Here is a 55,526-nt window from a genome sequence, read left to right as displayed (position 1 = left end):
TGTAGTCGCGGAAGTAGGGGAAGGGCTCGACCCGGGTGGGGGCGGTGGTGGTGGCGGTGACCAGGAACTGGTTCCACAGGTCCACCTCGACGAGGAGCTGCCGGGTGTCGGCGGGGGCGGTGAAGCGGTAGACGAAGTAGTTGGCGCCGTCGGCGAAGCGGTTGGAGTCGCCGCCGATGGCGGAGTTGAGGCCGTCGAAGAGGTACGGGGTCTCGGCGTCCGTACCGGGGGTGAAGGAGGCGATCTGCGTGCCGTCGGCCCTGACCACGACCGAGCCGACCGAGGCGCCCCAGCCGTCGTCACCCAGGGAGTCCTGGAAGCGCAGGTAGACGCCGTCCTGCCCGGACAGCTCCGGGCTGAGGTCGAACGTGCGCACCTCCCGGTTGGAGGAGTCCCGCACCCGCTCGGTCTCCCTGGCGACCTCGCGCCACTGGACGCCCTCCACCCGCACCGTCCTGGTGGGCGGCAGGCCGCCGAGCAGGGCGTGGGTGCAGCGGGGGAACAGGGTGTCGAGCTGCCAGCGGTACGTGGCGAGCACGTCGTCCGGGTCGAAGCGGCCGCGGAGGTCGGTGATGACCCTGAGGCCGTGCTCGGCGGCCTGCTCGGCGGTGGCGGCGACGGCGTTCTCCAGCCCGGCCAGGGTGGTGGCGACGTTCACCGAGTCTGGGACGGCCGGGTCGTGCAGGATCGCGCCCCGGACCTCGCCGCGGTGGCGGGCGATCAGGTCGAGGGGGCGGTCGTGGCGGGTGACGGCGGCGCCGGTGCTCGATAACCAGCGGACGTCGTGGTCCTCAGCGCTGTAGTTGAAGTAGAGGCGCGGGCGGCGGCGGTTGACGACTCCCTGGAGGGTGGTCAGGAGTAGCTGGTCGTTTCCGTGCAGGGTGCTGATGTCGGCGAAGTCCAGGCGGGTGGGGCGGCCGAAGCCGGGCAGGAGGGGGACGGCGGCGCGGGTCGCGGCTGCGGCGGAGGGGGAGGCGGGCAGGGTGAGCCCGAGCCCGCCGGCCGCGAGGACCACGCCGTTCGCCCGGAGGAAACTACGTCGAGACACCATCGGCGTTCACTGCTCCTCATGGGGAGACCAGGACTGACAGCGTTGTCATCAGCGAACGTAACAACGTGACGGAATGTTGTCCATGGTGTGAAAGCGCCGGTGACTCAGTCGAACTCGCCGGCGTCGCCGACCCTGGCCGCCACGCTCGCCCGGTCGGGCCGCAGGCCCGGGACCGCCCTGGCGACCTGGTCGTCGAGGCTCATGAACGCGACCAGGTTGCTCACCGCGTGGGCCGGGTCCGCCTTGATCCGGTCGATCTCCTCCTGCTTCTGCGCGGGCGTCGCGTCGGGGCCGACGTGCCAGACGCCCTCCCTCTCGATCAGCTCGACGGCCGCGTTCGTCAGCGCCTCGACGTCGGCGATCGACATGATCATCTGGACCTCGACGCGGACTTCCCGTTGCTCATGTGCCATGGTGCCCAGCCTAGGGAACCCGCCTCGGCCGCGAACGGGAGGCGGAACCGTACTTTCGGCCGGTACGCCGGCTGAGCCCCGGCTCCTAACCTGTGCATTGTGCGGGAGCTGGAGCGGTGGGCGGACGCCGGGCTCGGCGTCGCGTTCGCGGTCGTGCTCGCCTTCTGGGCCTACCAGATCGGGGACAGCTGGGGCGGCGGCTACTGGCTGTTCGACTGCGCGGCGGGCGCGGTGGTGTGCCTGCTCGCCCTCGTACGCCGCCGCCACCGGCTGTGGACGGCGATCGCCGGCCTGGCGGTCGCGGGGGTCGCCATCCTGGTCGCCCGGTTCGCCGGACTGCCCGCCGAGCCCGGGCCCGGCATGACCTTCGGGCTCTCCGTGCTGATCGGCTCGGCCGCCAGGGTGCTGCCGGTGCCGCAGGCCGCCGGCGTCGCGGCCGGCGGGCTCGCGGTCGTCCTGGGCAGCCCGCTCGCCATGAGCACCCACGCCTCCGCGACCGTGCTGGCCGGCGTGGCCTGGCTCGCCGCTCTCGTGACGGGGGTGTGGCAGCGGGTGCTCGAGGATCGCCGCAGGGACGCCGCCGAGCGCGTACGCCGCAACGAACGCCTGGAGCTGGCCCGGGAGCTGCACGACGTCGTCGCGCACCACGTCACCTGCGTCGTGCTCCAGGCCCAGGCCGCCCGGCTGGTCGCCCGCAAGGCCCCCGAGAGGGTGGCGGGCTCGCTCGCGGACATCGAGCTGGCCGGCTCGGACGCGCTGGCCGCGACCCGGCGCGTCGTCGGCCTGCTGCGCGAACCCGGCGGCGGCGCATCCGCCGCCTTCGGGCCGGCCGAGCGGCTCGGGGAGCTGGTCGGCCGCTTCCACGGGCCCCCGGTGTCCCTGCGGCTGCCCGACGGGGAGCCGGTGTGGCCGTCCCAGGTGGCCGGGACCGTCTACCGGGTCGTCCAGGAGTCCCTGACCAACGTCTCGCGGCACGCCCCGCACGCCGGCTCGGTGACCGTCAGCGTCGCGCAGCGCGGCGGCGCGCTGGCGGTCGAGGTGGCGGACGACGCCCCGCCGCCGCCGGCCCGCCCGCACCGAGGCGGCGGGTACGGCCTGGTGGGCATGCGCGAGCGGGTCGAGGCCCTCGGCGGCACGCTGGCGGCGGGCCCGCGTCCCGGGGGCGGCTGGTCCGTCCTCGCCACGCTACCCCTTCCGCCCGGACCCGGGGGACGGTCGTGAGCATCACGGTCCTGCTGGCCGACGACCAGCCGATGATCCGCGACTGCCTGCGCCTCATCCTCGAGGACCAGCCCGACATCCGCGTGGTCGCCGAGGCCGCGGACGGTGCCGAGGCGGTCGCCCTGGCCCGCCGGCTGCGCCCCGACGTGTGCCTGGTGGACGTCCAGATGCCCGGACTCGACGGCATCGAGGTCACCGCGGCCCTGGCCGGCCCGGGCGTCCGCGACCCCCTCCGGGTGATCGTGGTCACCACCTTCGACCTCGACGAGTACGTCCACGGCGCGATCCGCGGCGGCGCGGCCGGCTTCGTGCTGAAGGACGCCGGCCCCGACCTGCTCGTCGAGGCGGTACGGGCCGCGCACGCCGGCGACGCGCTGATCTCGCCGCAGATCACCCTGCGCCTGCTGAGCCACCTCACGAGGGACGAGCCCGCCCACGGGCCCGCCCGCGGGGCCGTCCAGCCGCTGTCGGAACGCGAGAAGGAGGTCGTCCGAGCCGTCGCCCGGGGGTCCACCAACCAGGAGATCGCGGCCGAGCTGTGCATCTCGCTGAGCACCGTCAAGGGGCACGTGTCCGCCGTCCAGGCCAAGCTCGGCATGCGGAACCGGGTCGAGGTCACCGCCTGGGCCTGGGAGCGGCGCCTGGTGGGTTGACGCCCCGGGGGCTAGCCTCCCGGGTACGTCCGCAGTTCCTTGCGGGACGGCAGGCCGAGCTTGCGCAGCACGTTCGCGACGTGGCTCTCCACCGTGCGCCTGGACAGGAACAGCGCGTCCGCGATCTCCTGGTTCGTCTTCCCCGCCGCCGCCAGCAGCGCCACCTCGCGCTCCCGCGACGACAGCGTCTGCCCGTGGGACGGGCGGCCGCCCCGCCAGGGGTACGGGATGGGCACGCCGTTCTGCCGCATGACCCGGGAGACCCGAGCGATGTCCCGATCCGCCCCCATCGCCCCGTATGCCCGCAATGCCGCCTCCAGCAGCACCCCGCCCCCGTCCACCCCGTCATCGGGTGTGTCGCGCTCGCAGCGCCACCGGCCCAGGCGCTCGCAGGTCAGGGCCTCCTCGTAACGCAGTCCGGCCGCTCGGAGCACCGCACGGGCCTGGTCGAGCAGCCGGTCGGCGCGTTCGGGCTCCGCCGCGCGCGCCAGGACGGCCTGGGCGGTCAGCAGGGCGGCCCGCGCGATCGGTGCGTCGGCCCCCTCGATCCCGGCCCGCAACTCCTCCACCAGCCCCGCCGCCGCCCCCGCGCCCAGCCCTCGCACCGCCCCGCCGCCACCCGCCGCGTCCAGGGAACCCGGAGCGCCCAGGGAACCCAGAGCGGCCAGGGCGTCCACCAGGCACAGGACGGTCTCGGCGCCCCATACCCAGTTCCCCTTGGCGCGGGCCAGGGCGAGGGCGGCGGTGGCCTGTTCGGCGGCGCCCGCGGCGTCGTCCAGGGTCAGCAGCACCCGCGAGAGCGTCATCCGCGCCGGGATGAGCGGCCACACCGCCCCCACCCGCTCCGCGATCGCGATCACCTCGCGCAGGCACTCCGTGGCCTGGTCGGCCGGGCCGGTGGCGGCCAGCAGGGCCCCGAGCAGCAGGCGCGAGTCCAGGGACGCGGCGGCGAACGTGGCCGCCGCCCCGCCCAGGCTCCGCAGGCGGGCCTCGATCCCGTCCCACCGCCCGGCCGCGTGGTCCACGGCGGCCGTCACCAGGGCGACGACCTCCGTCACCCGCAGGTACTCGGCCTGGCCGGCCACGCGGCGGCCCTCCGCCAGCAGGGCCGCGGCGCGGTCGAGCCGGCCGATGTGCAGGGCGCCCTGGGCCCAGTTGAGGCAGGCGCGGGCGTGCTCCCTGGGCGTGGCGCGCAGCCGGTCGTCGGCCAGCAGGTCGTCGATGAGCCGCCAGCTCGCCGGGTCGCCCTGCTCCAGCAGGAGGGAGGCGCGCGCGATGCGTACGGAGATGGCGACGTCGGGGTCGCCGCTGCGGCGGGCGGCCGCGTCCGCCTGGTCGCAGCGCGCGGCGTGCTCGCCGACGTGCCGGTCCACGACGGTCTCGGGTGCGGCCAGCACGGCCAGCGCGCGGCCCAGGAGGTCGGGCCGGTCGCCGAGGTCGTCGACGGCGCTCTCGATCTGGAGGTAGCCGGCGCGCGCCTGGCCGTGCTGGCGCAGCAGGCGGCCGAGCGCGAAGCGCAGCTCGCCGCGCAGGTGGGCGGGCAGCGGCTCGGTGGCCAGCAGGCGCTCGAGTATCGGTACGGCCTCCGCGTGCGCCAGCCCGTCCACCGCCACCCGGCCGAGCTTGATGGCCAGCCGCACGCGTACCTCGCTGGACAGCTCACCGGCCTGCCCGGGCACCGAGCCGGTCGGCCCGGACCCGGCGGCGGCCGCGCCGGGCGGCTCGCCGATCTCCAGCGCCTGGAGCAGGAACCGGGCCGCGGTGGCGTCGTTGCCGTGGGAGAGGGCCGTGTCGGCGGCGGCCTCGGCGTTGCCCACGAAGTCCGCGGTCCGCCCCGCATGCCGGAAGTGGTGAGCCAGCCGGGCGACCGGCCGGGGCCCGGCGCCGGACTCCAGGGCCCGGGCGGTCCTGAGGTGCAGCCAGCGCCGCCCGGACACGGCCACGGACTCGTACACGATCTGCCGCGCCAGCGCGTGCCGGAACCGGCAGCGGCCGTCCTCCTCGTGCAGCAGCCCCACCGCCTGCGCCTGGGCCAGCGCCCTGGCCACCTCGGGCAGGCTGCGGTCGCTGACCTCGGCCAGGACCCGGTCGTCGGGGGTCATGCCGATGACGGCCGCGGCCCCGAGGATCTCCTGCGCCGCCTCGTCGAGCGTGGACAGGCGCTGCAGCACCACGTCCCGCAGCACGGTCGGCACGGCCAGACCGGCCAGCACGTCGGGGCGGGCGGGGATCTCGTTCGCGGGCAGCCGCTCCAGCAGCGTGCGGAGCACCTCCTCCACGACGAAGGGGATGCCGCCGGTCTTCTCGTACAGGGGCTCGGTGAACGTGCGGGGGAGCCCGGCCTTGAGGATGCTCCCCGCGAGCGCCTCCACCTCCGGCAGGTTCAGCGGGGTCAGGCTGACCGTGCGCGCGGGGCCCGAGGGGGACCGGGCGAACGCCTCGCGGATGGGGAGCAGGCCGGCCTCGGTGCGTACGGTGAGGATCACCGTCACGTCGCGCGGCAGGTGGGCGGCGAGGAAGGCGAGGAAGTCGTGGGTGCCGCCGTCGGCCCAGTGCACGTCCTCCAGCACGAGCACCAGCGGGCTCAGGTGCTCCAGCAGGGCGACCGCCGCCCGGAACACCCGGTGCCGCTCCGCCCGCTGGTCGGGCAGCGGGGGCAGCGGCGGGGGAAGGTGCTCGGCGATCTCCGGCAGCAGCGGCGCCAGCGCCCCCACCACGGGGTTGGGCGGCCGGGAGCGGGCCAGCTCGTCCCCGGCCAGGCGGAAGGCGTCGAGCAGGGGTGACAGCGGCAGGGGCTCCTGGAGCTGCTCGCACTGCCCCACGAGCCGGCGCGTCCCGGCCAGGTCGGGCGCCGCGAACAGCTCGGCGACCAGGCGGCTCTTGCCGATGCCCGCCTCGCCCTCGACCAGGGCGAGCGAGGGCGGGGAGGCGATGACCGAGCGCAGGAGCGCCAGCTCGGACCGGCGGCCGATGAGCACGTCGGACAGCGAGCCCGAGGGGGCCGGTCCCAGGGGCATGCGGCCAACCCCCCTACCTGCGCTAATGGCGATATACCAGCGCAAACAGGCTACCGGATCTTCAACTCCCGTTAAGTGCCGCCCAAAAATCCGTATACGGTACGGATGCCTCGGCCACCCGCCCCTCAATAGCGTCGGCGATCGTCCGCGTGACGCGCGGTGACGCATGAAGGGGCGACGATGCATCTGTCCACATCCCCTGGATTTCCCAGACGATTGGCGACGACCGCGGCAGTGACCGCGCTGACGATGGCCGGGCTCGCCTGGCCCGGTTCGGCCCCCGCGATGGCCGGCTCGGAGGAGCAGAAGACCTATATCGTGCGGATGGCCGCCGACCCCGTCGCGACGTACGAGGGCGACGTGGCCGGCCTGTCCAAGACCAAGCCCGCCGAGGGCGAGAAGATCGAGCCTCGCTCCGCCGAGGTGACCGAGTACGTCGACCACCTGAAGGGCCGGCACGACGCCGCGCTGAAGAAGGTCGGCGGCAGGAAGCTCTACGAGTACGTCTACTCCTACGGCGGTTTCGCCGCCCGCATGACCGCCTCCCAGGCGGCGCAGCTGCGGGCGTTACCCGACGTCCTGACCGTGACCGAGGACCGGAAGGTCTCGGTGGCGACCTCCTCGACGCCGTCGTTCCTGGGCCTCGACGCCCGCGGCGGCCTGTGGGACCAGCTCGGCGGCCCCACCGGCGGCAGGAAGGGCAAGGGCGCCGGCGACGGCCTGGTCATCGGCGTGATCGACAGCGGCATCTGGGCGAACAGCCAGAGCTTCGCCAACCCGGACGCGAGCGGCAAGGCGTATGAGCCGGTGCGCGGGTTCAACGGCACCTGCACGACCGGCAGCCCGGACGAGTCCTGGGACGCGGCGCTGTGCAACGGCAAGATCGTCGCGGCCAGGCACTTCGACGCCGGCTGGGGCGGCGACGCGGCGCTCAAGGAGCAGCTCCCGTGGGAGTTCGCCTCGCCGCGCGACTACAACGGGCACGGCACGCACACCGCCTCCACGGCGGCCGGCAACCATGACGTGGCCGTGACCGGCCCGGCCGCGGCGTTCGGCAAGATCAGCGGCATCGCGCCGCGGGCCAGGGTCGCCGCGTACAAGGCGCTGTGGTCCACCCAGGACGCCGCCACGGCCAACGGCTACTACTCCGACCTGGTCGCCGCCATCGACCAGGCGGTGGCCGACGGCGTGGACGTGATCAACTACTCGGTCTCGGGCACCAGCACCGACTTCCTCGACCCGGCCGAGGCGGCCTTCCTGGCCGCCGCTGAGGCGGGCGTCTTCGTCGCCGCCGCGGGCGGCAACAGCGGCCCGGCCGCGAGCACCGTGGCGCACCCGTCCCCCTGGGTGACCACGGTCGCGGCCGGCACGCACAACCGCGGCACGCAGGGCTCGGTGACGCTCGGCAACGGGGCCGCGTACACCGGCGCCTCGCTGGCCGCCACGAAGGCGGGCCCGGCGCCCCTCATCGACGCCGCGGCGGCGGGGCTGCCCGGCGCCGACGCCACGCGCGTGGCGCAGTGCTGGGCCGCCAGGGACAACGGCGGGGCAGCGGTGCTCGACCCGGCCAAGGTCAAGGGCAAGATCGTGATCTGCGACCGTGGCGTGACGCCCCGGGTCAACAAGAGCGTCGCGGTCGCCGAGGCGGGCGGTGCGGGCGTGATCCTCACCAACACCGACGACAACTCGCTCAACTCCGACCTGCACACCATCCCCACCGTGCACCTGTCCGACAAGGACCGGCAGGCGGTCAAGGACTACGCCGCCACGGACGGCGCGACGGCGACGGTCGAGCAGGCGAAGATCACCAGCGACGCCCCCGCTCCGTACGTCGCCGCCTTCTCCTCCCGGGGCCCGCTCAGCGCCGGCGGCGGCGACCTGCTCAAGCCCGACCTGACCGCCCCCGGCCAGGACATCCTGGCCGCCTACGCGCCCCCGGGCGCGAACGGGCTGGAGTTCAACGTCTCCAGCGGCACCTCCATGGCCGCCCCGCACGTCGCCGGGCTCGCCGCGCTGCTGAAGGACCTGAACCCGCGCTGGTCGCCGATGGCGATCAAGTCCGCGCTGATGACCACCGGCTCCGACGTCAAGGACGGCCCGTCCACCGACCCGACGGTGATCTTCGGCCAGGGCGCCGGCCACGTCACCCCGAACGGCGCCGCCGACCCCGGCCTCGTCTACGACAGCGGCATCAAGGACTGGCTGGCCTTCCTCTGCGGCACGACCAAGGCCGTCGAGCCCAAGGCCTGCGACGACCTGTCCGGAAGGGGCTACTCGTTCGACGCGAGTGACCTGAACGTGCCGTCGATCGCGATCGGCAGGCTGCCGGGCACGCAGACCGTGACCCGCAAGGTGACCAACGTCGGCCGCTCGACCGCGACGTACACCGCCTCCGTCACCGGCCTGGACGGGGTCACCGCCAAGGTCTCCCCGAGCCGGCTCACCCTGAAGGCGGGGCAGACCAAGTCGTTCACGGTGACGTTCACCCGGACCACGGCCCCGATGAACGCGTACGTGGGCGGGCAGCTCACCTGGAAGGAGCGCCGGCACGCCGTACGCGTCCCCGTCCTCGTGCGGCCGGTGCCCGAGAAGTGGGCGGCCACGTACGGCGTCGCGGGCGGGAACGACTCCGCCGAGTTCATCGTCACCGACCCCGGCGGCAAGCGCGTCTACGTGACCGGCGCGAGCTACGGGTCCAGCCCCGGCCTGCTCACCCCGAGCATCGCCACCGTCGCCTACGACGCGGCCACCGGCGCCGAGCTGTGGAGCAAGACCTACGCCGGCCCGGCGGGCGACTTCGACGAGCCGCACGCCCTGGAGGTGAGCCCCGACGGGAGCAAGGTCTTCGTGGTCGGCATCAGCGCCGGCAAGGAGACCGGCAACGACGCTGTCACGCTCGTCTACGACACCGCCACGGGCGAGCAGCTCTGGGCGGCCCGCCACACCGGCCCCGGCGCGGGCACGGAGTTCGGCAACGCGCTGGCTCTCTCGCCGGACGGCAAGACGGCGTACGTCACCGGCATGACCACGCGGGCCGAGGCGGGCGACGAGTCCTACTTCACGGTCGCCTACGACACCGCCGACGGGAAGCAGAAGTGGCTGGCCCACTACGACGGTCCCGGTTCGGGCACCGACGACGCCCGGGTGATCGAGGTGACCCCGGACGGGACCAGGCTCTTCGTCAGCGGCCAGAGCCAGGGCGAGCCCGGCACCGGCCTGTCCGACTGGGGCACGGTCGCCTACGACGCCGCCACCGGCACCCAGCTGTGGACGGCCCGGCACAACGGGCCGGAGAACGGGATCGACATCCCCTCGGCGATGGCGGTCGCCGGCGACGGGAAGACGGTCTTCCTCAGCGGCAACAGCAACACGCCGGACACGCAGAGCGACCTGATGACCATCGCGTACGACACCACCACGGGGAAGGAGACGTGGGCCGACCGCTACGACGGCCCGGCGCACAAGAGCGACGTCCCGCACGACATGACGCTCGCGCCCGGCGGCGGCAAGCTCTACGTCACCGGCAACACCGAGGGCGAGGGCACGGGGTCGGACTTCACCACGATCGCCTACGACCCGGCCACCGGGCAGCGGTCCTGGGTGCAGCGCCATGACGGGCAGGCCAAGGGCGAGGACTACGCCTGGAGCGTCAGGGTGACGCCGGACGGCGGCAAGGTGGTCATCGCCGGGCAGAGCGCGGACGACGCGGCGAAGGGCACGGACTACGTGACCATCGCGTACGACGCCGCGACCGGCGAGCCGATCTGGACCGGCCGCTACGACGGCGCGGTCGGAGCCGGCGACAACGCCCACGCGCTCGCCCTCGACACGAGCGGCGAGGCCGGGGTCCGGATCTTCGTGACCGGATCCAGCGCGACCGGCGGCGCCCCGCCCGACGCGCTGGAGGTCGACTTCGCCACGGTGGCCTACTTCGAGCCGTGGAAGCAGCCCTGACCGTCCGTTGACGAAGGTGGCGCCCCCGGTCTCGGTGGACCGGGGGCGTCGCGTTTTGGAAGTGAAACCTTTGGGTAAGGCCGGGGTTAATTTCTGAGCTACCTGGGTTTCAGGAGCCACAGATGTCCCGTATCACGCTCACGCCTGCCGCTCGTGAAGCACTGCGCGACGAAGAAGTGATCTTCTTCGACTGGCATGTGACCGGCCTGTGCTGCGCGGACGCGGGGGAGTTCTCGGTAAGGCCGCTGCGCCGGTCCCGCCTGCCCCGTCGCGCCCGCCGCCTCGGAGCGACCGATCTGGTGTACGCCCATCCGACCGCCTGGGTGCATCTCGCCGAGCTTCCCGTCACGATCGACTGCCGCCCGCTGTGGCGCTGGCGGCGCTTCACCACCGATCTGCCACCGGACGCCGGACTGCGCTGCTGCCTGGGGCGCCCTATATATGGCCCGATATATGGGAGGTAACCGGTGAAGCTGCGTTCCATCATCATCTGGACGGCGGTGGCCATCGTCGGCGCCGTGGGGTGGGCGGTGCTCGCCCTGTCCAGGGGCGAGAACGTCAACGCGGTGTGGCTCCTGTGCGCCGCGCTCGGCTCGTACGCCATCGCCTACCGGTTCTATGCCCGCTTCATCGTGCGCAAGGTGCTGCGCGCCGACGACCGCAGGGCCACCCCGGCCGAGCGGCTCGACAACGGCATCGACTACCAGCCGACCGACCGGCGGATCCTGTTCGGTCACCACTTCGCCGCCATCGCCGGGGCCGGCCCGCTGGTCGGGCCGGTGCTGGCGGCACAGATGGGCTACCTGCCCGGCACCATCTGGATCATCGCGGGAGTGATCTTCGCGGGGGCCGTGCAGGACATGGTGATCCTGTTCTTCTCCATGCGCCGCAACGGCCGCAGCCTCGGGCAGATGGCCCGCGACGAGATCGGGCCGATCGGCGGGGCGGCGGCGCTCATCGCGGTCTTCGCCATCATGATCATCCTGCTGGCCGTGCTGGCGCTGGTCGTGGTCAACGCCCTGGCGCAGTCGCCGTGGGGTGTCTTCTCCATCGCCATGACCATCCCGATCGCCCTGTTCATGGGGTTCTACCTGCGGGTGATCCGGCCGGGCCAGGTCGTCGAGACCACGGTGATCGGGGTCGCGCTGCTGATCCTGGCGATCGTGGCCGGCGGGTGGGTGCAGGACTCGAGCTGGGCGCCGTTCTTCACGCTGAGCCCGTCGGCGCTGGCGCTGTGGCTGATCGCGTACGGGTTCGTCGCCGCCGTGCTGCCCGTCTGGATGTTGCTCGCGCCGCGCGACTACCTCTCGACCTTCATGAAGATCGGCACCATCGTGCTGATCGCCATCGGCATCGCCGTCACCGCGCCTCCGCTGCAGACCACCGCGTTCACCGACTTCGCGTTCAACGGCAAGGGGCCGGTGTTCGCCGGGTCGCTGTTCCCGTTCGTGTTCATCATCATCGCCTGCGGGGCGCTGTCGGGGTTCCACTCGCTGATCTCGTCGGGCACCACGCCGAAGATGATCCAGAAGGAGACCCAGGTCCGGATGATCGGCTACGGCTCCATGCTCATGGAGTCGTTCGTGGCCATCATGGCCATCACGGCGGCCTGCGTGCTGACCCCCGGGCTCTACTTCGCGATGAACTCCCCGGCGGGTGTCGTCGGGGCCACCGTGCAGACCGCCGCCGAGGCGGTCACCAACATGGGCTTCGTCATCACGCCCGAGGAGTTGCAGGCGGCCGCGGCGGCCGTGCAGGAGGAGACGCTGATCGCCCGGACGGGCGGCGCGCCCACGCTGGCGGTGGGCATCTCGCAGATCTTCTCCGGGTTCCTCGGGGGAGCGGGGCTGCAGGCGTTCTGGTACCACTTCGCGATCATGTTCGAGGCGCTGTTCATCCTCACCACCGTCGACGCCGGGACGCGGGTGGGGCGGTTCATGCTCCAGGACACGCTGGGCAACCTGTGGAAGCCGATCGCGCGGGTGAGCTGGTGGCCGGGGCTGGTCGCCTCCAGCGCCGTGGTCGTGGCGGCCTGGGGATATTTCCTCTACCAGGGCGTCAACGACCCGCTCGGCGGCATCAACCAGCTCTTCCCGCTGTTCGGCATCGCCAACCAGCTCCTGGCGGCCGTCGCGCTCACCGTGGCCACGACCCTGCTGATCAAGAGCGGCCGGCTCAAGTGGGCCTGGGTGACGGGGGTGCCGCTGGCCTGGGACGTGGCGGTCACGCTGACCGCCAGCTACCAGAAGGTGTTCTCGACCGACCCCACGCTCGGCTTCTTCGCCCAGCGTGACCGCTATCAGACGGCGCTCGACCAGGGACAGCTCCTCGCGCCCGCCAAGACGACCGGCGCGATGCAGCAGATCGTGATCAACTCCACCGTCGACGGCGTCCTGGCGGCGCTGTTCGCGATCCTGATCATCGTGGTGATCCTCGACGCGGCGCGCGTGTGGATCAAGGCGATCAGGACGCGGGAGCCGCTGCCGGACACGGAGGCGCCGTTCGAGGAGTCCAAGATCCTCGCCCCGGCCGGGCTCATCGCCACCCGCGAGGAGAAGGAGATGATGGCCAAGGCGCCGTGACCGTCAGGGCGCGAGCCACCGCTCCGTCGGCCAGGTCTCGCGCCGCCAGGCGCTGTCCCAGAACATCCACTCGTACGCCGCCGCCCGGCCGTAGGCCTCCCCCATGGCCTCGCGGGTGGCCGGGTCGGCGGCGGCGGCGAGCCGGTCGGCGATGCCCTTGGCCAGCTCGACGGAGGCCGCGAAGGCCGGGTCCGCGTAGGTGGAGATCCACTTGACGTACGGGTGCTCCGGGGTGGCGTACTTCAGCAGCGCCGTACCGACGTCCTGGTAGATCCAGAAGCACGGCAGCACCGCCGCCGCGATCACCGGGTAGGGCGCGGTGAGCGCCGTGGCCTGCAGGAACGACGCGTACGCCAGGCACGTCGGCGACGTCGCCAGGCCCTTGGCGTCGGCGCCGAGCTCCTCGGCGTAGCCGGCGTGCAGCATGCGCTCGGCGGCCAGCGCGGTGTGCGCGCTCTGCGCCCAGAACGCCGCGTCGGCAGGGTCGGTCGCCCGCACGGACGCCGTGGCCAGCGCCTTGGAGAACGCCTCCAGGTAGCGGGCGTCCTGCACGATGTAGAAGCCGAACCGGTCGGGGTCGAGGGTGCCGTCGCCGAGCGCGACGAGGAAGGGGTGCTCGTGGATGGCGCGCATCAGCTCGGCCGTGCGCTGCCAGATGTCATCGCAGAACATCGCGTCTCCTTGGGAACGGCAATCCGGGGGCGGCAGTCTTGGGGGCGTGCTCACCAGATGGCGTGGAAGTGGTGGACGGGGCCGTGGCCGTGCCCGACGCCGAGCGTGTCGGCCGCGCGCAGCGCGCCTCCGTCAGGTAGGTCTTCGCCGCCCGCACCGCGCCCGGCCAGTCGTCGTGGCGGGGGCGCCCGTGGTGGTCTGCGCGACCAGCGCCGTGACGACCGTCATGCCGTAGGCGCCGAGCGCGGAGAAGGTCTTCAGATCGCCCTGGATGCCGGCGCCGCCGCTGGGGTCGGTGCCCGCGATGGACAGGACTCTGGGTGCGTCGCTCACCGAGATGACGTCCCTTCGCTAGTGCGAACTAGATCAGGTTCGACGGGTGTGATCTCAGCCCGGGTCTCCGGGCACCCCGCGTCAGTCGCCCACTGTAACAGGCGCTCAGCCGCGCAGCTCCGGGGGGAAGCCGGTCCAGCGCAGCTCCACGGGAAGGTGACCCATGTCGTTGAAGAAGAGCAGCGAGGGCGGCCGGCCGGGGGCGTAGCGGATGGCGGTCAGGGCGGCGTTGGCGTGGTTGAGCCCGAGCCAGCGCCACTCCGGGGCGTCCTGGGCGGCGCGGACCAGCCAGCCGATCAGGAAGTTGTGCGTGACCACGAGCTCGTGGCGGGTCCCGTTCACCGTTTGGCCCACTGGGCCGGTGAACAGGTCGAGGGCCTCGCGGGCCAGCTTCGGCTCCGCCCCGGGGAACCGGGCGAGGAAGCCGAGGAAGTGGTCGGCGTACTCGGGGGGCAGCTCCTCCCTGGCCGGCAGGTACGGCACGTAGTCGCCGGCGGCCTCCGACACGCGCAGCGGGACGCCGGGGAGGTGCTCGCCGATCAGGCGGGCGGTCTCGGCGGCCCGGGGGAGCGGCCCGTGGTGGACGGCGGCCAGCGGGACGCCACGGAGCCGCTCGCCGAGCAGCGCGGCCTGGCGGCGGCCGGCGTCGGTGAGGCCGCTCTCGTCCGGGGTGGCCTCGCCGTGCCGGGTGAGGTAGAGGTAACGCGTCATGGGGATCATTGTGGCCCGCGAATGTTGACCACACGTTCGAGTGTCGGCATCGTAGGGCGGGTGGCCGCTGATGAGACGCGCGACGGGGTCGCCCTGACCAACCTCGACCAGCCGTTGTTCGACGGTGCCGGCGCCACCAAGCGCGACCTGGTCGACTACCTCGACGCGGTCCGCGGCCGCATCCTGCCTGTCCTGCGCGACCGCGCGCTCTCGGTCATCCGCGTGCGCCCGGGCCAGGAGCCGTTCGTGCAGAAGAACCTGCCCAAATACGCCCCCGACTGGGTGCGCTCGGTGTCCGTGTGGGCGGACGCGTCGCGCAGGCAGGTGACGTACGCGCTGTGCGACGACCGGAGGACGCTGCTGTGGTTCGCGAACCAGCGGGCGGTGGAATACCACCCGGCGCTGTTCGTCGGCGACCACCCCACCCACATGATCCTCGACCTCGACCCGCCGGAGCACGACGACTCCTTCTCGCTGGCCGTGCGCGGCGCCTTCCTCGTCCGCCAGGCCCTCGACGACGCCGGGCTGAGCGGGGCGGTGAAGACCAGCGGGGCGAAGGGCGTGCACGTGTTCGTGCCCGTGGCCGAGGGCACGGCGCCGGACGACCTGGCGGCGGCCACCCGGGCCCTGGCCGCCCGCGCCGAGCGGGTGGACCCGGCGCTGGCCACCACGGCGTTCATCCGCGAGGACCGCGCGGGCAAGGTCTTCCTCGACTCCACGCGCGCGGGCGGCGCCACGGTGGCGGCCGCCTACAGCCCCCGCATCCGGCCGGGCGTGCCCGTCTCCTTCCCCGTGGCCTGGGCCGACCTCGACCGCGTGGCGCCGGCCGACTTCACCATGCGCACCGCGCCCGGGCTGCTGGCCGAGGGTGATCCGTGGGCCGACCACATGCCCGCGCCGCAGCGGCTGCCGGACGACCTCATCGCCGAGGGGCACACGATCCCGGTCGCCCGCGTACAGGCGATGCACGAGGGCAAGCGGCGTGCCCGCGCCCGCCGCGCGGAGTAAATGTCCGGAATTTGCCGCATTAGTGGGTCTTCTCAGGGGTTCCTGGCCGGGTTACGTTCCGGTGGCGGCGGCTCGGGGGAAATCGCCGCGATCTCCGGTCTGTTCCTGGGGGAACCCCTATGCGAAGAATGCTCATCGTTCTGATCGCCGCACTCTCCTTACCGCTGACGATGGCCGCGCCGGTCAACGCGGGCGGGCTCGACGACGTGTTCGCCAAGCTCCTTGTCAAGCAGGTCAAGGGGGCCAACGCCAAGAAGCACCTCGACGCCCTGCAGGCCATCGGCACCGCTAACGGCGGCAACCGCGCCGCCGGCACACCCGGCTACGACGCCTCGGTCGACTACGTGGCGGGCAAGCTGCGCAAGGCCGGGTACAAGGTCACGCTCCAGCCGATCAACTTCGTCGAGAGCTGGTCCGAGAACTCCCCGCCGGTGCTCGACCTCACCGCGCCGACCTCGAAGTCGTTCGTGCCCAACCAGGACTTCTTCACCTTCCAGCCCTCCCCGGCGGGCGACGTGACCGCGCAGGTCCAGGCCGTGGACGTGACCCTGCCGCCGACCCCGGCGCCCAGCTCGACCAGCGGCTGCGAGGCGTCGGACTTCGCCGGCTTCGTGGCCGGCCGGATCGCTCTCATCCAGCGCGGCACCTGCGCGTTCGCCCAGAAGATCCGCAACGCGGGCTTCGCCGGGGCCTCCGGGATCATCGTGTTCAACGAGGGCCAGCCGGGGCGGACCGACGCGTTCCCGCTGGACATCGGCGAGTGGCGGGCCGGCGTGCCGATGGTGTTCGCCAGCTTCGCCGTGGGCAACGAGCTGGCCGCCACCGCCGGGGCGACCGTCCGGCTCAAGGTCGACTCCAACCTCGTGCTCGGCACCAACGACAACGTGATCGCCGAGTCCCGCTTCGGTGACCCGCGCAACGTCGTCATGGTGGGCGCCCACCTCGACAGCGTGCCCGCCGGGCCCGGCATCAACGACAACGGCTCCGGCACGGCGGCGATCCTGGAGGTCGCCGAGGAGATGGCGCTCTACCCGGTCAAGAACAAGGTTCGCTTCGCCTTCTGGGCCGCCGAGGAGATCGGCCTGCTCGGCTCGGACCAGTACGTGGAATCCCTGTCGGAGGCGCAGCGCGACCGGATCAGGGTGTACCTGAACTTCGACATGGTCGCCTCGCCGAACTACGCCTACAAGCTGTACGACGGGGACGACTCGGACAACGTCGGCTCGCCGGCCGGCCCGCCCGGATCGGCCCAGATCGAGCAGCAACTCGCGGCCTACTACGACTCGCGTGACCTGCCCACCGTCGGCACCGACTTCGACGGGCGCTCCGACTACGGGCCGTTCATCGCGGTCGGCATCCCGGCCGGTGGCATCTTCACCGGCGCGGAAGGCATCAAGACCGCCGAGGAGGCGGCGCTGTTCGGCGGCACGGCCGGGGTGGCGTACGACGTCTGCTACCACCAGGAGTGCGACACGATCGCCAACGTCAACGCCACGGCGCTCGACGTGGACGCGGACGCGATCGCCGATTCGGTGGCCCGGTTCGCCTTCAACTTGCGGGCCATCCCGCCCCGGCAGGCGCCGCAGGCGGCGGCCGCCCTGTCGGCGGAGGCGGCTGAATGATCTCGTGACGCCCGGCCGGGTGGGAGGTCGTTCCACCCGGCCGCGGCGTCATCCCCGGAACTCCGGCGGCTCCAGCGGGGAGGGCGTGGAGCCGAGCGGGTCGGACCAGGTCGTGGCGTTGACCACGTACGCGTGCGGGTCCCACCCGCCCCTCAGCCCGATGGGGTCGGCGGTCGCGTAGCAGCCGGCCTCCGGGTCGTAGTGGCGCAGGAAGTTGTAGTGCAGGCCCGATTCGGCGTCCTCGTACTGGCCGGGGAAGCGCAGCGGGCAGTCGGTCCCCGACGTGATCGCGCCCGGGGAGGCGCCCCAGAGCGTGTGCCGGAGCCGCCAGGCGACGTTCCCCTCGGCGTCCACGAGCTCGGCCGGGGTGCCGATCAGGTCCGTGGCGATGGCGTAGAACCGCTCGTCGGTGCCCTCCTGGGGGATGGCCGTGCGCTCGGTCTGGCCCAGCGGGCGGAAGGAGCCGGGCGCCCAGTCCCAGGCCGTCACGCGGTCCTCGCACGCCTGCTCGGCGAGGGTGAGGCCGTCCCACGCGAAGTCCGTGCGCTGCGAGCCGTCGGCGCGTTCCTTGGCGATGCGGCGGCCCAGCGGGTCGTAGAGGTAGCGCCAGCGGGTCCCGTCCGGGGCGGTGACGGCGGTCAGCCGGTCGTCGGCGTCCCAGGTGTAGTGCCAGGTGCGGGGTTCGGACGACAGAACCCCGCGCTGGCGCAGGATCGTACGGCCCTGGCGGTCGTACTCGTAGCGGGTGCGGCCCGCCTGGCGGACCATGGTGCCGGTGTACGCGCGCGGGCCCCGGGCGTCCGCCGGCTCGGGCCAGTGGGCGTCGGTGATCTGGCCCGAGATGTTGTAGGTGTAGCGCTCCGACCAGCCCGTCCCGTGGACGGCGGTGACGCGGCCGACCGGGTCCAGGTCGAAGCGGCGGCGGCCGCCGGGCAGGTCGTCGATCTCGGTGAGCCGGCCGTCCCTGCGGTAGCCGTACGTGCGGCGCTGGACCACCCGGTGGGCCGGGCCCCTGGCCAGGGTCTGGGCCTGGAGGTGGGAGTCGTCGTCCCAGACGTGGGTCAGGGAGACGTCGGTGCCGAAATCACGGGATATTTCGCGTCTTGCCGGGTCGTGGGTGAAGCGGAGGGTGTGGCCGGCCGTCCGGAGGGTCAGGGGGAGGTCGCGGGCGTCGTACGTCCAGGTGGTCTCGGCCCCTGACGGGGTGCGGCGCAGCACCCTGCGGCCCAGGGCGTCGTACTCGGAGGTGACGGTGCGGCCGTTGCAGGTCTCGGCGACGACGCGGCCGTGGGCGTCGCGGGCGACGGTGAGATCGGCGTCCGGGTTCGCCGCGTGGGTCAGGCGGCCCAGCGCGTCGTGGCGGAACGTGGTGAGCCGGTCGCCCGCCCGCCGGCCGATGAGCCGGTCCAGGACGTCGTACACGTAGCTGGTGCACTGCCCGGCGCCGTTGACGCGCGCCGTGAGCTTGCCCGCGGGGTTGTAGACGTAGGTCAGCAGGCGGCGGTTGAAGTCGACCTCCTCGGTGAGGTTGCCCGCGGGGTCGTAGGCGTAGTGCCAGGTCAGGCCCTGGGGGTTGGTGACCGTGGCGAGGCGGAGCTCGCTGTCGTGGCGGAACTCGAGGCGGGCGCCGTCCGGCGTCGTGCGGGCGGCGGGCGCGCCGAAGGGGCCGATCTCGACGCGCGTGGACTCGCCCATGGCGTCGACGTGCTCGACCAGGTTGTTCTCCGCGTCGTAGTGCCGGCTTTCGGTGGCGCCGCCGGGCGTGCTGCGGGTGGCGGGCAGCCCCTCGACCGTCCAAGTGAAGCGGGTGGTGTGGCCCAGCGGGTCGGTGACGGCCGTGACGCGGCCGAAGGCGTCGCGCTCGAAGCGCGTGGTGGCCCCCAGCGGGTCGGTGACCGCGACGGGCAGCCCGGCGGGATCCGGCTCGATCGTGCGGGTGTGGCCGAGGGCGTTGGTGATCGCGATCAGGTGACCCCGGTCGTCGTAGGCGCGGGTGCCGCCCGGGCCGGCGACGAGGTTGCCGCGCTCGTCGCGGCTCAGGGTCGTGATGGTGCCGTCGTAGTCGGTGACGGCGACCGGCAGGTGCCGGGCGTCGCGGGTGTAGCGGCGGGTGGCGCCGTCGGGCCTGGTGATCGACAGCAGGGCGCCGGCGTCGTCGTAGGCGTAGCGGGTCGTGCGGCCCAGCGGGTCGGTACGCGCGAGCAGCCGGTCGTGGCGGTCCCAGCGGTAGCGGGTGGTGTGGCCGAGCGGGTCGGTCTCACTGGTCACCTGGAGCAGCTCGTTGTAGTGGTAGGTCGTGAGGTGCCCGAGGGAGTCGCGGGCCCGGGTGACGCCGTCGCCGTAGGAGAGCTCGGTGTTGAACACGCCCGCCGCGCCCGTGCCGTAGACGCAGCGGCCCTCCAGGTCGTACGTGTAGGCGTACCAGGTGCCGATCCGGTCGTGCCAGCGGGTCAGCCGGCCGTCCTCGTCGTAGGTGAAGCGCAGCGGCAGGCCGGAGGAGTTGGTCACCCCGCTCAGGTCGCCGTCCTCGTCGTAGGCGTAGGAGACGAGCCGCTGGCCCGCGCCGCGCAGCCGGACCTCCACCACGCGGCCGTGGTGGGTCTCGATGTCGAGCCGGTAGCCGCCGGAGTGGGTCACCTCGGCGGGCAGGCCGTCGGTGTAGCGGACGTCTACGCGGTTGCCGTTGCGGTCGGTGATCGCCGCGATCGGCAGCACGCCCGGTTCGATGGTCGCGGCGAAGTGGGTGGTGCGGCCGGTGAGCGGGTCCGTGACCGCGTACCCGGGCCCGGCGGCGCGCAGGGCCAGCCGGGGGCCGGCCTCCGGGTACGCCGCGTGGCCCGGCTCCGGGTGGGGGAAGGCGAGCAGGGCGCCGGTCTCGGTGGCCAGCCACAGCGCGTCGGCGTCCACCTCCAGGCGCTGGTCCAGGGTGGAGGCCCAGGACCGGCCGAACCAGCGCCCGGTGCGATGGCTGGACAGGTGGACGCGCCCCAGCCGGAGGGGCAGCACGCCGGGCAGCTCGACGTCGGTCTGGGCCAGCAGGACGACGCCGGTCGGGAAGTGCACCGGCTCGCGGCCGAAGAACCGGCGGCCGCGCTGCCAGGCCGTGCTCGCCGCAGTGCTCGCTGCTGTGCCCGCCGCCGTGCTCGCTGCCGTGCCCGCCGTCGTGCCCGCCGCTGTGCTCACCGCCGTACCGGCACGTGCCGCCTCGGCCTTCGACGGTCCGAGGGCTTCCCATCCGCCCGGCACGATCTCACGCCCCCGCGCCACCGCTGAGCGAGGCGTCCAGCTCACGGTGCTTGGCGATCGCGGTCTTGAGGAACTGGCTCATGCCCTCCAGGCCCTGCATGACCTGCCTGGCGCCGTTGTTCCACTGGTCGTAGTCCTGCTGGAACTTGCCCGAGGCCCGCTCCGTGACGAAGTCGCTGCTCACGAGCTGGTCGATCATCGACTTGAGCTGGGTCAGGCGGCTCTCGATGTCCTCCTTCTCCTTGTTCAGCCGGGTCGCGCTGTTCTCCACCTGGGGGAAACTCAGGTGATGGGTCCCACCTGCCATGACGGGTTCACTCTCCTTGGGGGTCGGACCAGGCCAGGGTGGCGCTGATCGCGTCGAACAGGTCGAGCATCGGCTCGGCCAGGATCAGGTGCGGGCTGGCGAGCACCAGGTCCAGCACGCCGTGCCCGCCGGGCACCGGGATGAGGGTCTGCATCACCACCGATTCGAGCTCACCGGACTCGACGCCGGTCACGCGTACGGCGCGGCCCGCGTCCAGCTCGACGATCTCGACGTCGCGCCAGGCCGGAGTGCCGGGCTGGGGCGGGATGGTGCCGACGCCCGCGGCGATCGCCTCGACGGTGTTGTCCTCCGGGTCCGCCCGGCCCCGGGTGTGCAGGGCCATGAGCGTGGCCAGGACGGTGCCCACGTCGTCCACGTGGTCGGTCATCGCCGCGCCGAACACCGCCCCGTGCCGCGCCGCCAGGTCGGCGACCTCGCGCAGCACCTTCAGCAGCAGCGAGCGGTGCGGGGCGAGCGCGGGCTCGGCCGCCACGCGGGCGTCCACCAGGCGGGCCAGGTCGCCGGTGCGGCCCGCGCGCCAGACGTCGAACTCGTACCAGGATTCGGGCACCCGTACGGTGAACCCGAAGGGCAGCTCAGCCATCGGAGACCTCCTCCATGTAGGCGGTGCGCGTGGTGGTCGCCGGCGACGTCCGGTCCGTCAGCGCGAACACGAGGGACGCCACGATCGTCGCGACCAGGATCCCGGTGAGCACGCCGAGCCCGAGTGCCTTCATCAGGTGCCTCCCGAGGTGGTCGAGAGCGAGCCGGCCAGCTCGCCGTCGAGCGTGCCGGTGCCCTCGACGAGGGCGTCGAGCAGGCCGGCCGCGCGTTCCAGGAGCTGGTCCATCCGCTCGCGGTTGTCGGAGGACTCCTCGAAGAACCTCCGTACGGCGTCGTCGACCTTCTCCGAGCCGGTGTTCGCGTCGAGCGCGCCCGCCATGCCGCCGCCAAGCGCGGCGCGGATGGCCTTGAGGTCGCCCGACACCTTCGCGGCCTCCTGGCGGTCGGCGGTGAATTCCTCAGCCATTCGGCGCCCCTCCCTCGATGGCCTCGAACGCGCGCCAGTCCCGGTAGACGGTCTCGACGGTTCGCGGGCCGCCGATCCGGCTGTCCATGCTCAGCTCGAGCCGGGCCGGCAGCCCCTGTACGTCCACCTGCAGGGTGAACTCGATCGGCCCTTCCGCGGCGGCGTAGGCGCTCTCGTCACCCCTGATCCGGTGGGCCAGGGCCGACCCGGTGATCGTGCGGCCGGTCCTGGTCACGTTCGGCTCGGCCGCGTCGAGCAGGGCCTTGATCCCGTGCGGGGAGCTGAAGTGGCGCACGGTCCCCGCCCGCTGCGGGGCGCACGGCTCCACGGGCGGCCGCTCGGCGTCGAACGGCACGCCGTCGGCCACGCCGCTGTTCCCGACGAGGGACACGACGGCCGGGCGTGGAGCGTTCCCGCAGGTCAGCTTCATGTCGTAGGACGTGGCGGCGTTCCGGTCGAAGCTGAAGCGGCCCTCGGAACGCTCCGGCTCGCCCCGCGCCGGGCGGATCTCCTGCTGGAACGTGGCCGTCCGGCGGCCGATGACGCTCAGCACGTCGCTCGTGTCCACCGGAGCCCGCCGGGCCTGGCCGGAGATCACGGTCACCATCCCGGCCGCCACCGCGACGACCAGCACCCCGACGGCGAGGCCGGCCAGGTACGCCGGCTTGCGCCAGAAGGGCGTGGCCGCGGGGACGTCCTCGTACGGCGGCGGCTCGTACGGCCTGGTCCGCCTCTCGGCCTCCAGCAGCAGCTCGTGCACCGTGGCGCCGCGGGCGGCGCCGGAGTGGCCGAGCAGGATGCGGACCAGGTCGACGGCCGACGGGCGCACGGCCGGGTCCGGCCGGCGGCACTCGTCGATCACCGCGCGCAGCGCGGGCAGCAGCCGGTCGAGGTCGGGCTCTCCGCCCGCGCCCGCCTCGTGCCCGGTCGCCGCGAAGACGACCACGTCGGCCCAGTCCTTGACGTCGTGAGCGGGGAACTCGCTGTCGCGCGGCCCCGGCGCGAAGAACGCCTGGCCGAGCGGCCCGATCATGACGTTGCCCGGGCTGAGCCGCAGCCCCGCGATCCCGCCCAGGTGCAGCCTGGCCATGGTCGCGGCCGTGCCGAGCGCGAGCAGGTAGAGCGCCTCTCCTGTGTACGGGCCCGCCGCCCTGACGACAGCGGCGAGCGATTCGCCCTTTCCCAGGTAATCGCGCGGCCGCAGGGCCAGACCGTCGCTCCATCCCTGAAATTCCATCGCCATCCCCGTGGCAGCCGGTCAGCGCAGAAGGCAGGCCGATGATTCGCTTTCGCACAGGTGAGGCCGGCATTTCTCCGGCCATCGGCTCCTGCCGTTTTCCGTCAGGTTGTACGCCACCGCCCCGCGAGGGGTTCAATCCCATTCACGAAAATCCTGAAAGAGGGTCTGAGGGAGTCCAGGGACGACTGCCGCGGGGCGGCGAACCCCGCGGCAGTCGTGACCTCCCCCCCGGCTCAGGCCGGCACGCGGTAGGTCAAGTGCGTGACCGAGGTCGCGGCTCGCGCCTTCACCTGCTCGAGCTTCAGCGGCGGGACGCCCTCGAACAGCCGCGCGCCGGCGCCGAGCGTGAGCGGCACGACGTGCAGCCGCAACTCGTCGACCAGGCCGGCGGCGAGGTACTGGTTGATGGTGATCGCGCCGCCGAGGATCACGACATCGCCGTCGCCGGCCGCCGCGCGTGCCTGTGCCAGCGCCGACTCGATCCCGTCGGTGACGAAGTGGTACGTGGTGCCACCGTCCATCGGCTGCGGGTCGCGCGCGTGGTGGGTGAGCACGAAGACCGGGGCGTGGAACGGCGGATTGTCGCCCCACCAGCCGTTCCACTGCCGATCCCACCCGCCGCGCACCGGGCCGAACATGTTGCGCCCCATGATGACCGCGTCGGCGGCGGAGACCTGCTCGACCTCGGCCCGGTTCTCGTCGGGATCGTCGAACATCCAGGCGTGCAGCTTGTCGCCCCAGCCGTCGCCGCCGTCCTCGCCGAACGGGTGCTCCTCGGTCTGGTTGAGCCCGGCCACGTACCCGTCGGCCGAGATCGTGATGTCGCAGATCACCCTGCCCATTTGTTCCGTCATTGCTTCGACCTTCTGTAATCTCGGTCCGAACTGGTCACCTGCTGTAGACCGGGCACAGCGGAATTACTCATCGGCCGCGGCGCCCAGGGGCTACAGATTCTCGGCCACCGAAACACACCCGGAACAGGGCGGCGACCGGACATTTCCCGGGCATGGCAGGCGATCAAGAAGCAGCCCGCGAGCTTGACCTTGACGCGACGTCAACGTTTCTAATCGGTGGTGAGCAGCCGAGAGAGAGGAACGTGATGGTCGCAGCCGCGCTACGGATCGTGGGGTTCGAGTTCAAGGGCCTGGCCGCGATCGGGATGTGGATCGTCCGCCGCAGGCACGGGGTGCCCCCGGGCGCGACCGTCGTGACGTACGCCAAGGAGCAGACGTTCATGCTGTCGCTGATGTTGTTCGCGATGGCGGTCGAGACGGTGGTGGTGGATCTGCTGCTGGTCGCCTTCGACGTCCCCGCGTGGATCCGCTGGACGGTGCTCGTCGCCGACGTGTACGGCCTGCTGTTCGGGGTCATGCTCGCCGCCGCCTGCGTCACCCGTCCCCACGTGATCACCCCCGGCGAGCTGCGCCTCCGTTACGCCGCCTACTTCGACCTGCGGGTGCCCCGCGAGCTCATCACCGCCGTACGCGCCGGCCGCACCTACAACGAGTCGAGCATGGTCGCGGTCAAGGACGGCCGGCTCACCGTGGCGGTCTCCTCGCAGACCAACGTGACGATCGAGCTGGCCGAACCGATCACCGCGATCCGCCCGCTCGGCCGCCGTGCCGAGATCACCTCGATCCGTTTCTTCGCCGACCAGCCCGACGCGGTCCTGGCCGCCCTGCGCTCGGAACTCAGCCCTTCAGTTTGAGGTGCCCTGGCTGGGCTGGAGCACGCCGCCGGTCTCGATCCTGTCCAGGCGCCGGACGGTGATCTTCTTCGGGGACTTCCGTTCCTGCTGAGGTTCCGGGGCAGGGGTGTTGCTCATGGCACTCCTTACCGAGCGAAGTTGGAAACGGTAAACCGGATATTACGGTTCCTTTCCGGACCTCATCAATAACAGAATTCACATTCGTCCCTGGAGGGATGGCGGGCATATACATGCGCGTCCGGGTCGAGTAACGCGAGCCCGTGGAAATAGCCGGGCGGCGTGGCTGACAGCCCGGTCAGCAGGGCCAGGACATCGTGCGCGACCAGCTGCCCGGACAGTCCGGCCGACGCGCCGGTCACGCCGGGCCAGCCGTAGCCGGCGCCGGGCTGCGGCGGGATGCCGGCGCGTACGCACTCGAAGCACGGGCCACCGGGGCCGAAGACGCCGACGCTGACGAGCGGCCCGTCGTACCCGCCGCTCACCCACGGGATCCCGGCCCTCGCGCAGACGCGGCTGGCCCAGGTCCGGATGCCGGCCGGCTCACGCGGCCGGTCGGCGCACAGCGCCAGCGCGTCGAAGCCGTGCAGCAGGCGGGCGAGCCGCTCGGGGCCGTCGATCGTGGCCTCCTCGGCGGTGATCTCGATGTCGGAGTTCACCGGGCGCAGCCGGTCGAGCGCCGCCTCCGCCTTGGGCCGGCCGAGGTCGGCCTCGGTGTAGAGGATCTGCCGGTTGAGGTTCGACAGCTCCACGACGTCCGGATCCACCAGGTGCAGCCGGCCCACCCCGGCCGCCGCCAGTGACCAGGCCGCGTGGCTGCCGGTCCCGCCCAGGCCGGCCACCAGCACCCGGGCGGCCTTGAGCCGGAGCTGCGGCTCCCAGCCGTGGTCCCGCGGGGTGAGGTCGACCCAGCGGAAATACTCCCTGCTGCGGCTGTAGCGCTCCTTCTCCCGCTCGCTCAGCTCCTCGCAGGGGCCGGGCGCGGCCTCCTCCACGTGGCCGGAGGAGAGCAGCGTCGCGACGATGCCGTCGGCGTCCTCCAGGGTCAGGGTGGTGTGCGCGGCGCGGAGGCGGGCGGCGATCTCGGCGGGCGCGCGGGTCCCGTCCATGAGCGCCAGCGCGGACCAGGCCCAGCCGTCGGCATCGCTGATCTCCGAGGCCAGTCCGTACATGACTCCGCCGAGACGGACGGTGCCGTCGCTGAGCCGCTGCGGGGCGTGCTCGGGCTTGACCCGGGGGAGACGCATGCACCCGATGGTCATCATCCGCAGGTCGGAGGTCAAGATCTCACAGAGCCGCGAGCTGGACCAGCTCCAGGCGGCGGGCGGTGGCCAGGTACGCCCGCCCGGCCGGGCCGGCGAAGAACTGGTCGGGCTCCAGGCCCATCCCGTGCTCCCGCGCGGTCACCCGGTTCGCCGGCGTCAGCAGGAGCCGGGTCCCCGTCCGCAGCACCTCCGTGACCTCCCCGGCCAGCGACCGCCGGTGCCCCTCCAGCAGCGGAGTCGCGTCCCCGGCCAGCACCAGGGCGCGCCGCCCCAGCTCCGAGGGCGCGATGATGTCCTGCAGCAGCGTGGGCAGCGTGTCGAAGCCCTGCTCCCTGGGCGTGATCGTCACCTGGTCGAAGTCGTCCACCACCACCGCGTACCGGCCGTCCCCGAAGGCCGCGACCGCCTCCCGCAGGTCGGCGTCGGCGAACGAGGTGCCCACCAGCGTCCGCGCCCCGGGCAGCGAGCGCACCAGCGGCGAGCGGGGCGGCCCGACGGCCAGCACGCTCACCCCCGCGCGCAGCAGCACGGTCGCCATGACCAGCGCGGCGTTGCTGCGCCCCGACCCGCCGGGCCCCGACACCAGCACCAGGTGCGGGCCCAGCTCGAACAGGTCCAGCTCGACGGGCGCGACCTCCGGCCCGCCGACCCCGATGGCCGGGCCTTCCAGCCGGCTCAGCGGGACGCTCACCGGCAGCGGCGGGAAGGCGCGCGCCCGCCCCGCCGGCTCGCGGCTGTGCCGCGCCGGGACGGGAGACGCCGGTATCCGCTCGGGCGGCAGGCAGATCTGCACGTGCAGCCCACCGGCCGCCTCGATCGCCCGGCCGGGCAGGACGGGCGGCGACACCATCCCCGACGACAGGTAGGACCGCCGCGTCTCCTCCCGGGGGAACGGCAGGAACAACCGCCGCGAGAACAGGTCCGGCGTCTTCCCCCGCAACATGTCGTGCCCGCCGACGGCCACCGTGTGGATGCCGACGGGAGGCCCGCCGGCCACGATCCCGCGCAGGGTGACCAGCAGCGGCGTCTCGAAGAAGTCGGGATTGCCGCGGTCCTCGAAGTACTCCCACCCGTCGATCACGAACACGACGACCGGCGCGCCGGGCCCGCCGGGCGACAGCCGCGCCAGCCGCCGCCGCTCCACCTCGTCCGCCAGCCACGTCACGATCCGCCTGATCCGGTCGGGCTCCGCGCCGGAGGCGACGGCCCCGCAGTGCGGCAGATCCGCGTACGCGGACAGCCCGCCCGGCTGGTTCTCCACCACGTACAGCCACACCTGGGACGGCGAGCAGCGCGCCGCCAGGCTGGAGATCAGCGTCCGGCAGAACGTGGTCCGCCCCGACTGCGGCCCCCCGGCCACCATGAGCCGCTCGGTCCCGCCCAGGTCCAGCGCCATCGCGGGCTGGGCCTGGCCGGCCGGATCGTCCGCCAGCCCGTATGGCACCCCGCCCGCCCCCGCCACCTCGCCCAGCGGCAGCTCCGCGGGCAGCGGCGGCAGCAGAGGACGGAACGGCGGCTCGACGGGCAGCCCGCGCGCCGCCGCCAGCACCGCCGCGATGGCCAGGTCCTGGTCGGTACGGCTGGCCCGCCGCGCGCCCCTGACCTCGGGCCGGGGCAGGCCGAGCGCCGGCCAGGGCGCCGGCCGGGCCGAGGCCGGGGCCGTGCCCGTGGGCGGCGGGTCGCCCAGGTAACCGGTCTGGAAGAGCTGGGGGGTGCGCTGCTCGCCGCCCACCCGCATGATCATGCCCCGGCCGCGCAGCCGCGACGGGATCGTGGCCGCGTCGGGCACGCCGAGCACCTCGGTGCTGTCGGAGGGCTCGTTCTGCCGCAGCGTGATGCGCAGGGAGATGTTGTTCTTCAGCTCGGGCGACAGCTTGCCCTGCAGCGACTGCGTGGCCAGCACCAGGTGCATGCCCAGCGAGCGCCCCTTGGCCGCCACGTTCACCAGCTCGCGCAGGAAGTCGGGGGAGACCTCCAGGACGCGGGCGAACTCGTCGAACACCATGACCAGCCGGGGCAGCCGGCCGCCGGCGTTCCAGTAGACGTCGATCTCGCCGCCGTACCGGGCCAGGATCGCCTCCCGGCGCCGCACCTCCGCCCGTACGGAGGCCAGCACGCGCCGCGCCGCGCTCTCGTCGAACACGTCCGCCGCCGTGTCGCCGGTCGAGCGGATCAGCCCCACGACGTGCGGGCAGTGCTCGAACGGCAGGAACGCGCTGCCGCCCTTGAAGTCGACCAGCACCAGGTTCAGCTCGTCGGGCCGGTTGGCCAGCAGGAGCGAGGTGACCAGGGTCTGCAGCAGGATGCTCTTGCCCGCCCCCGTGGCCCCGCCCAGCATCGTGTGCGGCCCGTCCGCCGCGAGGTCCACCGTGACCGGGCCGGAGCCGTCGGCCCCGACGCACACCCGCGTGGTCGGCCCCGGGTCGGCGGCCCACAGCGCCAGCACGGCCTCCGCGCTCGGAGCTTCCAGACCCAGCGCGTCCAGCAGGCGTACGGAGGCCGGGATCACGCTCTCCGCCCTGGCCAGCGTGAGCCGGTCGCGCATCGGCGCCACGGCGCGGGCGATGCGCTCGGCGGCCTGCTCCCCGAGGCTCTCCGGCTGCACCGGCACCGGCAGCCCCTGGCGGCCGCGGGTGAGCAGCATGCCGGCGCCGTCCAGCTCGCAGACGCCCCGGCACTCGTTCAGGCTGCGCTGGTCGGCGCAGATCACGTACACGCCGACCGAGGGACCCTCCCTGAGCACTTCCTTCATGCCCGGGATGTCGCGTAACGCGCGGGCCCCGTCGAGGACCACGACCACGTCCTCGCCGAAGCGGCGGTCGCGGTGCTTGAGCCGCTCGGTGACCAGGTCCTTGAGCTCCTCGATCCGCTCCGTCCTGGTCTGCGGCGTGTTGCCGACCAGGCAGGGGACGGGGGCGTCCACGTTCAGGTGCGGCAGCCAGCGCGTCCAGGCCAGGTGCTCGCCGCCGGACGCGGTGATCACGACCAGGCGCAGCTCGTCCGGCGCGCGCAGCGTTCCGAGCTGGACCAGCAGCCAGCGCAGCAGCGCGTCCACCGGGTCCGGCGGGCCGATCACCCCCAGCACGCCGATCTCGCGCAGGTCCACGGTGACCGGCACGCCGCGCAGCACCGGCTGGACGAACTCCGGCCACGGCTCGCCGTCGAACGTGATCGTGGCCGGCTCGTCGGCCACCCCCACGCGCAGTGTCAGCCCGTCGGGGGAGTCGGCGTTGCGCGGCCACAGCCCCGGCCCCTCGTGCGTGGCCGCGAACGTCAGGTCCACCTCGTCGGGGGCGACGACGTGCCGCAACCACTGCTCGTGCACGACGTGCCGCCGTATCCGCTCGACCGTCTCCCGCTTGCGCTGGTCGAACTCGCGCTCTTTCTTCCTGCGCTGCCGCCCTTCCACCCACTGCGTGGCGAAGAACGTGATCGGCGTCAGAATTCCGAACAGGAGAAAATACGCACTTTTCAACAGGATCGCCATCGCGATGGAAATGGGCAGCGGCAGCAGTGACGAAAGCAGGGCAACCGCGATATTGCGCTGCGGCACCTCGTTGCGCGGCATGGTGATCCGGGCGGCCGGAACGGCGGGGGCCGGGGAGAAGGCCCGGTCGAAGTCGATGCGCCCGTCCCTGCTGCGCCTGGTCCTGAGCCTGGCGGGGGGCAGCGGTGCCCAGCGCATCCGGTCGTCGCCCACCTGGAGCACGCCCTCCGGCCGCAGCGCCACCGGCACCCGCGCGACCATCTCGTCCACCAGCGTGCCGTTGCGCGAGCCGAGATCGACGACCGTGGCCTCGCCGGTCCACGACACGTCCAGCCGGGCGTGCTGCCTGGAGACCCGCTGGTCCCGCAGCAGGCTGATGTCGGTCCATTCGCGGCCGATCACGTGGCTGCCGGGGCTCAGCCAGACCACCCGGCCCGCGTCGGGGCCCGCGAACACCCGGATCGCGCCGGCCGCGGCCAGGGGCCGCCAGGGCTGCGTACGCTCGGGCTCGCCCACGCTGATCGTGGCCCCCGGCACCAGCGGGCTTTCCGCCACGGTCGCCTCGGGATCGAGCTTGCCGCTTCCGACGTAACACGGCCGCCCCTTGACGGGGAAGGGCAGCGACCGCAGCAGCGACCCGATCGGCGTCTCCGGCTCCGCCGTCACCTCGACGTCGACGGCGGTGGACGCCGCCGGGTCGCGGATCGTCAACCGAATGATCATAATCCCCTCTCCAGGGGAGAGAAGCATGATTTAGCCAATAAATCTAGCTATATGGCGAGACGGGCAAACTTCCTGACTCCGGCGCGCAGGCGTGGCTAGAGTGACTATTCTCATTATCAGCGTACCGAGCGTGATATTTCGTGATATCCGCAGCTCGAGGAGCCCGCCCCCTTGTGAATCACCGCGTAACCGACGAGGCCATGGTCCGTGCCCTCTACCGCGAATACGGCGCCCCCCTGATGGCCTTCGCCATCCGGTTGACGGGCGGCGATCGCCGCTGGGCCGAGGACGTCGTCCAGGAGACCCTCGTACGCGCCTGGCGCAACCTCCACGACCTCCGGACGGAGTCCGGCTCGCTGATGCCCTGGCTGGCCACCGTCGCGCGCCGCGTCGTGATCGACAACCGCCGCCGCTCCGGCTCGCGCCCCCTCGACACGGTCGAGGAGATCCCCGATCGCCTCCAGGCCGTGGCGGCCGAGGACGAGCAGTTGCTCAGGGAGATCGTCGTCACCGACGCGATGTTGTCGCTCTCACCCGCGCACCGCCAGGTGCTCACGGAGACGTTCCTGCTGGATCGCACGATCCAGCAGGCGGCGGAGACGATCGGCGTGCCGGTGGGCACGGTGAAGTCCCGCGTGTACTACGCCATGCGCGCGTTACGGGTCGCGCTGGAGGAAAGGGGGGTGACGTTGCCGTGATCGAGGTGCGTCACGATGACAGGGGGGTGACGCCATGACTGAGGTACACCACGAGGACGTGGCCGCTTACGCGCTCGGCCTGCTCGGGGAGGACGAGCGGGCCGCTTTCGAGCGCCATCTCGACGGCTGCGGGAGCTGCGCCGCCGAGGTGGGCTCGTTCGCCGCGATGGGCGAGCTGATCAAGAGCGTGCACCCCGACGACCTCCTGCCCCAACCGCCGGACCCGCAGGTCGAGTCCCTCCTGGTCCGCCGCGCCGCCACCGAGCGCCGGCGGCGGCGCTTCCACCGCGCCTTCATGACCGCCGCCGCGTGCCTCGTGGTGGCGGCCGGCGTCTATCTCGGCGTCAGCTCCATGACCGGCGGCCCCGATCCCGACAGCATCCACGGCCCGGCCCGCGACCTGCTCATGACCGGCCGCACCTACTCCGCCACCGACCCCGCCACCGGCGTGTCCGGGGTCGTCGGCCTGGAGGACAAGGGCTGGGGCACCCACGTGGCGCTGGAGCTCAAGGGCGTGAAGGGGCCGCTGCAGTGCCGCCTCATGGCCGTGGGCGACGACGGCCGCTCGGAGGTCGTGGCGAGCTGGGGCGTCCCGGACAAGGGGTACGGCGTGCCCGGCGCCCCAGACCCCCTCGTCCTGCACGGCGGCACCAGCCTCTCCGAGTCCGAGCTGAACCACTTCACGATCCAGACCTTCGACGGCAGGACCCTGGCCACCGTGGCGGTGTAGGACGAACACGATGCGCATAGACCTGCACAGCCACAGCAGCGCCTCCGACGGCACGCAGCCCCCGGCCGACGTGGTGCGCCGGGCCCGCGAGCGGGGGCTCGACGTGCTCGCGCTGACCGACCACGACACCGTCGCCGGGCACGCCGCGGCCGTCGAGGCGCTGCCGGCCGGGCTGACCTTCGTGCCGGGCATGGAGCTGTCCTGCCGGCGCGGCGGCCAGAGCATCCACCTGCTGGCCTACCTGTTCGACCCGGCTGAGCCGGAGCTGCTGGCCGAGTGCGCCCGCATCAGGGAGGCCCGGGTGGTCCGCGCCCGGCTGACCGTCGAGCGCCTCACCGAGCTGGGCGTGCCGGTCTCCTGGGAGCAGGTGTCCGAGCTGGCCGCGGGCGGTCCCGTCGGGCGGCCGCACATCGCCCGGGCCATGGTCTCCGCCGGCGCGATCGCCGAGCCCGCGCTGGCGTTCACGCCGGAGTGGATCGGGACGGGCGGGCGCGCGTACGTCTCCCGCTACGCCCTGGCCCCCGACCGGGCCGTACGCCTGGTCCGAGCGGCCGGCGGGGTGCCGGTGCTGGCCCACCCGAAGGCGGCCGAGCGCGGCCAGGTCGTCCCCGACGAGTGGATCGCGGAGCTGGCGGCCGCCGGGCTCTTCGGCCTGGAGGCCGACCACCTCGACCACGACGCGGCCGCCCGGGAGCACGTCCGCGCCCTGGCCCGCGACCTCGGGCTGGCCGTGACGGGATCCAGCGACGACCACGGCGAGCTGACCGGCCACCGGCTGGGCTGCGAGACGACGGCGGCCGAGGTCTACGAACGCCTGACGGCCGAGGCCACCGGCGCCGAACCCATCACCGCACGGAGCCGCTGACCGCTTCAGAGCGCGGTGTTCACCCAGAGGCAGAACGGGTGCCCGGCGGGGTCGAGATGCACGCGGACGTCATCCTGCGGCTGGTAGTCCGCCACGGTTGCGCCCAGCTCCACGGCCCGGGCGCTGCACCCGTCGAGGTCGTCCACCTCGATGTCGAGGTGCATCATCTGCTGCTGCCTGCCGGGCCGGGCCGGCCAGGTGGGCCGGACGTAGCCGGGTTCGCTCTGGAACGACAGTCCGGGCCCGCCGTCCGGCGGCGCGAGCAGCACCCAGCCGGGCTCCTCCGCCTTGACCGTCCAGCCGAGCAGCTCGCGGTAGAAGGCGGCCAGCGCGGGCCCGTCCGCCGCTTCCAGGCAGACGGTGGACCATCTCACAGGTGCCCCCTGGGGCCGGCGAAGTGCGTCGCGAACCAGTCTCTGGCATGGCCGGCCACCGCCTCAAGAGCGCCCGGCTCCTCGAACAGGTGGGTGGCGCCGGGCACCACGGTCAGCCTGCCGTCGGCGCGCAGGTGCCGCTGCGCCTCCTCGTTCAGCTCCACCACCACCGGGTCCCGCCCGCCCACGATGAGCAGGGTCGGCGCGCGCACCGCCGCCAGCCGGGGCCCGGCCAGGTCGGGCCGGCCGCCGCGCGAGACGATCGCGGCGATCTCGTTGTCCGGCTCGGCCGCCGCCCACAGGGCCGCCGCCGCGCCGGTGCTGGCGCCGAAGTAGCCGATCGGCAGGCCCGCCGCCTCCGGCTGCTCCCGCACCCAGGAGGTACGCTCCAGCAGCCGCTCGGCCAGCAGCCCGATGTCGAAGACGTTCGCTCTGTCGGCCTCCTCCTCGGGCGTGAGCAGGTCGAACAGCAGCGTCCCCAGCCCCGCCTCGTTGAGCGCGCCGGCCACGTAACGGTTACGCGGGCTGTGCCGGCTGCTGCCGCTGCCGTGCACGAACACCACCACGCCAAGAGCGGCGTCAGGAACGATCAGATCGCCGGACATCAGACATACTCCCCTCGCTGCAGCCTGCCGCTACCCGGTTACGGACAGCTCTATCAGCCGGGTGAAAGGGCAGTTCATCCGGCATGGAGACCGAAACGGGACGCAGGCACGCGGCGGCCGGCTCCCCGCTCGAACGCATCGTGGCGGGCGGGGCGTCGGCGCTCGCCATGGTGCGGAGCATGGGGGTCGGGCGCTGGCTGCGCATGGAGCGGGAGGCGCTGGCCCAGACGGTCAAGGTGACGGGGGCGTGCGCGCTGGGGTGGTGGCTGGCGGCGTACGTGCTCAAGGTGGACCTTCCGGTGCTCGTGCCGGTCGGCGTGCTGCTGACGGTGTCGGCGACCGCGTACAGCACGCTGGTGCGGGGGGCCCAGCAGGTTCTGGCCGTGGTCGTGGGCGTGGGGGCGGCCACGGTGCTGATCTGGCTGATCGGCGCCAACGCGGTGACGCTGGCCGTGCTCGTGGTGGCCGGGCTGGTCCTGACCCGGCTGCTGAACCTGCCCGCCCAGAACGTGCAGATCCCGATCACGGCGCTGCTGGTGTTCGCGCTGGGCAGCACGTACGGCTTCGAGCGCCTCTCGGACGTGCTGCTGGGCGCCGGCATCGGGATCGCGGCGAACCTCCTGGTCCTGCCGCCCCGCTTCGTGGACAAGGCCGGCAAGGAGCTGTGCGGCCTGTCCGCCGAGCTGGCCGACCTCGCCGAGGAGATGTCCCGCGGGCTGAAGGGCCGCTGGACCCAGGACATGGCCCGCGACTGGCTGGAGCGCGCCAGGAGCCTGTCGCAGCGTCTTGAGGACACGGAGTCGGCGGCCGACCAGGCGGCGGAGTCGGTACGGCTGTCGCCGCGCCGCCGCCGCTACGACCGCCGCCTGCGCCAGGTGGCCGAGGCCGCCACCTGCCTCGACCACGCCTGCCACCAGCTCAGGAGCCTGGCCAGGGGGTTGCTCGACCTCGTCGCCGGTGTACGCGGCCTGCCCGGCGAGCGCGGCGCCGACCTGCCGCGACCCCTCGCGGACGAGCTGGCGGCGCTGGGGCGCGCGTTCCGCGACTTCGGGATGCTCCAGATCGGCGAGGGCCGGCGGGAGGACCTGGAGGACCTGTGCGCGGCGCTGGACGACGGGGAGAACCAGCAGCGCCGGCTGGTCATGGAGTTCCGGCAGACCCGGCAGGCCGAGCTGAGCTTGTTGCAGGGGTCGCTGCTCGACGACTGCGCGCGGATCCGCCACGAGTTCGACCCGGACACCGGCCCGCACCGAGCGGCCTTCCCCCGGCGCGACTGACCGGGAGATGCTGGCCCCATGCTGGAGGAACCCGAGCCGGACTGCCGGCTGCACCCGCACCTGGAGGTACGCCCCTCGCCCATCGAGGGTGCGGGCCTGTTCGCGACCGCGCCCATCCCCGCCGGCACCGTCGTCGCCCGGCTGGGCGGCCGCCTGGTGACCGGGGAGCGCCTGGCGGAGCTGTTCGCCGCCCCCGGCCGGCCCTACGTCGACACCATCACCGTGGCCGCCGGCCTCCACCTGGTCCTTCCCCCGGGCCGGCCGATCGGCAAGAGCAACCACAGCTGCGACCCGAACCTGTGGTGGACCGGCCCCTACACCCTGGCCGCCCGCCGCGACCTGCACCCGGATGAGGAGGTGACGAACGACTACGCCACGAGCACCGCCCAGCCCGGCTTCACCCTGGACTGCCGCTGCGGCACCGCGCTCTGCCGGGGCCGGGTCACGGGCGAGGACTGGCGCCGCCCCGAGCTGCGCGACCGCTACGGCGAGCACTGGATCCCGGCCCTGCTAGACCTGATTCACGCACCCTGACCGAGGTCGGGAGGCTGGGCGGTTCACGCACCCTGACCGAGGTCGGGAGGCGGGGACATCCGGTCGCCCGCGACCCGCGCCGCGATGGGGCCGAGCGCGGCCAGCTCCTCCTCCGAGAGCTCGATCTCCAGCGAGCCGGCGTTCTCCAGCAGCCGCGCCTGGCTGCGCGTGCCCGGGATCGGCACGACCGGGATGCCGTGCACCCGCTGCCGGTGGATCAGCCAGGCCAGCGCGACCTGCGCCATCGTCACCCCGCGGGCCCCGGCGATCTCCCGTACCGGGGCCAGCAGGGCGGCGTTGTGCGGCGCGTTGGCGGCGTCGAACCTGGGCAGACCGCGCCGCATGTCGTCCTCGGCCAGCCCCTCCGTGGAGGTGTGGCGGCCGGTCAGGAAGCCGCGGCTGAGCGGCGCGTACGCCACGAAGCCGATGCCCAGCTCCGCGCAGACCGGCACGACCGACTCCTCCTCGTCCCGGCTGAACAGCGACCACTCGTTCTGCACGGCGGCGATCGGATGCACCCGGTGCCCGGCGCGCAGCTGCTCCGCGGTGACGTTGGACAGGCCCAGGTGCCCGACCAGCCCGTCGCGGACCAGCTCGGCCATCGCGCCGACCGTGTCCTCGACGGGGGTGACGTGGTCGGGGTGGTGCAGGTAGTAGAGGTCGATGCGGTCGACGCCGAGGCGGCGCAGGCTCGCCTCGCAGGCGGTGCGTACGTACGCGGGGTCGGTCCGTACGCCGACGAGCTCCCCGGTCCCCGGAGCCCGGACGGCCGCGAACTTGGTGGCGACCACGACCTCGTCCCGCTTCCACCCGGCCAGGAAGTCGCCGATCAGCCGCTCGTTGGCGAAGTCGATCCCGTAGTAGTCGGAGGTGTCGAGGAAGGTCATGCCGATCTCGGCGGCCTTCCTGAGCGTGCCGAGCGACTCGTCCCTGTCGGTCGGGCCGAGGAACTCGCTCAGCCCCATGCACCCCAGGCCGAGCGCGGAGACCTCCAGGCCCCCGCCGAGTTTGACCATACGCATGGCGTGTCCCAAGTCAGGAGGGATAGAATCGGGATGGACGTCCCGGTTAGCTGGAAATATACGGGACGCCCATCCCGTTTGTCTACGGAGCTTGGAGCGAGACCCGGATGAGCAGGCCATTGCGCGCCGACGCCCAGCGCAACAGGGCGCGCGTCCTGGAGGTGGCGGCCGAGACGTTCGCCGCGGAGGGTCTGTCGGTGCCCGTCCACGAGATCGCCCGCCGCGCCGGCGTCGGCACGGGGACCGTCAGCCGCCACTTCCCGACCAAGGAGTCGCTGTTCCAGGCGATCCTGCTCGGCCGGATGGAGGAGCTCGTGCGGCAGGCGACGGACCTGGCCGAGCGTGAGGGCCCCGAGGAGGCGTTCTTCGCCTTCTTCGCCGCCATGGTCGGGGCCGGCGCCGCCAACAAGGGCCTGGTGGACGCGCTGGCCGGGGCCGGGTTCGACTTCCAGGCGGTGGCGGAGGAGAGCCGCTACGACGTCATGGGGGCGTGGCAGGCCCTCCTGGAGGGAGCGCAGCGGGCGGGCACGATCCGCGAGGACGCCGACATCGCCGACGTGAAGGCCCTGCTGACGGGCTGCATCGACCGCGAACGCCACGCCCCCGACCCGTCGGCCAGAGCCCGCATGCTCACCATCGTCCGCCACGGCCTCCACCCCTGACCCCGGCCCACCTGCGGATCGAGGGGCCGTCGCGCGGGCATGATCCTGGCATACTGCTCGAATGTCCGATTTTGCCGAGTTCCGAGCGAGAGGCCGGGCAGCCCTTCTGGAGGGTGCGGCCACCCATGACGACCCCATGGTGGAGGGCGCCAGGCGCTGGGGGGCCGCGGCCGTGCTCCGCCCCGAGGGCGAGGTCGTCGACCGCATGACGGAACTGGCCGCGACCGTCCCGGCCCTCGGCCACTGGGTGCACGGCGGCCGGACCCTGCACGTCACCCTCCGGTCCCTGGAGCCCTACCGCGCCCGCATCCCGGAGGACGACCCGCTCCGCCGCGCGTACGCCGCCGCCCTGGCCGAGGCGGTCGAGGGACTGCCCCCGGTCAGGTTGCGCCTGTCCGGCGTGAGCCCCCATCGGGGCGGCGTCCTGGTGGCCGCCCGGACGGAGGACGACGCCCTGGTCACGATGCGCAAGCGCTTCGCCCACGCGATGGAGTCGTGCGGCATCCGGGACCTGGAGCACGGCCGCGTACGCGACCGCTGGTACGTCAGCCTGGTCCACTTCGCCCGCCCGCTCGCGAACCCGCGGGAGATCGTCGAGTGGTGCGACACCCACGCGGACGCCGACTTCGGCGTGGCCGAGCTCCCCACGGCGGAGATCGTCCAGTTCGTGCACACCGGCACCGGCATCCGCGTCGAGTCCCTCGAACGAACCCGCCTGACCGGGTAAGAGACGGCGGGGCGCCACCCCGGCCCCAGTCCTGAGGCGACGCCCCGCCGCCGGCCACACGGACCGGGAGCGGCCCCCACGCGGTCGCTCCCGGTCAGCCCAGCATGAGCGCCGTGACGAACTGCAGCAGGTGCCAGGCCACGTAGGCGCTGAGCGAGCAGACCGCCCACTCCTTGCCCCTGCTGATCCGGGAGATCCAGCGCAGCTCCTCCGCCGGCTCCCGCCGCACCCGCAGGCTCCTGCTGACGAAGTACGCCGACAGCAGCCAGGCCGTCCCCGACCCCATGAGCAGCGCGAACGACAGCCCCAGCAGCACCGGGGACCCGGCCGGCCCCTCGCCCGGGGAGAGCTGGCGGACCCAGGCCGCCATCAGGCCGGCGAGCAGCGCGACGGTGATCCGCCTGTCCTTGCGCGCCTGTCGCTTCAACCACTGCAGGTCTCGACGCAGATGATTCTTGAGCATCCGGATCACCTCCGATTGGAGTAGCTGGTGTCACCAGCTAACGGGGCAATCCAGAAAAGATCTGCGACCTCAATGCCGAGATTTCACGACTTTTATCGGCGATTCACGTGAAATCCCGGAGTTCCTCCGAAACTTGCTGGGCCTCGAAAACATCGCCCACTTCTTCGAGCGTCCGTACCGCGTCCCGGAGATACGCCACCGCCGCCCCCCGCCGCCCGAGCCTGGCCGAGATCAGCCCGAGTGCCCGCAGCGCGCACCCGAGGTCCCGCCGCGTCCCGCACTCCAGGTGTACGTCCCTGGCCTGCCGCGCGTACACCAGCGCCTCGTCCGCCCGGTCCAGGTCCAGCAGCACCATGGCCAGGGTGGTGAGCGCCGCCGCCCAGCGGTCCCTGGTGTCGCTCTCGTTCTGCAGCTCGACCGCCTGCCTGGCCAGCTCCAGGGCCTCGGCCGCCCGCCCTGCCGGGTGCAGCGCCTGCGCCATCGACAGCAGCGCGCTGGCCCGGTTGTCGCGCAGCTCCTCCCTGATCGCCAGCGCCGCCTTGGCCGCCCGCAGCGCGGACTTGTGCCGGCCGAGCGACAGGTACGTGTAGGCCAGCGTCTCCTGCACGTCGGCCTCGGCCCGCCGGTTCCCCATGCCCTGCACGATGTCCAGGGCTTCGAGCGCGTACACGAAGGCGACCTGCGGCAGCCCCTGCCGCCGCCGCACCCGCGCGAGCCGGTTGAGCATGCGGGCCTCGACGGGCTCGTCGCGGATCACCCGGCTGATGGTCAGCGCCTGGTTCAGGTAGTCGTCGGCCCGCAGGTAGTCCGACAGCCGCCAGTGCACCAGCCCGATGTCGCCGAGGGTCTCGGCCTTGCCCTGCTCGTGGTGGAGCTCGACCTGTACGGCCAGGGCCTGCTCGTAGTAGGCCAGCGCCTCGTCGTACCGGGAGCCGTTGCGCGCGATGCGGCCGAGCGCGCACAGGGCCCGGCCGCAGCCGTACTGGTCGCCGGTCGCCGTGTACCCGGCCAGCGCCCGTTCCGCGTCGCGCTGCGCGTCGTGCTGCAGCCGCAGCAGGTCGTAGATCTCGGCCAGGCACAGCAGCGTCTCGGCCTCGGCATGCTCGTCGCCCAGCTCGTGGCAGATCGACAGCGCCTCCAGCCCCTCCGACAGCGCCGCGTTCGGCTCGCCCAGGTTCTGCTGGACGCGGGCGAGGATGATCAGGCTCTGGGCGGTGCCGCGCCGGTCGCCGAGCTCCTCGCGCACGTCGAGGGCCTGCCCGGCGTGCTGCAGGGCCAGCTCGTACCGCTCCTGGGACAGGTGCAGCCGCGCGAGCGTGTGCAGGCAGCTCGCCACCCCGGCCAGGTCGCCGATCCCCTTGTAGAGGTCGAGCGCCTCACCGGCGTACCGCAGCGCGTCCTCGCTGTTGCCCGCGATCCCGTGCACCTCGGCCAGGTCGTTGAGCGCGCGTGCCTGCCCCACGCCGTCGCCGAGCGAGGCGAAGTCGGCCAGCGCCTCCCCGATGAACCGGGCCGCCAGCGTCGACGGCCCGATGTCCCGGTGGATCGAGCCCAGGTTGCTGCGCATCTGCGCGATGGCCCGCCGGTTGCTCACCTGCATCGCCGAGGTCAGGCCGCCCTGCTGGACCTCCAGGTTGTTCTCGTAGTACCGCAGCCGCCGGAACGGCTCGAACACGGCCTCCGCCAGCCGCCAGGCCATTCCCTGCGCGCCGCTCTCCTCCGCCAGGCGCACGGCCGAGACCAGCGAGCGCCGCTCGGCCTCGAACCACTCGCGCGGCGTGCCGGGGTCGGTCGCCATCGCCAGGTAGTGGTCGAGCAGGCGCGCCCTGGCCTCCCGTACGCCCGCCTCGGCGTGCCGGCCCAGCTCCCTGGCCAGCCGCTTGACCAGGTCGTGCACCCGGTAGCGCGGCCCGGGCAGCGGCTCCACCAGGTACGCCCGGTGCAGCCCCTCCACCGCGATCACCGCCTCGCTCACCGGCACGCCGAGCGCCGCGGCCAGCACCTGCGGCGTGAAGTCCCGCCCTGGCAGCAGCCCGACGTGCCGGAACGCCCGCCGCTGCGCCGGGTTCAGCGACTCGTACGCCAGGTCCAGCGCCGACCGGAACGCCTCCTCGGGGTCGCCCACCAGCAGCCGGTCGGACCGGCGCAGCTCCTGCACCCGCGTCTGCACGCTGAGCCCGGGATTCTCGGCCAGCTTGGCCGCCGAGATCCGCAGCGCGAACGGATGGTACGAGCACACCCGCGCCAGCTCGGCCAGCGCGTCCCGGTCGGCGGCCCGCGGCGAGTCCTCCCCGAGCACCCCCACCAGCAGCGCCACCGCGTTGCCCGGATCGAGCACCGGCAGGTCCATCAGGTCGGCGTGCCCGGTGGCGCGCAGCGGCGCCATCCGCGTCCTGCTGGTCACCAGCACCACGCAGTCCTTGCTGCCCGGCAGCAGCGCCCGGACCTGCGCGGGGTCGGCCGCGTTGTCGAGGATGAGCAGCAGCCGGCGTCCGGCGATCCGGCTGCGGTAGAGCAGCATCAGCTCGGCCTCGTCGGCGGCCGGCATGTGCTCGCCGACGCCGAGCGAGCGCAGGATCTGCCCGAGCGCCTCGGCGGGGTTCATCGGCGGCAGGCTCGGAGACTGCCCCCGCAGGTCGATGACGATCTGCCCGTCGGGGAACCGGTCGGCGTGCACGTGCGCCCAGTGCGTGACGAGCGCGGTCTTGCCCACGCCGGGAAGGCCCTGCACGACCATGGTGTTCGTCCGCCGGGGCCGATCCAGCCAGGCGGTGAGCAGGTCCAGGCTCTGCTGCCGCCCGGTGAAGTCGGGCACCGCGGCGGGCAGCTGGCGCGGCTTGGGCACCTCGATCGCCGGCAGCGGCTCGGCGGGACCGCCGGGCCGGGCCAGGAACGGCGTCACCCGCCCCTCCCAGGGCGCCGACAGGTGCTCCCAGCTCCCGGCGGCGGCGCGCAGCGCGGACGGGTCGGCGATCCGCAGCCGCCGGTAGCCGGGCCGGACCAGCCACCTCCGCCGCACCCACTGCCCGAGCTGGCGCTGCACCACGTCGGGGGAGCTGCCCACGAGATCGGCCAGCGTCTCCATGGACAGCGGCGGCGCCGACTCGGAGGCCAGCCCGTACCGCTCGTCCAGGTGCAGCAGCCACACGGCCAGCCGGGCGGCGACGGGGGCGCGGGCCAGGGCCTCGTGCCTGCGGGCCGCCATGTTCCTGGCGAACATCTCCTGGATCAGGGCGTTCCCCACGGCGGGGCTGCCGGCGGCGTGCTCGCGCAGCCGCCGCAGGTCGATGGGCCAGAGGCGTACCTCGGTCAGCGCGTCCACCTTGACGCGGTCGGCGGGGCTCCAGAAGGCCAGCTCGCCGACGAGGTCGCCGTCGCCCCGAAGGTCGTGCACGGTCTCGCGCTCGCCGCTGGGGCCGTATTCGCGGGCGTAACCGTAGTCGATGACGTAAACGCGGTTGGCCGGCCGCAATGGCGAGCAAATCACCTCGTTACGGCGGTAGACACGCGGACGGGCGCCCTCGTCCACCAGCGACCTGAACAGACCCACCCCGAACACCACCAATCTGGGACGGCGGTGTCCTCGACATGACAGGCGTGCTTCAGCCCGTACGACGACCTGTCACATCAGTGGAGCGCAGCGGGAACCGGCTGTCAATCAGACGTTGGCGGTGTCGCTGCGGTCGGGGACGAAGCGGTAGCCGACGTTGCGGACGGTCCCGATCAGGGACTCGTACTCGGTGCCGAGCTTGGCGCGCAGCCGTCGCACGTGCACGTCGACCGTCCTGGTGCCGCCGAAGTAGTCGTAGCCCCAGACCTCCTGCAGCAGTTGGGCGCGGGTGAACACCCGGCCGGGGTGCTGGGCGAGGTATTTGAGCAGCTCGAACTCCTTGAACGTCAGGTCGAGCACGCGGCCGCGCAGCCGCGCGGTGTAGGTGGCCTCGTCGATCGAGAGGTCGCCGCTGCGGATCTCGTCGGGCACGTCCTCGGTCGCGGCCTGCGAGATGCGGCCGGTGGCCATGCGCAGCCGCGCCTCCACCTCGGCCGGTCCGGCGCTGTCGAGCAGCACGTCGTCCACGCCCCACTCAGCGGTCATGGCGGCCAGCCCGCCCTCGGTCACGATGACCAGGAGAGGGCAGTCGATGCCGGTCGTGCGGATCAGCCGGCAGAGGCTCTTGGCCTGCACGAGCTCCTTGCGCGCGTCGACGATGACCGCGTCGGCGGGCGGGGTGTCGATGAGAGCGGACGCCTCAGCGGGAGCGACGCGGACCGAGTGGAGCAGCAACCCCAGCGCCGGTAGCACCTCGGCGGATGGCTCGAGGGCGTTGGTCAGCAGGAGCAGGTTGCTCATTACGGCCTCCTCAAACACGCAAGGACCCGGGGGCTACGTCGCCCAGGTCCTGTAGGGAGGATATCCCACGAGTTAGTCGCGTCCATTGCGCGTCCACCAGGTGAACAGCGCGTCTCCTGGAACAAGCTTGTTAAGGGCGCCGCACAATAGAGCGGAAACCGATTGTGAGGCAGGCATGGCCACAGGAAAGATACGTTATTGGGCGGCGGCCAAGGAGGCGGCGGGTGTCGCGGAGGAACCGTTCGAAGCAGTCACTCTTGGTGAACTAATGACGAAAATCACACAAAATCGTGCAGATCTGGCGCGAGTGGTGCTCCGCTGTTCGTTCCTCGTGGACGGTTCCCCGGTCGGGAAGCGCGCTCATGACGAGGTGATCCTCGGCGACGGCGCGACCGTGGAGGTGCTGCCGCCGTTCGCGGGCGGCTGAGCGGCCGACGGCGCCGCCGGGTGAGCGGGCGGATTGCGGGGGAATGGGACAGGCCAGTCGGTAGGCTCTTGACCCCCGCTCAAGACAGGGAGCCCCATGCGCAAGCTGATCATTTTCCTGATCGTGCTCATCGTTCTCCTTGTCGCCGTCGATCGGGTCGCGGCGGCCGGGGTCGAACGGGATCTGGCGAACAGGATCGCGGCGGCCTCCGATCTCTCCGGCACACCGACCGTGACAATTGAGGGCATCCCATTTCTCACGCAGGCCCTCTCGGGCCGCTATCCGGAGGTACGGTTCAATCTCGGCACGTTCACCTACGGCGACGTGCCGGTGCGGAACCTGCGGGGCGCCGCCTACGACGTCACGGCCCCCCTGGCCGACATCATCCAGAACAGAGCGAACATCCGGGCCGGTCGCGTGGCCATCAGCGGCACCCTCACCAGGGCGACCATCGACAAATACGCCCCGCGCGGGGTGAAGATCGGCGGCAACGGGCAGCGGCTCACGGCGTCGGGCGAGGTGATGATGGGGGTGAACAAGGTGAAGTTCAACGCCGAGATGCGGGTCGAGATCGCCGACGGGGGCATCAGGATCCAGGCGGAGAAGATCCAGGGCGTGCCAGACCAGTTCGCGCGTCTCGTCTCCTACACCATCCCGTTCAAGGGGGACCTGCCCTTCGACGTGAAGGTGACCAGGGTCAGGAGCGTGGCCGAGGGGTTGGAGTTCTCGGCCGAAGCGACTGACGTGCCGATTCGTGGATGAGGTTGAACCGCTCCGTCCCTCCGTACGTGATGAGAGCGTGAGAGCAGCGGGCACCGCCGATGAGGAACTTGTGAAGACCCTCTTCGACGAGCACGCCGGGCCGCTCTACGGCTACGTTCTGCGACTGACCGGTGACTCCGGCAAGGCCGAGGACGTCGTCCAGGAGACCCTGTTGCGGGCCTGGCGGCATCCCGACGCCCTGTCGGACCGGCCGATCCGGGCGTGGTTGTTCACGGTGGCCCGCAACCTCGTCGTCGACCAGCATCGTGCCAGGAAGGCCAGGCCGCCGGAGATCGGCGACGAGGCACTGGCGGTCCTGCCGGCCGACGACGAGCTGGAGCGGGCGGTCGAGTCGTGGGCGGTGGCCGAGGCACTGGCCGCGCTGCGGCAGGAGCACCGTGAGGTGCTGCTGGAGGTCTACTACCGGGGGCGATCGGTGAAGGAGGCGTCGGCGACGCTGGGGATACCGCCGGGCACGGTGAAGTCCCGTACGTACTACGCGTTGCGCGCGCTCAAGCTGGCGCTCGAGGAACGGGGGCTGGCACCGTGATGACGTGCGAGGAGGTGCGGATCGCGCTGGGCGCCCACGCGCTGGGCGCGCTCGATCCGCAAGAGGCGCTGGAGATCGACCACCACCTGGCGACCTGCGAGGCGTGCGGCGCCGAGCTGCTGGAGCTCGAAGGCGTGACCTCGTTCCTGGGCAAGGTGTCGGAACGCGACGTCGAGCTGGTGGCCAGCCCCCCGCGCCAGGTGCTCGACCGGCTGCTGAACGACCGCGTCAGGCGGAACAGGCGCGGCCGGATCCTCATGGCCGTGGCCGCCTCGGCGGCGGTGCTGGTGGTGGGCGGCACGGTGTGGACGGCGATCCAGACCAGGTCGGCCAATGAGAGCTCGGCTGCGGCCCCCGCGGCGGCGCGGTCGGCGGGGTCGGCGGAGTCCGACACCCGCGCGCAGCAGGACCAGAGCTCCGCGCAGCTGGCCCAGCCGTTGAGGAGCACCGCGCCGTCCCGGAAGGTGGCCCCATCCCAGAGCCCCTCCCAGAGCCCGGCCCGGAGTCCCGCGCCGGAGACGCAGGCCGATCTCCCGTCCTCGGAGCAGCCGCTGAAGGCGGCCGAGGGCCGCGAGTTCACCGGCGCGAACAAGGCCGCCGACTACCGCGCCACCGTCCTGGCCTGGCCCACGGACGCGGGCACGGAGCTGGGCGTGCGGGTCAGCGGGGTGCCGGTCGACACGACCTGCAGCCTGGTCGTCGTCGGCGTGGACGGCTCGCGCGAGCCCACGGAGAGCTGGGTCGTCAGCCGCGAGGGCTACCAGGACCGGGCGGTCTTCCGGCGCGAGACGACGAAGACGATGCGGGAGATCGCGAGGTTCGAGATCGTCGACGGGGCCGGCAAGGTGCTGGTCGAGGTGCCGCTGCGGAAGCAGCCACGGAAGTGATCCCACAGATGGACACGGCAGTGATCCTGAAAGAGGGCGCGGAAGCAAACGCGGTCCCGCGCGGTTGCACCTGACGATGACGGGATTGTGGGTGGCGCTGGCGACGCTGGCGCTCGGGACGGTGATCGGGGTGGTCCGCCTGCGCCGCGACGGACGGGTCCGCGAGGCGGGCGGCGGCCGGCTGTCCGCCGCCGACCTCGGCTCCGGGCTGGGGGAACGGGCCACGCTCGTGCAGTTCTCGACCGCGTTCTGCCAGCCGTGCCGGGCGACCCGCCGGGTGCTGGCCGACGTGAGCGCGCTCGTGCCGGGGGTGGCCCACGTGGAGATCGACGCCGAGTCCCGGCTCGACCTCGTACGCCGGCTGGACATCATGCGCACGCCGACCGTGCTCGTGCTCGACGCCGCGGGCACCATCGTCAAGCAGGCCGCCGGCCAGCCGCGGAAGGCCGACGTCCTGGCGGCGCTGGCGGCCGCCGTACCGGATTCCCGACTGTGAGCCGTCTCACAAGTCGTCTCACCAACCGGACGAGATGTGACAGATGACGAGACGCCGAGTAGTGTCGTGGCCATGAACCCGTCGACAGAGCTGCTCACGAAGCGGCGCGCGGTTGATTTCTGCCGCGTGGCCACCGCGCTCTGTCGCGCTGCCTGAGGACGATCTCGCGCGGACATCCGATCCGCCCCAAATCGACCCCTTCAGGAGCATCCCGCGATGCGTGCCGATCCTAGAGCGCTGCGCTTCGGCGCGGCCGTAACCACCCTGGTCCTCGCCTCCGTCCTGGTGACGGAGAGTTCCTGGCTGCTCGCCGTCCAGGCGGTGGTCTTCGCGATCGGCGCGGCATGGCGCTCACCGTACGCGATGCTCTTCAAGGCGCTCGTCCGGGGCACTCCCAAGGTGACCGAGGATGCCCGCCCGCCCCGCTTCGCCCAGGGGGTCGGGCTGGTCTTCGCGGTCGCGGGGCTGGCCGGATACCTCGCCGGGATCACGCCGCTGGCCCTGGTGGCCACGGCGGCGGCTCTTCTCGCCGCCTTCCTCAACGCAGCCTTCGGATTCTGCCTTGGCTGCGAGATGTACCTGCTCATTCGCCGTCTACTGCCCGCCGCCAAAATGGAGGTATCCCAATGAGCCGCTCCGCCGCCCTGGTGGACGCCGACTGGGTCGAGGCCAACCTCGACACGCCCGGAGTCGTCCTCGTCGAGGTCGACGAGGATGTCAGCGCCTACGACAAGGGCCACATCCGTGGTGCCGTGAAGGTCGACTGGCGCCAGGACCTGCAGGACCCGGTGCGCCGCGACTTCGTGGACAAGACCGGTTTCGAGGCCCTGCTGTCCGACCGCGGCATTTCCAACGATGACACCGTCGTGCTCTACGGCGGCAACAACAACTGGTTCGCGGCCTATGCCTACTGGTACTTCAAGCTTTACGGCCACCAGAACGTGAAGCTGCTCGACGGCGGGCGCAAGAAGTGGGAGCTCGACTCGCGCGAGCTGGTGCGTGACGTGCCCGAGCGGCCCAAGACGCAGTACGTCGCGCAGGAGCAGGACTCCGCGATCCGCGCCTTCCGCGACGACGTGGTGGCCGCGATCGGCAAGCTCAACCTGGTCGACGTGCGCTCGCCCGACGAGTTCACCGGCAAGCTGCTCGCCCCGGCCCACCTTCCGCAGGAGCAGGCCCAGCGCGGCGGCCACGTGCCCACGGCCCGCAACATCCCGTGGTCCAAGGCGGCCAACGACGACGGCACCTTCAAGTCCGACGACGACCTGCGCACCCTCTACCAGGAGGCCGGCGTCAACTTCGGCAAGGACACCATCGCCTACTGCCGCATCGGCGAGCGTTCTGCGCACACCTGGTTCGTGCTGCACGAGCTGCTCGAGCAGTCCAACGTGAAGAACTACGACGGTTCGTGGACCGAATACGGCTCGCTCGTGGGCGTGCCGATCGAGCTGGGGGAGGCCCGCTGATGTCGACTGCAGCACAGGGTTGCGGAGCGCCGGAGCAGACCATCGCGCTGCCGGCCGGGATCGATCTGTCCAACCAGGCCGTGATCCAGGGTGTGGTGACCGGCGCCGGCACCGCCTACGCGCGGCTGCTCGACCACTCCGGCGAGTTCACCGGTGAGGTCGTCGTGTCCGACGAGGGCGTCTTCCGCTTCTTCGCCGCCCCCGGTGACTGGACCGTCCGCATCATCGCGGGCGGCGGCGTCACCCGGGACGTCCAGGTCGAGGCCAAGCTGGGCGAGGTCGCCCAGCTCGCGGTGGCCGTCTGACCGGAGACAACGTGAAAGAGGCCCGCGTCCGCCGGACGCGGGCCTCTTCCGTGCAACGGGTCCGGGCCCGCCGGTGTTGTAGTGGACGTGAGTGAAATCGACTGTCTCGACCCGGTGCGCAAGGCGCTGCTCGACGACCTCGACGAAGGGTTCGCCGAGCTCTACGGCACCTACCGCGGCCTGGTCTTCTCGACCGCGCTGCGGCTGAGCGGGCGCTGGGCGGACGCCGAGGACCTCACCGCGGAGGCGTTCCTGCGGGCGTACCGGGCGCTGGCCGGCTACGAGCGCGACCGGGTCGCCGAGCTCCAGCCGCGCGCCTGGCTGATGACGATCCTCATGAACGTCTGGCGCAACTGCGCCCGTACGAAGTCCCGCAAGCCGCCACCCGACCTGCGGGACGAACCCATCGAGGCCGTCGACCCGAACGAGGACGTCGAGGCGGCGGCGGTGCGCCGGGAGACCGGCGACGAGCTGGCCGAGCTGCTGGGGCTGCTGCCCGCGGAGCAGCGGGCCGCGGTGGTGCTCAGGCACGTCGTGGACCTGCCGGTCGCCGAGATCGCCACGGTGCTGAAGATCCCGCAGGGGACGGTCAAATCGCACGTCTCGCGAGGGCTGAGGCGGTTGCGCGCACTGGGAGGTGCCCGATGACCCAGGATCCACTGCTCGCCGGACTCGCGGCACTGGCCGCCGAACCGCCGGAAGGACTGCTCGACCGGATCGCGGCCCGATGGGTACGCGTGCCGGGGCCGATCGGGGAGCTCGCGGTCGCGTTCACCGACCAGGGCGTGGCCTACGTGCACGCCGGGGAGGGGTTCGCCGAGACGTTCAGGAAGCGGTTCGGCCGCCCGCTGCTGCCCGCCGCGCGCCCGCCCGCCGGCCTGCTGCCCGCGCTGCGCACGGGCCGGACGTCCGGGCTGCGGCTGGACCTGCGCGGCATGAGCGACTTCCAGCGCGACGTGCTGGAGGCGGCGCGGACCATCCCGCGCGGCGAGGTACGGCCCTACTCGTGGATCGCGGCGCGCGTCGGGCGGCCCAAGGCCGTGCGCGCGGTGGGCACGGCGCTCGGCCGCAACCCGGTGCCGCTGCTCATCCCGTGCCACCGGGTGACCAGGTCGGACGGCGTGGCGGGCGACTACGTGTTCGGCTCGGCGGCCAAGGAGCGGCTGCTGCTGGCCGAGGGCGTCGACCTGGACCGGGTCCGGGCGCTGGCGGGGGAGCGGGTGTTCTACCTGGCCAGCGACACGACCGGCGTGGTCTGCTTCCCCACCTGCCACAACGCCCGGCGCATCACGCCCGCCCACCGGCACGGCTTCCGCAGCATCGCCCAGGCCAGGGCCGCGGGTTACCGCCCGTGCCGCACCTGCCGCCCGGCTCAGATCGGCTTGACCGGGTAGCGCATGAGGAGGGTGGCCCGGACGATGTCGGGGCCGTGGGCCCGGTAGCCGTGGGGCACGTCGGACATCCACGAGATGTGGTCGCCCGGCCGGGCGGTGAGCGGCTCGTGGATGGGGCCCGCGCTGAGGATGCCCGTGAAGACCGTGACGTGCTCGCTGACGCCCTCGTGGTGGGCGGGGGAGGTCTGGGTGAGGCCCGGCGGGACGCGTACGCGGTAGAGCTCGTACGTGACGTGGTCGTCCTCGAACACCTCGAGCAGCTCGGCCTCCATCGCCGTGCCGCGCATGATCTGCGGCTCTGGCGGCGCGTCGAGTATCGCCCCGATCGGCACCCCGAGCTGCGCGGTGATCGCCCAGAGCGTCTCCAGCGTGGGGCTGCGGCTGCCGGTCTCCACGCTCGACAGGAGCGCCTTGCCGATGCCGGCGCGCTTGGCGAGCTCGGAGAGCGAGACGCCGCGCGCCTGTCGCAGCCGCCGCAATCGATCTCCCACCAGGCGAGGATCGGTGTCGATCGCGGGTTGCGGATCCATACCGTCATGTTGCCGCACGTGCCGGGCTTCGGGGCCGCCTTTCGCGGCGGATAATCCATTTGTCACTGCGCAGGCGGTGACACGTGTCCGTCCGGGATCAAGGTGCTGGTAGAGCGCTTTCGGGAGTTGCGGCTGCGGTACGAGGGACAGACCGATACGATTCCACAGATGTCCGGTTCGTCAGGTGTGATGGCGCCCCCGCGACCTGGGCCTACGCCGGCTCAGCGGATGCCGTCGCCGTACTCGCTGCCCCTGCACGCACTACGCCTGGCAGGGAAGTGCGCCCTGCCCTTGATCCTCTGGTTCTCCGTCGGCGAGCTGGTGCGCTGGGTGGTGATCTACGTCGCCACCGAGATCTCGCACGGCTCGTGGTGGCAGGCCCGCCTGGTGGCGACGCTGGCGCTGGTGACCGTGGTGATCCTGATCTCCATGACCGTCACCACCGGCATGTTCCTGGCGCTGCGCAACGCCCTGTGGGAGACCCGGGCCCGCAGGCAGGACGGGCAGGAGGACGAGCGGTTCTGGGTCTCGCTCAACCGGGTGGCGCCCGCCTTCGCGGTCATCTACCTGGCCTGGGAGCTGTACTACCGGGACGCCGCCGACTTCTACGCGATGGACCGCTTCCACAACCTGGACGACGACTTCTACACGACGGTGCTCAACAACGTCGCCAAGGGCACCGACGAAGAGGTCACGTACGGGATGGGCCTGGCCGGCCTGGACTGGAAGGTCTCGCTGGGCGCCATGGTGGTGACCTTCGGGCTCCGGGCGCTGTTCTCCCGGATGGTCGAGAAGGGCTCGGGGAAGTTCGCGGGGGTCGCCTCCGCCTTCGCCGAGTTCGCGTTCGTCTTCTGCGGCCTGAACGCCATCTTCACCTTCACCCAGCTGCGCGGGGACTGGGCCTCGCACCGGGCCGTCGTGAGCGGCGCGACCGAGGCGTGGGAGCACGCGAAGGAGACCGTGCCCGGGTGGGAGGCCTTCTGGGGCTGGGTGGCGGAGATGTGGCCGCACGTCCTCGAGGCCCTGGCCGTACCGCTGACCTGGCTGGCGATCGCCGTGCTGATCTTCGGCACCTCCATCGACGACGCCCGGCGGGCCCTGCGCGGCACCCGGCTGGAGACGGGCATGGACAAGCTGGAGGGCACCCACGACGTCACCCAGCGCGCCGTGGACCGGGCCATCGGCGGCTTCATGGAGCGCTGGGTGCCCGTGGTCAACGCCTTCCGGATCACGATCAGGGGCGGGATGGCGCTGTTCGGCTTCACGTGCCTGCTGTACTCGGGGCTGCACGTGGGCAGCCAGTACCTGGACCGGGCCGTGCGCACGCTGATCGGCTCCGACGTCGAGTACATGTGGCTGGTGGTCAGCAAGCCCGTCGTCTTCATCGGGGACCTGCTGGTGACCTGCCTGAGCTACAGCGTGCTGGCCGCCGCGTTCGACATCGCGGCGACCAGGGCCCGGCTCCGGGGCGAGGACATCACCGCCTGAACACCAGCACGTCCTTGTGCTTCCGCTTCTCCTGCTCCGCCGGGTCCGTCGGGACCGCGAGGAGCTGGTCGGTCGGCGTGTCGGACCGGTAGGTGGTGTTCGGCCTGAGGTGCAGCTCCACCTGGCCGGCCACCGTCTTCGGCACGACGGCGACGGCCTCGTACGTGTAGGGCTTGCCGACCACGGCGTCGTCGATCGCGACGTTGTCCTCCGAGACCTCCACCTGCCAGGAGCGGTCCTCGCGGTCCCGCAGCTCCAACTCGGGCTTGCCGGTGAGCTTGATGCCCGTGGCGTCGACGCCCTTCCTGGTGATGATGATCTTCAGCCATTGCCTGTCGGGCGCGGTGGTCCTGGGCGCCTCCATCGGCTCGATCGCGGCCTTCCACGACACGTGCTCGAACGCCAGCTCCCCGCCCTTCGGGACCACGTGCTCGATGTCGGACGGCTGGCCGCTGCGGTAGAAGATGAACGCGTCCACGGTCGGGGCGCCCACACCCACGAGCAAGGCGACGAGCGCGCCCACGCCGAGCAGGAGCGTACGCGGCCGGCGCGGCGGCGTCTGTGCGGCCGCCGGGGGGTCGGCGGCCGGCGGCTCGGCGGGTGGCTCGGCGGGCAGCGGGACGGGCGGCTCGGTGGGTGGCTCGGCGGGCAGCGGGACGGGTGGCGGGACGTGGGGCGGGACGGGCGGCTGGACAGGAGGAGACTCGCGCGGGCTCCGGGGGCTGTCGCCCTGCGCGCCGAACGAGTTGCCCAGGGTGTGCGCGCCCATGCTCCGGCGCGGCACGGGGCCCGCGCTGGGGACGGCCGGGAGGGGCTGCGTCTCGCCGCCCGGCGGGTCCGGGTGCGGGGCGGGCGGCCAGACCTGCTGGTCCGGGTGCGGATCGTCGCTACGCCGGGGCGGCATCATGGGGACGGGCTGCGGCCGCTGCCCCCGTGCCCGGGGCTGCGGCGGCTGGCCGTACTGAGGAGGCTGCGGCCGTCCGGGCTGCGCGTGCCGCGGTGCGCGGGCCGGAGGCGGCTCGCCGACGTCTTCGGGGTGGGCGGGCTGGGGAGGTTGGGACGGCTGGCCGGAAGGGGGCGCGAACCAGTCGCGGTCGGGTTCGTTCTGGCTCATGGCCTTACTTCTTCTTCTCGTCCATGTCGAAGACCTCCGCGGGCGAGGAGGTGAGTTGCTTGGCGGCGGCCTCGTCGATGCCGAGGTCGATCTGCGCCTCCGGCGGCAACGGCTCGCCGTAGAGGGCGGAGACCGGCAACTCGAAGACGGCCTGCGCGCCCGGCAGCGCCGAGGCCGGCACCTCGAACACGAACCTGCCGGTGGTCCACCACCCCGGCTGGATCCACGGATACGCGAGTGTCTTCTCGTTGTCGACCTTGTCGGTCGCGGTGAACTTCTTGCCGTCGGCGGTCAGCAGGGTCGGCTTGCCCAGGTGCAGCGGCTTCTTCGGCACCGTGGCCGCGGCCTCGACCACCAGGAAGAGCTGCTCCGTCGGTATGGTGTCGTCGCCCGCCTTGATCGTCTTCGCCGTGGAGACGTTCTGGACCCGTACGGAGAAGCGGCCCGCGTCGACGTTCTCCCCCTTGGCCCCCGTGTACGTGAGCGGCATGCCCCGATCGTCACCGGACAGATAGATCGACTGGACGGCGACGGCTCCGGCGGCCAGCACCAGTCCCGCGATGACGTGCAGCGCCCTCGCCCCGCCCCCGCCGCGGGTCGCCTGCCTGCGGGACCGAGCGCCGCGTGGCGCGACGGAGCGTTGCTCGGTAGCGGTCATCACGCCCCCTGTGTCCGGACCGGCAGGGTGATCTTGGCGACCACCTTGTCCTCTTGCTTGTCCTCGAGCACGTCGGTGGGCTCGCTCTCCAGGAACCACTCGGACGTGTCGGTGAGGCCGTTGTGCAGCAGCTCGAACTTGCCGATGTCATAGCTGACCTGCTTGGGCGGCGGTGTCGTGCCCGGCAGCTCGTAGCGCGCCACCACGGTGGCCGGGATCCCCGGGTGCAGCTGGGAGGACTCGACGCCCTTGGAGAGCACGAAGAGCTGGCCCCCCCACTTCGACTTGATCTCCGGGTTCATCCTCAGCAGCGTGCTGCCGAAGCTGAAGCCGCCGCTCTTGTCCCTGGGCAGGCCGCCCACGTGGATGGTTTCGTCGGTCTTGTTCGTCACTTTGAACACCACGTCGAGGTAGCGCTTGTCCTCGGCGAACTCGTTCTCGGCCGGCTGTAACGTGATCTTCGACTCGATGACCTGCGTGTCGAACTGCCCCTGGTCCAGGACCTGCCCGGGCTTCAGTTGCGGCGGCGCCGGGTCGGGCCGCTCCTCCAGACCGCCCAGCAGGGCGGTGATACCGATGGCGGTGACCGCCACCAGCGCCACGGCGGGCACCACTACCGGGCGTCTGGGCTTGTCAGTGCTCCCGCCGGAGGGTTCCGTCATGGGTAAGGATGGTAATAGGTCTCGCTTGTCCCATCTGCCGCAATGCTCCCATCGGACTGGTCGAATTGCCGAGAAACCCTGCCGCTACCGGGCTTGTAGCTCATACGCTGTCACGGAGCGGAAAGGGCTGACCCCTACTCCTAATGACATATCGGCGGCCGGAGGGTCACGTGACGGACGTGCATCCCGAGCATGCCCAGCTCCAGGCGGACCGCATCTACCTGGGCTGGCAGTACATCCTGCTGCATCCCGACCCCGGTCCCCCGCCCAGACGCCCCTCTCCCGCCGAGGAGCCGTCCACGGCGGCCGAGCAGGACCCCGCGCAGCTGGAGATGTTGCGCCGCGAGCGGCTCCAGGAGGACATGCTCAACCGGCCGGTGCGGCTCGTCCGCCTGTTCATGCTGGTCCTGACCGTCCTGATCCTCGCGGCCGCCCTGTCCGGCTACCTCGCCTGGTCCTTCGCGCTGGTCGGGCTCGTGGCCGCCGGCGGCGTGGCGGGCATCTGCAGCTACGCGCTGCTGCAGGGGGACCGGGCGGTCAAATACCGGGTGCTGGAGCAGCAGGCCAGGAATGAGCGGCAGCGCCAGGAACGTGACAAGGAGCTGTTCCGGGCCCAGGAGGAGCACGCCCAGCGCTACCGGGAGTGGCAGGAGTCGAAGGAGCGGCACGACCGGCAGCTCACCTGGTACGCCGTCGCGGTGCCCGACGAGATCGACCGCATCGACGTGGCGGGCGGCACCTTACCCGGATGGTCCGCGCTGGTCACGCTGCTCGGGGCGACGCGCCTCTACAGCGGTGGCCACCTGACCGTGCTGGACCTGTCCGAGGGCGCGATCGCCAAGGACCTCATCGAGCTGGCCCGCAAGGGCGGCGACGACCCGCTGGTCTGGGTGCTGCCGGTCGACCTGCCCAAGCTCGACCTGGGCGCCACGCTGAAGCCCGAGGCGTTCGCGGACGTGCTGGCGCACGTGGTGAGCGTGAGCGAGGAGCACCGCACCACCCGCGACCTCAGCTTCGACAACGCGATCCTGGAGCGGGTGCTGGAGGTGCTCGGGGAGAACGCCACGATCAGCCAGGTCACCGCGGCGCTGCGGGCGCTGGCGCAGGTGGGCGACCCGCGCGACGACCTGAGGTTCGGGCTGATCACCGCGACCCAGCTGGAGCGCATCGGCACGCTGTTCGGGCGGGGGGTCAGCGACCGCGTGGTGATCGAGCGGGCCTGGGCGCTGGAGTCGCAGCTGCGCAAGCTGGAGACGCTCGGCACCGAGGCCGTACGCCTGCCGCCGGCCCGGCTCCGGGTGGTGAGCATGGACCGGCAGGCGGGCGTGTTCGGCAACCGGGTGCTCGGCACGTACGTGGCCACCGCCCTGACCCACATCCTGCGCCAGTCCGCCGCCTCCGACCGGCCCTGGTACCACACCATCATCGTGGCCGGGGCGGACAAGCTCAGGGGCGACGTGCTCGACCGGCTGATGGACGCCTGCGAGACCTCCCGTACCGGCCTTGTGCTGACTTATCGGTCTTTGACGCCGACCGTGCGCGAGCGGCTCGGCAGAGGGCACGCCGCGGTCGCGTTCATGCGCCTCGGCAACGCCGAGGACGCCCGCGTCGCCAGCGAGCACGTCGGCACCGAGCACCGCCTGGAGCTGGCCCAGCTCACCGAGACGATCAGCGACTCGCTGCCGGGCCTCGACGGCGGCTACACCTCCACGATCGCCCAGTTCGACGACGAGCGGGAGGATCGCGACGAGAACCACGCGGACCTGGCGGGGGACATCACCGAGTCCACCGAGTGGGGCAGGACCGCCGACAAGATCTCGGAGAAGGAGCGGGTGCTGCAGCGCTCGCGCGAGTTCCTCGTCGAGCCGCACCAGCTCCAGCAGCTCCCCACGACGTCCGTGATCGTCACGGACGCCACCGCCCAGGGCCGGCGCGTACGCCTCGCCGACGCGAACCCGGCCATCCTCACCTTCCCCAAGACCACCCTCGGCGAACTGGAGGACGTGCGCGAGGCCGTGCTGGCCCTCGATCCCAGGGACGGCGACGGCGACGCGGAGCCGCCACCGAACCTCGGGCCACCACCGCCACGCCTGGACTGGCGCAAGGGCAGGCAATGACATGGTCAATGTCAAGGTGACGAGCTGACGGTTGGCGGAATTTAACAAAGAACCGTCTGTGGGGGATTGAAATGCAGCCGAGTGTCTCGCTGAGCGGGCCCTGGTATCGAATTCAGTCGATC

General features: G+C 72.4%; 52 protein-coding genes, 2 pseudogenes and 1 riboswitch (1 of these 55 only partly in view). Of the genes and pseudogenes, 28 read left to right on the top strand and 26 right to left on the bottom strand.

Annotation, left to right across the window (positions count from 1 at the left end):
* A pseudogene (locus AB0J69_RS22020) lies at positions 1-1,051 on the bottom strand (GxGYxYP domain-containing protein) (it extends 968 nt beyond the left edge of the window).
* A gap of 104 nt (positions 1,052-1,155) precedes the next feature.
* Positions 1,156-1,464 carry a hypothetical protein gene (locus tag AB0J69_RS22015; RefSeq protein WP_364119961.1) on the bottom strand — a complete coding sequence of 103 codons (309 nt, stop codon included), beginning with the start codon at positions 1,462-1,464 and terminating at the stop codon, positions 1,156-1,158.
* A gap of 99 nt (positions 1,465-1,563) precedes the next feature.
* On the opposite strand from AB0J69_RS22015, the gene AB0J69_RS22010 reads away from it, so the two are divergent.
* Both AB0J69_RS22010 and AB0J69_RS22005 read left to right on the top strand, forming a co-directional pair.
* Entirely contained in the window at positions 1,564-2,685 is a 1,122-nt protein-coding gene (locus AB0J69_RS22010; protein WP_364119958.1) for a histidine kinase, read from the top strand.
* Positions 2,682-3,338 (top strand): response regulator transcription factor, encoded by a 657-nt coding sequence (locus tag AB0J69_RS22005; RefSeq protein WP_364119955.1) that lies wholly within the window; start codon positions 2,682-2,684, stop codon positions 3,336-3,338. The genes AB0J69_RS22010 and AB0J69_RS22005 overlap by 4 nt, the downstream gene beginning before the upstream one ends.
* 11 nt (positions 3,339-3,349) lie before the next feature.
* Here the strand turns inward: AB0J69_RS22005 and AB0J69_RS22000 are convergent, their stop codons facing one another.
* Positions 3,350-6,355, bottom strand: a complete 3,006-nt coding sequence (locus AB0J69_RS22000; RefSeq protein WP_364119953.1) for an AAA family ATPase — start codon at positions 6,353-6,355, stop codon at positions 3,350-3,352.
* A 234-nt stretch (positions 6,356-6,589) separates the two neighbouring features.
* On the opposite strand from AB0J69_RS22000, the gene AB0J69_RS21995 reads away from it, so the two are divergent.
* From AB0J69_RS21995 to AB0J69_RS21985, 3 genes are all read left to right on the top strand, one after another.
* The gene (locus AB0J69_RS21995) at positions 6,590-10,309 is read left to right on the top strand and encodes a S8 family serine peptidase (RefSeq protein ID WP_364119950.1); all 3,720 of its coding nucleotides are present in this window, start codon (positions 6,590-6,592) and stop codon (positions 10,307-10,309) included.
* A gap of 122 nt (positions 10,310-10,431) precedes the next feature.
* Positions 10,432-10,773 (top strand): hypothetical protein, encoded by a 342-nt coding sequence (locus tag AB0J69_RS21990; RefSeq protein WP_364119947.1) that lies wholly within the window; start codon positions 10,432-10,434, stop codon positions 10,771-10,773.
* Between the two features lie 3 nt (positions 10,774-10,776).
* Complete coding sequence (locus AB0J69_RS21985; RefSeq protein WP_364119944.1) at positions 10,777-12,891, top strand: carbon starvation CstA family protein; 2,115 nt, start codon at positions 10,777-10,779, stop codon at positions 12,889-12,891.
* A gap of 3 nt (positions 12,892-12,894) precedes the next feature.
* Here AB0J69_RS21985 and AB0J69_RS21980 read toward each other — a convergent pair whose 3' ends face one another.
* The 3 genes and pseudogenes from AB0J69_RS21980 to AB0J69_RS21970 form a co-directional block, all read right to left on the bottom strand.
* Entirely contained in the window at positions 12,895-13,563 is a 669-nt protein-coding gene (locus AB0J69_RS21980) for a TenA family protein (RefSeq protein WP_364119941.1), read from the bottom strand.
* A gap of 186 nt (positions 13,564-13,749) precedes the next feature.
* Positions 13,750-13,896: pseudogene (locus tag AB0J69_RS21975) on the bottom strand (bifunctional hydroxymethylpyrimidine kinase/phosphomethylpyrimidine kinase); the annotation flags it as partial.
* Positions 13,890-13,985: riboswitch (TPP riboswitch) on the bottom strand. It overlaps the preceding pseudogene by 7 nt.
* 16 nt (positions 13,986-14,001) lie before the next feature.
* Entirely contained in the window at positions 14,002-14,607 is a 606-nt protein-coding gene (locus AB0J69_RS21970) for a histidine phosphatase family protein (protein ID WP_364119938.1), read from the bottom strand.
* A 60-nt stretch (positions 14,608-14,667) separates the two neighbouring features.
* Between AB0J69_RS21970 and AB0J69_RS21965 the strand changes: the two genes are divergently transcribed.
* Both AB0J69_RS21965 and AB0J69_RS21960 read left to right on the top strand, forming a co-directional pair.
* Entirely contained in the window at positions 14,668-15,615 is a 948-nt protein-coding gene (locus tag AB0J69_RS21965) for an ATP-dependent DNA ligase (RefSeq protein WP_364119935.1), read from the top strand.
* A gap of 119 nt (positions 15,616-15,734) precedes the next feature.
* Entirely contained in the window at positions 15,735-17,237 is a 1,503-nt protein-coding gene (locus tag AB0J69_RS21960; RefSeq protein WP_364119932.1) for a M28 family metallopeptidase, read from the top strand.
* A gap of 48 nt (positions 17,238-17,285) precedes the next feature.
* On the opposite strand, the gene AB0J69_RS21955 is transcribed toward AB0J69_RS21960, so the two are convergent.
* The 7 genes from AB0J69_RS21955 to AB0J69_RS21925 all read right to left on the bottom strand — a co-directional run bounded on the left by AB0J69_RS21955 (position 17,286) and on the right by AB0J69_RS21925 (position 23,914).
* Positions 17,286-20,420, bottom strand: coding sequence for a DUF6531 domain-containing protein (locus AB0J69_RS21955; RefSeq protein ID WP_364119929.1), 3,135 nt, complete (start codon positions 20,418-20,420; stop codon positions 17,286-17,288).
* Between the two features lie 67 nt (positions 20,421-20,487).
* Positions 20,488-20,790 (bottom strand): WXG100 family type VII secretion target, encoded by a 303-nt coding sequence (locus tag AB0J69_RS21950; protein WP_103961595.1) that lies wholly within the window; start codon positions 20,788-20,790, stop codon positions 20,488-20,490.
* A 7-nt stretch (positions 20,791-20,797) separates the two neighbouring features.
* Positions 20,798-21,394: a hypothetical protein gene (locus AB0J69_RS21945; RefSeq protein ID WP_364119926.1), complete on the bottom strand. Its 597-nt coding sequence runs from the start codon at positions 21,392-21,394 to the stop codon at positions 20,798-20,800.
* The gene (locus tag AB0J69_RS21940; protein ID WP_364119923.1) at positions 21,387-21,527 is read right to left on the bottom strand and encodes a hypothetical protein; all 141 of its coding nucleotides are present in this window, start codon (positions 21,525-21,527) and stop codon (positions 21,387-21,389) included. The genes AB0J69_RS21945 and AB0J69_RS21940 overlap by 8 nt, the downstream gene beginning before the upstream one ends.
* Entirely contained in the window at positions 21,527-21,820 is a 294-nt protein-coding gene (locus AB0J69_RS21935) for a hypothetical protein (RefSeq protein ID WP_364119920.1), read from the bottom strand. The genes AB0J69_RS21940 and AB0J69_RS21935 overlap by 1 nt, the downstream gene beginning before the upstream one ends.
* Positions 21,813-23,057, bottom strand: coding sequence for a hypothetical protein (locus AB0J69_RS21930; protein WP_364119918.1), 1,245 nt, complete (start codon positions 23,055-23,057; stop codon positions 21,813-21,815). The genes AB0J69_RS21935 and AB0J69_RS21930 overlap by 8 nt, the downstream gene beginning before the upstream one ends.
* Before the next feature lie 236 nt (positions 23,058-23,293).
* On the bottom strand, positions 23,294-23,914 hold the full coding sequence (locus tag AB0J69_RS21925; protein ID WP_364119915.1) for a dihydrofolate reductase family protein: 621 nt from the start codon (positions 23,912-23,914) through the stop codon (positions 23,294-23,296).
* A 242-nt stretch (positions 23,915-24,156) separates the two neighbouring features.
* Between AB0J69_RS21925 and AB0J69_RS21920 the strand changes: the two genes are divergently transcribed.
* A complete protein-coding gene (locus AB0J69_RS21920; protein WP_364119912.1) occupies positions 24,157-24,768 on the top strand; it encodes a hypothetical protein in 612 nt (203 codons plus the stop codon).
* On the opposite strand, the gene AB0J69_RS21915 is transcribed toward AB0J69_RS21920, so the two are convergent.
* The 3 genes from AB0J69_RS21915 to AB0J69_RS21905 form a co-directional block, all read right to left on the bottom strand.
* Positions 24,760-24,885, bottom strand: a complete 126-nt coding sequence (locus AB0J69_RS21915; RefSeq protein ID WP_364119909.1) for a hypothetical protein — start codon at positions 24,883-24,885, stop codon at positions 24,760-24,762. The two genes, AB0J69_RS21920 and AB0J69_RS21915, sit on opposite strands and share 9 nt — an antisense overlap.
* A 65-nt stretch (positions 24,886-24,950) precedes the next feature.
* Positions 24,951-26,012, bottom strand: coding sequence for a ThiF family adenylyltransferase (locus AB0J69_RS21910; RefSeq protein ID WP_364119906.1), 1,062 nt, complete (start codon positions 26,010-26,012; stop codon positions 24,951-24,953).
* A 40-nt stretch (positions 26,013-26,052) separates the two neighbouring features.
* Entirely contained in the window at positions 26,053-30,240 is a 4,188-nt protein-coding gene (locus AB0J69_RS21905; RefSeq protein WP_364119903.1) for an FtsK/SpoIIIE domain-containing protein, read from the bottom strand.
* 173 nt (positions 30,241-30,413) lie between these two features.
* On the opposite strand from AB0J69_RS21905, the gene AB0J69_RS21900 reads away from it, so the two are divergent.
* From AB0J69_RS21900 to AB0J69_RS21890, 3 genes are read left to right on the top strand one after another with little or no spacing between them, the layout of a single operon-like run.
* Positions 30,414-30,938, top strand: a complete 525-nt coding sequence (locus AB0J69_RS21900) for a sigma-70 family RNA polymerase sigma factor (protein WP_364119900.1) — start codon at positions 30,414-30,416, stop codon at positions 30,936-30,938.
* A gap of 34 nt (positions 30,939-30,972) precedes the next feature.
* Entirely contained in the window at positions 30,973-31,668 is a 696-nt protein-coding gene (locus AB0J69_RS21895) for a zf-HC2 domain-containing protein (RefSeq protein ID WP_364119898.1), read from the top strand.
* A 10-nt stretch (positions 31,669-31,678) separates the two neighbouring features.
* Positions 31,679-32,533 carry a PHP domain-containing protein gene (locus AB0J69_RS21890; RefSeq protein ID WP_364119895.1) on the top strand — a complete coding sequence of 285 codons (855 nt, stop codon included), beginning with the start codon at positions 31,679-31,681 and terminating at the stop codon, positions 32,531-32,533.
* Between the two features lie 5 nt (positions 32,534-32,538).
* Here the strand turns inward: AB0J69_RS21890 and AB0J69_RS21885 are convergent, their stop codons facing one another.
* Together AB0J69_RS21885 and AB0J69_RS21880 are read right to left on the bottom strand one after the other, a co-directional pair.
* Positions 32,539-32,907 carry a VOC family protein gene (locus AB0J69_RS21885; RefSeq protein WP_364119892.1) on the bottom strand — a complete coding sequence of 123 codons (369 nt, stop codon included), beginning with the start codon at positions 32,905-32,907 and terminating at the stop codon, positions 32,539-32,541.
* Positions 32,904-33,512 carry a dienelactone hydrolase family protein gene (locus AB0J69_RS21880; RefSeq protein ID WP_364119889.1) on the bottom strand — a complete coding sequence of 203 codons (609 nt, stop codon included), beginning with the start codon at positions 33,510-33,512 and terminating at the stop codon, positions 32,904-32,906. The genes AB0J69_RS21885 and AB0J69_RS21880 overlap by 4 nt, the downstream gene beginning before the upstream one ends.
* A gap of 83 nt (positions 33,513-33,595) precedes the next feature.
* On the opposite strand from AB0J69_RS21880, the gene AB0J69_RS21875 reads away from it, so the two are divergent.
* Positions 33,596-34,789, top strand: coding sequence for an FUSC family protein (locus AB0J69_RS21875; RefSeq protein WP_364119886.1), 1,194 nt, complete (start codon positions 33,596-33,598; stop codon positions 34,787-34,789).
* An 18-nt stretch (positions 34,790-34,807) separates the two neighbouring features.
* The gene (locus AB0J69_RS21870; RefSeq protein ID WP_364119883.1) at positions 34,808-35,323 is read left to right on the top strand and encodes an SET domain-containing protein; all 516 of its coding nucleotides are present in this window, start codon (positions 34,808-34,810) and stop codon (positions 35,321-35,323) included.
* Between the two features lie 23 nt (positions 35,324-35,346).
* Here AB0J69_RS21870 and AB0J69_RS21865 read toward each other — a convergent pair whose 3' ends face one another.
* A complete protein-coding gene (locus AB0J69_RS21865; protein WP_364119880.1) occupies positions 35,347-36,345 on the bottom strand; it encodes an aldo/keto reductase in 999 nt (332 codons plus the stop codon).
* A gap of 107 nt (positions 36,346-36,452) precedes the next feature.
* On the opposite strand from AB0J69_RS21865, the gene AB0J69_RS21860 reads away from it, so the two are divergent.
* Positions 36,453-37,007 carry a helix-turn-helix domain-containing protein gene (locus tag AB0J69_RS21860; protein WP_364119877.1) on the top strand — a complete coding sequence of 185 codons (555 nt, stop codon included), beginning with the start codon at positions 36,453-36,455 and terminating at the stop codon, positions 37,005-37,007.
* A 61-nt stretch (positions 37,008-37,068) separates the two neighbouring features.
* Positions 37,069-37,734, top strand: coding sequence for a hypothetical protein (locus AB0J69_RS21855; RefSeq protein ID WP_364119874.1), 666 nt, complete (start codon positions 37,069-37,071; stop codon positions 37,732-37,734).
* 94 nt (positions 37,735-37,828) lie between these two features.
* Here the strand turns inward: AB0J69_RS21855 and AB0J69_RS21850 are convergent, their stop codons facing one another.
* From AB0J69_RS21850 to AB0J69_RS21840, 3 genes are all read right to left on the bottom strand, one after another.
* Complete coding sequence (locus tag AB0J69_RS21850; protein WP_364119871.1) at positions 37,829-38,197, bottom strand: hypothetical protein; 369 nt, start codon at positions 38,195-38,197, stop codon at positions 37,829-37,831.
* A gap of 103 nt (positions 38,198-38,300) precedes the next feature.
* Positions 38,301-41,747, bottom strand: a complete 3,447-nt coding sequence (locus tag AB0J69_RS21845) for a tetratricopeptide repeat protein (RefSeq protein WP_364119869.1) — start codon at positions 41,745-41,747, stop codon at positions 38,301-38,303.
* A gap of 108 nt (positions 41,748-41,855) precedes the next feature.
* Positions 41,856-42,548: a response regulator transcription factor gene (locus AB0J69_RS21840; protein ID WP_364119866.1), complete on the bottom strand. Its 693-nt coding sequence runs from the start codon at positions 42,546-42,548 to the stop codon at positions 41,856-41,858.
* 175 nt (positions 42,549-42,723) lie between these two features.
* On the opposite strand from AB0J69_RS21840, the gene AB0J69_RS21835 reads away from it, so the two are divergent.
* From AB0J69_RS21835 to AB0J69_RS21785, 11 genes are all read left to right on the top strand, one after another.
* Entirely contained in the window at positions 42,724-42,975 is a 252-nt protein-coding gene (locus tag AB0J69_RS21835) for a MoaD/ThiS family protein (RefSeq protein ID WP_364119863.1), read from the top strand.
* A 96-nt stretch (positions 42,976-43,071) separates the two neighbouring features.
* Positions 43,072-43,737 (top strand): DUF2993 domain-containing protein, encoded by a 666-nt coding sequence (locus AB0J69_RS21830; RefSeq protein ID WP_364119860.1) that lies wholly within the window; start codon positions 43,072-43,074, stop codon positions 43,735-43,737.
* A gap of 37 nt (positions 43,738-43,774) precedes the next feature.
* Positions 43,775-44,287: a sigma-70 family RNA polymerase sigma factor gene (locus AB0J69_RS21825; RefSeq protein ID WP_364119857.1), complete on the top strand. Its 513-nt coding sequence runs from the start codon at positions 43,775-43,777 to the stop codon at positions 44,285-44,287.
* Positions 44,287-45,174 carry a zf-HC2 domain-containing protein gene (locus tag AB0J69_RS21820; protein ID WP_364120009.1) on the top strand — a complete coding sequence of 296 codons (888 nt, stop codon included), beginning with the start codon at positions 44,287-44,289 and terminating at the stop codon, positions 45,172-45,174. The genes AB0J69_RS21825 and AB0J69_RS21820 overlap by 1 nt, the downstream gene beginning before the upstream one ends.
* A 76-nt stretch (positions 45,175-45,250) precedes the next feature.
* Positions 45,251-45,670 (top strand): thioredoxin family protein, encoded by a 420-nt coding sequence (locus AB0J69_RS21815; protein WP_364119855.1) that lies wholly within the window; start codon positions 45,251-45,253, stop codon positions 45,668-45,670.
* A 72-nt stretch (positions 45,671-45,742) separates the two neighbouring features.
* Entirely contained in the window at positions 45,743-45,826 is an 84-nt protein-coding gene (locus AB0J69_RS21810) for a putative leader peptide (protein WP_350668905.1), read from the top strand.
* 60 nt (positions 45,827-45,886) lie between these two features.
* The gene (locus tag AB0J69_RS21805) at positions 45,887-46,300 is read left to right on the top strand and encodes a DUF4395 domain-containing protein (protein ID WP_364119852.1); all 414 of its coding nucleotides are present in this window, start codon (positions 45,887-45,889) and stop codon (positions 46,298-46,300) included.
* Positions 46,297-47,136, top strand: a complete 840-nt coding sequence (locus tag AB0J69_RS21800) for a sulfurtransferase (protein ID WP_364119849.1) — start codon at positions 46,297-46,299, stop codon at positions 47,134-47,136. The genes AB0J69_RS21805 and AB0J69_RS21800 overlap by 4 nt, the downstream gene beginning before the upstream one ends.
* A complete protein-coding gene (locus AB0J69_RS21795; RefSeq protein ID WP_364119846.1) occupies positions 47,136-47,441 on the top strand; it encodes a DUF1416 domain-containing protein in 306 nt (101 codons plus the stop codon). Before AB0J69_RS21800 ends, AB0J69_RS21795 begins: the two co-directional genes overlap by 1 nt.
* An 87-nt stretch (positions 47,442-47,528) precedes the next feature.
* A complete protein-coding gene (locus AB0J69_RS21790) occupies positions 47,529-48,089 on the top strand; it encodes an RNA polymerase sigma factor (protein WP_364119843.1) in 561 nt (186 codons plus the stop codon).
* The gene (locus AB0J69_RS21785) at positions 48,086-48,835 is read left to right on the top strand and encodes a methylated-DNA--[protein]-cysteine S-methyltransferase (RefSeq protein ID WP_364119840.1); all 750 of its coding nucleotides are present in this window, start codon (positions 48,086-48,088) and stop codon (positions 48,833-48,835) included. The genes AB0J69_RS21790 and AB0J69_RS21785 overlap by 4 nt, the downstream gene beginning before the upstream one ends.
* Here AB0J69_RS21785 and AB0J69_RS21780 read toward each other — a convergent pair.
* Positions 48,814-49,365, bottom strand: coding sequence for an XRE family transcriptional regulator (locus tag AB0J69_RS21780; protein WP_364119838.1), 552 nt, complete (start codon positions 49,363-49,365; stop codon positions 48,814-48,816). The genes AB0J69_RS21785 and AB0J69_RS21780 overlap by 22 nt on opposite strands.
* Positions 49,366-49,593: 228 nt before the next feature.
* Between AB0J69_RS21780 and AB0J69_RS21775 the strand changes: the two genes are divergently transcribed.
* Complete coding sequence (locus tag AB0J69_RS21775; protein ID WP_364119835.1) at positions 49,594-50,853, top strand: hypothetical protein; 1,260 nt, start codon at positions 49,594-49,596, stop codon at positions 50,851-50,853.
* On the opposite strand, the gene AB0J69_RS21770 is transcribed toward AB0J69_RS21775, so the two are convergent.
* Genes AB0J69_RS21770 through AB0J69_RS21760 form a run of 3 tightly spaced genes read right to left on the bottom strand, consistent with a single transcriptional unit; the run spans position 50,843 to position 53,287 of the window.
* Entirely contained in the window at positions 50,843-51,967 is a 1,125-nt protein-coding gene (locus tag AB0J69_RS21770) for a hypothetical protein (RefSeq protein WP_364119832.1), read from the bottom strand. The two genes, AB0J69_RS21775 and AB0J69_RS21770, sit on opposite strands and share 11 nt — an antisense overlap.
* Positions 51,968-51,971: 4 nt before the next feature.
* On the bottom strand, positions 51,972-52,625 hold the full coding sequence (locus AB0J69_RS21765; RefSeq protein WP_364119829.1) for a hypothetical protein: 654 nt from the start codon (positions 52,623-52,625) through the stop codon (positions 51,972-51,974).
* Entirely contained in the window at positions 52,625-53,287 is a 663-nt protein-coding gene (locus AB0J69_RS21760) for a hypothetical protein (protein ID WP_364119826.1), read from the bottom strand. Before AB0J69_RS21760 ends, AB0J69_RS21765 begins: the two co-directional genes overlap by 1 nt.
* A gap of 170 nt (positions 53,288-53,457) precedes the next feature.
* Here AB0J69_RS21760 and AB0J69_RS21755 point away from each other — a divergent pair, with 170 nt between their 5' ends.
* Positions 53,458-55,404 carry a hypothetical protein gene (locus tag AB0J69_RS21755; protein WP_364119823.1) on the top strand — a complete coding sequence of 649 codons (1,947 nt, stop codon included), beginning with the start codon at positions 53,458-53,460 and terminating at the stop codon, positions 55,402-55,404.
* The last annotated feature ends 122 nt before the right edge of the window (positions 55,405-55,526 follow it).

This window comes from Nonomuraea sp. NPDC049709 (assembly GCF_040674815.1).
Taxonomy (GTDB): domain Bacteria; phylum Actinomycetota; class Actinomycetes; order Streptosporangiales; family Streptosporangiaceae; genus Nonomuraea.
This window is presented reverse-complemented; position numbering and strand designations above follow the sequence as displayed.

Coding starts and splice junctions, on each gene's coding strand:
- AB0J69_RS21910 (WP_364119906.1), bottom strand. CDS start 26,012: ATGCGTCTCCCCCGGGTCAAGCCCGAGCACGCCCCGCAGCGGCTCAGC.
- AB0J69_RS21905 (WP_364119903.1), bottom strand. CDS start 30,240: ATGATCATTCGGTTGACGATCCGCGACCCGGCGGCGTCCACCGCCGTC.
- AB0J69_RS21840 (WP_364119866.1), bottom strand. CDS start 42,548: ATGAGCAACCTGCTCCTGCTGACCAACGCCCTCGAGCCATCCGCCGAG.
- AB0J69_RS22015 (WP_364119961.1), bottom strand. CDS start 1,464: ATGGCACATGAGCAACGGGAAGTCCGCGTCGAGGTCCAGATGATCATG.
- AB0J69_RS21990 (WP_364119947.1), top strand. CDS start 10,432: ATGTCCCGTATCACGCTCACGCCTGCCGCTCGTGAAGCACTGCGCGAC.
- AB0J69_RS21980 (WP_364119941.1), bottom strand. CDS start 13,563: ATGTTCTGCGATGACATCTGGCAGCGCACGGCCGAGCTGATGCGCGCC.
- AB0J69_RS21860 (WP_364119877.1), top strand. CDS start 36,453: ATGAGCAGGCCATTGCGCGCCGACGCCCAGCGCAACAGGGCGCGCGTC.
- AB0J69_RS21835 (WP_364119863.1), top strand. CDS start 42,724: ATGGCCACAGGAAAGATACGTTATTGGGCGGCGGCCAAGGAGGCGGCG.
- AB0J69_RS21865 (WP_364119880.1), bottom strand. CDS start 36,345: ATGCGTATGGTCAAACTCGGCGGGGGCCTGGAGGTCTCCGCGCTCGGC.
- AB0J69_RS21855 (WP_364119874.1), top strand. CDS start 37,069: ATGTCCGATTTTGCCGAGTTCCGAGCGAGAGGCCGGGCAGCCCTTCTG.
- AB0J69_RS21815 (WP_364119855.1), top strand. CDS start 45,251: ATGACGGGATTGTGGGTGGCGCTGGCGACGCTGGCGCTCGGGACGGTG.
- AB0J69_RS21960 (WP_364119932.1), top strand. CDS start 15,735: ATGCGAAGAATGCTCATCGTTCTGATCGCCGCACTCTCCTTACCGCTG.
- AB0J69_RS21940 (WP_364119923.1), bottom strand. CDS start 21,527: ATGAAGGCACTCGGGCTCGGCGTGCTCACCGGGATCCTGGTCGCGACG.
- AB0J69_RS21950 (WP_103961595.1), bottom strand. CDS start 20,790: ATGGCAGGTGGGACCCATCACCTGAGTTTCCCCCAGGTGGAGAACAGC.
- AB0J69_RS21820 (WP_364120009.1), top strand. CDS start 44,287: ATGACGTGCGAGGAGGTGCGGATCGCGCTGGGCGCCCACGCGCTGGGC.
- AB0J69_RS21925 (WP_364119915.1), bottom strand. CDS start 23,914: ATGACGGAACAAATGGGCAGGGTGATCTGCGACATCACGATCTCGGCC.
- AB0J69_RS21785 (WP_364119840.1), top strand. CDS start 48,086: ATGACCCAGGATCCACTGCTCGCCGGACTCGCGGCACTGGCCGCCGAA.
- AB0J69_RS21770 (WP_364119832.1), bottom strand. CDS start 51,967: ATGAGCCAGAACGAACCCGACCGCGACTGGTTCGCGCCCCCTTCCGGC.
- AB0J69_RS21935 (WP_364119920.1), bottom strand. CDS start 21,820: ATGGCTGAGGAATTCACCGCCGACCGCCAGGAGGCCGCGAAGGTGTCG.
- AB0J69_RS21760 (WP_364119826.1), bottom strand. CDS start 53,287: ATGACGGAACCCTCCGGCGGGAGCACTGACAAGCCCAGACGCCCGGTA.
- AB0J69_RS21765 (WP_364119829.1), bottom strand. CDS start 52,625: ATGACCGCTACCGAGCAACGCTCCGTCGCGCCACGCGGCGCTCGGTCC.
- AB0J69_RS21795 (WP_364119846.1), top strand. CDS start 47,136: ATGTCGACTGCAGCACAGGGTTGCGGAGCGCCGGAGCAGACCATCGCG.
- AB0J69_RS21850 (WP_364119871.1), bottom strand. CDS start 38,197: ATGCTCAAGAATCATCTGCGTCGAGACCTGCAGTGGTTGAAGCGACAG.
- AB0J69_RS21970 (WP_364119938.1), bottom strand. CDS start 14,607: ATGACGCGTTACCTCTACCTCACCCGGCACGGCGAGGCCACCCCGGAC.
- AB0J69_RS22000 (WP_364119953.1), bottom strand. CDS start 6,355: ATGCCCCTGGGACCGGCCCCCTCGGGCTCGCTGTCCGACGTGCTCATC.
- AB0J69_RS21930 (WP_364119918.1), bottom strand. CDS start 23,057: ATGGAATTTCAGGGATGGAGCGACGGTCTGGCCCTGCGGCCGCGCGAT.
- AB0J69_RS21800 (WP_364119849.1), top strand. CDS start 46,297: ATGAGCCGCTCCGCCGCCCTGGTGGACGCCGACTGGGTCGAGGCCAAC.
- AB0J69_RS21880 (WP_364119889.1), bottom strand. CDS start 33,512: ATGTCCGGCGATCTGATCGTTCCTGACGCCGCTCTTGGCGTGGTGGTG.
- AB0J69_RS21810 (WP_350668905.1), top strand. CDS start 45,743: ATGAACCCGTCGACAGAGCTGCTCACGAAGCGGCGCGCGGTTGATTTC.
- AB0J69_RS21830 (WP_364119860.1), top strand. CDS start 43,072: ATGCGCAAGCTGATCATTTTCCTGATCGTGCTCATCGTTCTCCTTGTC.
- AB0J69_RS21805 (WP_364119852.1), top strand. CDS start 45,887: ATGCGTGCCGATCCTAGAGCGCTGCGCTTCGGCGCGGCCGTAACCACC.
- AB0J69_RS21775 (WP_364119835.1), top strand. CDS start 49,594: ATGCCGTCGCCGTACTCGCTGCCCCTGCACGCACTACGCCTGGCAGGG.
- AB0J69_RS21875 (WP_364119886.1), top strand. CDS start 33,596: ATGGAGACCGAAACGGGACGCAGGCACGCGGCGGCCGGCTCCCCGCTC.
- AB0J69_RS21870 (WP_364119883.1), top strand. CDS start 34,808: ATGCTGGAGGAACCCGAGCCGGACTGCCGGCTGCACCCGCACCTGGAG.
- AB0J69_RS21780 (WP_364119838.1), bottom strand. CDS start 49,365: ATGGATCCGCAACCCGCGATCGACACCGATCCTCGCCTGGTGGGAGAT.
- AB0J69_RS21915 (WP_364119909.1), bottom strand. CDS start 24,885: ATGAGCAACACCCCTGCCCCGGAACCTCAGCAGGAACGGAAGTCCCCG.
- AB0J69_RS21945 (WP_364119926.1), bottom strand. CDS start 21,394: ATGGCTGAGCTGCCCTTCGGGTTCACCGTACGGGTGCCCGAATCCTGG.
- AB0J69_RS21890 (WP_364119895.1), top strand. CDS start 31,679: ATGCGCATAGACCTGCACAGCCACAGCAGCGCCTCCGACGGCACGCAG.
- AB0J69_RS21895 (WP_364119898.1), top strand. CDS start 30,973: ATGACTGAGGTACACCACGAGGACGTGGCCGCTTACGCGCTCGGCCTG.